Origin of the sequence: Methylobacterium sp. SD274 (genome assembly GCF_017355285.1) — a bacterium.
Taxonomy (GTDB): Bacteria; Pseudomonadota; Alphaproteobacteria; order Rhizobiales; family Beijerinckiaceae; genus Methylobacterium.
This window is the reverse complement of record NZ_JADIJP010000008.1, coordinates 57,672-115,342: the sequence shown is the minus strand read 5'-3', so window position 1 is coordinate 115,342 and position 57,671 is coordinate 57,672. Positions and strand designations below refer to the sequence as shown.

At 68.0% G+C, this 57,671-nt stretch carries 45 protein-coding genes (2 of these 45 cut by a window edge); 24 read left to right on the top strand and 21 right to left on the bottom strand.

Going from position 1 to position 57,671, the window contains the following annotated elements; all coding sequences use genetic code 11:
- The 7 genes from IPV08_RS09630 to IPV08_RS09600 all read right to left on the bottom strand — a co-directional run.
- Positions 1-996, bottom strand: the 5' portion of a protein-coding gene (locus IPV08_RS09630) for a YcjX family protein (protein WP_207411685.1). The gene continues 444 nt to the left of window position 1, outside the view; 996 of the gene's 1,440 nt are visible here — the first part of the coding sequence; it begins with the start codon at positions 994-996; its stop codon lies beyond the left edge, outside the window.
- A gap of 95 nt (positions 997-1,091) precedes the next feature.
- The gene (locus tag IPV08_RS09625) at positions 1,092-2,213 is read right to left on the bottom strand and encodes a hypothetical protein (protein WP_207411684.1); all 1,122 of its coding nucleotides are present in this window, start codon (positions 2,211-2,213) and stop codon (positions 1,092-1,094) included.
- 73 nt (positions 2,214-2,286) lie between these two features.
- Positions 2,287-2,811: a histidine phosphatase family protein gene (locus tag IPV08_RS09620; RefSeq protein ID WP_207411683.1), complete on the bottom strand. Its 525-nt coding sequence runs from the start codon at positions 2,809-2,811 to the stop codon at positions 2,287-2,289.
- Positions 2,812-2,823: 12 nt separating this feature from the next.
- Positions 2,824-3,804 carry an aldo/keto reductase gene (locus IPV08_RS09615; protein WP_207411682.1) on the bottom strand — a complete coding sequence of 327 codons (981 nt, stop codon included), beginning with the start codon at positions 3,802-3,804 and terminating at the stop codon, positions 2,824-2,826.
- Between the two features lie 232 nt (positions 3,805-4,036).
- Positions 4,037-4,888: a MoxR family ATPase gene (locus IPV08_RS09610; RefSeq protein WP_207411681.1), complete on the bottom strand. Its 852-nt coding sequence runs from the start codon at positions 4,886-4,888 to the stop codon at positions 4,037-4,039.
- Between the two features lie 434 nt (positions 4,889-5,322).
- Complete coding sequence (locus IPV08_RS09605; RefSeq protein ID WP_056149950.1) at positions 5,323-5,967, bottom strand: hypothetical protein; 645 nt, start codon at positions 5,965-5,967, stop codon at positions 5,323-5,325.
- Positions 5,964-7,166, bottom strand: a complete 1,203-nt coding sequence (locus tag IPV08_RS09600; protein WP_207411680.1) for an ATPase — start codon at positions 7,164-7,166, stop codon at positions 5,964-5,966. Before IPV08_RS09600 ends, IPV08_RS09605 begins: the two co-directional genes overlap by 4 nt.
- Before the next feature lie 363 nt (positions 7,167-7,529).
- Here IPV08_RS09600 and IPV08_RS09595 point away from each other — a divergent pair, with 363 nt between their 5' ends.
- Positions 7,530-9,383, top strand: a complete 1,854-nt coding sequence (locus IPV08_RS09595) for a cation:proton antiporter (protein WP_207411679.1) — start codon at positions 7,530-7,532, stop codon at positions 9,381-9,383.
- Between the two features lie 232 nt (positions 9,384-9,615).
- Here IPV08_RS09595 and IPV08_RS09590 read toward each other — a convergent pair whose 3' ends face one another.
- Complete coding sequence (locus tag IPV08_RS09590) at positions 9,616-10,074, bottom strand: hypothetical protein (protein WP_207411678.1); 459 nt, start codon at positions 10,072-10,074, stop codon at positions 9,616-9,618.
- A 311-nt stretch (positions 10,075-10,385) separates the two neighbouring features.
- Here IPV08_RS09590 and IPV08_RS09585 point away from each other — a divergent pair, with 311 nt between their 5' ends.
- Together IPV08_RS09585 and IPV08_RS09580 are read left to right on the top strand one after the other, a co-directional pair.
- Positions 10,386-11,561 (top strand): VWA domain-containing protein, encoded by a 1,176-nt coding sequence (locus tag IPV08_RS09585; protein WP_207411677.1) that lies wholly within the window; start codon positions 10,386-10,388, stop codon positions 11,559-11,561.
- Positions 11,558-12,010, top strand: coding sequence for a VOC family protein (locus tag IPV08_RS09580; protein WP_207411676.1), 453 nt, complete (start codon positions 11,558-11,560; stop codon positions 12,008-12,010). The genes IPV08_RS09585 and IPV08_RS09580 overlap by 4 nt, the downstream gene beginning before the upstream one ends.
- On the opposite strand, the gene IPV08_RS09575 is transcribed toward IPV08_RS09580, so the two are convergent.
- Both IPV08_RS09575 and IPV08_RS09570 read right to left on the bottom strand, forming a co-directional pair.
- Positions 11,988-12,308 carry a 2Fe-2S iron-sulfur cluster-binding protein gene (locus tag IPV08_RS09575; RefSeq protein ID WP_056426135.1) on the bottom strand — a complete coding sequence of 107 codons (321 nt, stop codon included), beginning with the start codon at positions 12,306-12,308 and terminating at the stop codon, positions 11,988-11,990. The two genes, IPV08_RS09580 and IPV08_RS09575, sit on opposite strands and share 23 nt — an antisense overlap.
- Before the next feature lie 158 nt (positions 12,309-12,466).
- Positions 12,467-12,793 carry an Hpt domain-containing protein gene (locus tag IPV08_RS09570; protein WP_348646103.1) on the bottom strand — a complete coding sequence of 109 codons (327 nt, stop codon included), beginning with the start codon at positions 12,791-12,793 and terminating at the stop codon, positions 12,467-12,469.
- Between the two features lie 292 nt (positions 12,794-13,085).
- On the opposite strand from IPV08_RS09570, the gene IPV08_RS09565 reads away from it, so the two are divergent.
- A complete protein-coding gene (locus IPV08_RS09565) occupies positions 13,086-21,275 on the top strand; it encodes a hypothetical protein (RefSeq protein WP_207411675.1) in 8,190 nt (2,729 codons plus the stop codon).
- A gap of 64 nt (positions 21,276-21,339) precedes the next feature.
- Here IPV08_RS09565 and IPV08_RS09560 read toward each other — a convergent pair whose 3' ends face one another.
- A complete protein-coding gene (locus tag IPV08_RS09560) occupies positions 21,340-21,780 on the bottom strand; it encodes a DUF1489 domain-containing protein (RefSeq protein WP_207411674.1) in 441 nt (146 codons plus the stop codon).
- A gap of 52 nt (positions 21,781-21,832) precedes the next feature.
- Entirely contained in the window at positions 21,833-22,909 is a 1,077-nt protein-coding gene (locus IPV08_RS09555) for a hypothetical protein (protein ID WP_207411673.1), read from the bottom strand.
- 168 nt (positions 22,910-23,077) lie between these two features.
- On the opposite strand from IPV08_RS09555, the gene IPV08_RS09550 reads away from it, so the two are divergent.
- The 5 genes from IPV08_RS09550 (at position 23,078) to IPV08_RS09530 (ending at position 28,543) form a co-directional block, all read left to right on the top strand.
- Positions 23,078-24,271, top strand: coding sequence for an MFS transporter (locus IPV08_RS09550; protein ID WP_207411672.1), 1,194 nt, complete (start codon positions 23,078-23,080; stop codon positions 24,269-24,271).
- Positions 24,272-24,338: 67 nt separating this feature from the next.
- On the top strand, positions 24,339-25,508 hold the full coding sequence (locus IPV08_RS09545; protein WP_207411671.1) for an MlaE family lipid ABC transporter permease subunit: 1,170 nt from the start codon (positions 24,339-24,341) through the stop codon (positions 25,506-25,508).
- A 14-nt stretch (positions 25,509-25,522) separates the two neighbouring features.
- Positions 25,523-26,341 carry an ABC transporter ATP-binding protein gene (locus IPV08_RS09540; RefSeq protein ID WP_207411670.1) on the top strand — a complete coding sequence of 273 codons (819 nt, stop codon included), beginning with the start codon at positions 25,523-25,525 and terminating at the stop codon, positions 26,339-26,341.
- Positions 26,342-26,772: 431 nt separating this feature from the next.
- Complete coding sequence (locus IPV08_RS09535; protein ID WP_056426158.1) at positions 26,773-27,855, top strand: MlaD family protein; 1,083 nt, start codon at positions 26,773-26,775, stop codon at positions 27,853-27,855.
- A gap of 109 nt (positions 27,856-27,964) precedes the next feature.
- Positions 27,965-28,543 carry an ABC-type transport auxiliary lipoprotein family protein gene (locus IPV08_RS09530; RefSeq protein WP_056426259.1) on the top strand — a complete coding sequence of 193 codons (579 nt, stop codon included), beginning with the start codon at positions 27,965-27,967 and terminating at the stop codon, positions 28,541-28,543.
- A 67-nt stretch (positions 28,544-28,610) separates the two neighbouring features.
- Here the strand turns inward: IPV08_RS09530 and IPV08_RS09525 are convergent, their stop codons facing one another.
- The 3 genes from IPV08_RS09525 to thiE form a co-directional block, all read right to left on the bottom strand.
- Positions 28,611-29,240 carry an XRE family transcriptional regulator gene (locus tag IPV08_RS09525; protein ID WP_056426161.1) on the bottom strand — a complete coding sequence of 210 codons (630 nt, stop codon included), beginning with the start codon at positions 29,238-29,240 and terminating at the stop codon, positions 28,611-28,613.
- Between the two features lie 106 nt (positions 29,241-29,346).
- Positions 29,347-30,153, bottom strand: a complete 807-nt coding sequence (thiD, locus tag IPV08_RS09520) for a bifunctional hydroxymethylpyrimidine kinase/phosphomethylpyrimidine kinase (protein WP_207411669.1) — start codon at positions 30,151-30,153, stop codon at positions 29,347-29,349.
- A gap of 231 nt (positions 30,154-30,384) precedes the next feature.
- Positions 30,385-31,095 (bottom strand): thiamine phosphate synthase, encoded by a 711-nt coding sequence (gene thiE, locus IPV08_RS09515; protein WP_207411668.1) that lies wholly within the window; start codon positions 31,093-31,095, stop codon positions 30,385-30,387.
- A 149-nt stretch (positions 31,096-31,244) separates the two neighbouring features.
- Between thiE and IPV08_RS09510 the strand changes: the two genes are divergently transcribed.
- Positions 31,245-31,817: a sugar O-acetyltransferase gene (locus IPV08_RS09510; RefSeq protein WP_207411667.1), complete on the top strand. Its 573-nt coding sequence runs from the start codon at positions 31,245-31,247 to the stop codon at positions 31,815-31,817.
- A gap of 48 nt (positions 31,818-31,865) precedes the next feature.
- Positions 31,866-32,900, top strand: a complete 1,035-nt coding sequence (locus tag IPV08_RS09505) for a hypothetical protein (RefSeq protein WP_210348326.1) — start codon at positions 31,866-31,868, stop codon at positions 32,898-32,900.
- A gap of 45 nt (positions 32,901-32,945) precedes the next feature.
- Here the strand turns inward: IPV08_RS09505 and IPV08_RS09500 are convergent, their stop codons facing one another.
- Positions 32,946-33,290, bottom strand: coding sequence for a MerR family transcriptional regulator (locus IPV08_RS09500; RefSeq protein ID WP_207411666.1), 345 nt, complete (start codon positions 33,288-33,290; stop codon positions 32,946-32,948).
- Between the two features lie 77 nt (positions 33,291-33,367).
- On the opposite strand from IPV08_RS09500, the gene IPV08_RS09495 reads away from it, so the two are divergent.
- From IPV08_RS09495 to IPV08_RS09475, 5 genes are all read left to right on the top strand, one after another.
- Positions 33,368-34,180, top strand: coding sequence for an aminotransferase class IV family protein (locus tag IPV08_RS09495; protein ID WP_207411665.1), 813 nt, complete (start codon positions 33,368-33,370; stop codon positions 34,178-34,180).
- Between the two features lie 199 nt (positions 34,181-34,379).
- Positions 34,380-35,390: a quinolinate synthase NadA gene (gene nadA, locus IPV08_RS09490; RefSeq protein WP_207411664.1), complete on the top strand. Its 1,011-nt coding sequence runs from the start codon at positions 34,380-34,382 to the stop codon at positions 35,388-35,390.
- On the top strand, positions 35,387-36,928 hold the full coding sequence (locus IPV08_RS09485) for an L-aspartate oxidase (RefSeq protein ID WP_207411663.1): 1,542 nt from the start codon (positions 35,387-35,389) through the stop codon (positions 36,926-36,928). The genes nadA and IPV08_RS09485 overlap by 4 nt, the downstream gene beginning before the upstream one ends.
- Positions 36,929-37,135: 207 nt before the next feature.
- Entirely contained in the window at positions 37,136-37,996 is an 861-nt protein-coding gene (gene nadC / locus IPV08_RS09480) for a carboxylating nicotinate-nucleotide diphosphorylase (RefSeq protein WP_207411662.1), read from the top strand.
- A gap of 274 nt (positions 37,997-38,270) precedes the next feature.
- Positions 38,271-38,942 carry a L,D-transpeptidase gene (locus IPV08_RS09475; protein WP_056426189.1) on the top strand — a complete coding sequence of 224 codons (672 nt, stop codon included), beginning with the start codon at positions 38,271-38,273 and terminating at the stop codon, positions 38,940-38,942.
- Between the two features lie 86 nt (positions 38,943-39,028).
- Here the strand turns inward: IPV08_RS09475 and IPV08_RS09470 are convergent, their stop codons facing one another.
- Positions 39,029-39,376: a DUF6460 domain-containing protein gene (locus tag IPV08_RS09470; RefSeq protein ID WP_056452303.1), complete on the bottom strand. Its 348-nt coding sequence runs from the start codon at positions 39,374-39,376 to the stop codon at positions 39,029-39,031.
- Positions 39,377-39,628: 252 nt separating this feature from the next.
- On the opposite strand from IPV08_RS09470, the gene IPV08_RS09465 reads away from it, so the two are divergent.
- Genes IPV08_RS09465 through pdeM form a run of 3 tightly spaced genes read left to right on the top strand, consistent with a single transcriptional unit; the run spans position 39,629 to position 43,979 of the window.
- Positions 39,629-40,591: an alpha/beta hydrolase gene (locus IPV08_RS09465; protein WP_207411661.1), complete on the top strand. Its 963-nt coding sequence runs from the start codon at positions 39,629-39,631 to the stop codon at positions 40,589-40,591.
- A 6-nt stretch (positions 40,592-40,597) separates the two neighbouring features.
- On the top strand, positions 40,598-43,222 hold the full coding sequence (locus tag IPV08_RS09460) for a ligase-associated DNA damage response DEXH box helicase (protein WP_207411660.1): 2,625 nt from the start codon (positions 40,598-40,600) through the stop codon (positions 43,220-43,222).
- 43 nt (positions 43,223-43,265) lie between these two features.
- Positions 43,266-43,979 carry a ligase-associated DNA damage response endonuclease PdeM gene (pdeM, locus tag IPV08_RS09455; protein ID WP_207411741.1) on the top strand — a complete coding sequence of 238 codons (714 nt, stop codon included), beginning with the start codon at positions 43,266-43,268 and terminating at the stop codon, positions 43,977-43,979.
- Positions 43,980-44,005: 26 nt separating this feature from the next.
- On the opposite strand, the gene IPV08_RS09450 is transcribed toward pdeM, so the two are convergent.
- Positions 44,006-44,305, bottom strand: a complete 300-nt coding sequence (locus IPV08_RS09450; protein WP_207411659.1) for a hypothetical protein — start codon at positions 44,303-44,305, stop codon at positions 44,006-44,008.
- Positions 44,306-44,849: 544 nt separating this feature from the next.
- Here IPV08_RS09450 and IPV08_RS09445 point away from each other — a divergent pair.
- Entirely contained in the window at positions 44,850-46,316 is a 1,467-nt protein-coding gene (locus IPV08_RS09445; protein WP_207411658.1) for an FAD-dependent monooxygenase, read from the top strand.
- A gap of 4 nt (positions 46,317-46,320) precedes the next feature.
- Here IPV08_RS09445 and IPV08_RS09440 read toward each other — a convergent pair whose 3' ends face one another.
- Positions 46,321-46,758: a DUF3429 domain-containing protein gene (locus tag IPV08_RS09440; RefSeq protein ID WP_056426211.1), complete on the bottom strand. Its 438-nt coding sequence runs from the start codon at positions 46,756-46,758 to the stop codon at positions 46,321-46,323.
- Between the two features lie 251 nt (positions 46,759-47,009).
- Complete coding sequence (locus IPV08_RS09435; protein ID WP_246747872.1) at positions 47,010-50,477, bottom strand: hypothetical protein; 3,468 nt, start codon at positions 50,475-50,477, stop codon at positions 47,010-47,012.
- Between the two features lie 284 nt (positions 50,478-50,761).
- On the opposite strand from IPV08_RS09435, the gene IPV08_RS09430 reads away from it, so the two are divergent.
- The 3 genes from IPV08_RS09430 (at position 50,762) to IPV08_RS09420 (ending at position 54,567) form a co-directional block, all read left to right on the top strand.
- Positions 50,762-52,549 carry an acyl-CoA dehydrogenase C-terminal domain-containing protein gene (locus IPV08_RS09430; RefSeq protein ID WP_207411656.1) on the top strand — a complete coding sequence of 596 codons (1,788 nt, stop codon included), beginning with the start codon at positions 50,762-50,764 and terminating at the stop codon, positions 52,547-52,549.
- A gap of 206 nt (positions 52,550-52,755) precedes the next feature.
- Positions 52,756-53,964 (top strand): acetyl-CoA C-acetyltransferase, encoded by a 1,209-nt coding sequence (locus IPV08_RS09425; protein WP_207411655.1) that lies wholly within the window; start codon positions 52,756-52,758, stop codon positions 53,962-53,964.
- A 120-nt stretch (positions 53,965-54,084) separates the two neighbouring features.
- Positions 54,085-54,567 (top strand): hypothetical protein, encoded by a 483-nt coding sequence (locus IPV08_RS09420; RefSeq protein ID WP_056426222.1) that lies wholly within the window; start codon positions 54,085-54,087, stop codon positions 54,565-54,567.
- A 49-nt stretch (positions 54,568-54,616) separates the two neighbouring features.
- Here IPV08_RS09420 and IPV08_RS09415 read toward each other — a convergent pair whose 3' ends face one another.
- On the bottom strand, positions 54,617-55,402 hold the full coding sequence (locus tag IPV08_RS09415) for an EAL domain-containing protein (protein ID WP_082470028.1): 786 nt from the start codon (positions 55,400-55,402) through the stop codon (positions 54,617-54,619).
- Positions 55,403-55,512: 110 nt separating this feature from the next.
- Here IPV08_RS09415 and IPV08_RS09410 point away from each other — a divergent pair, with 110 nt between their 5' ends.
- Positions 55,513-57,671, top strand: partial view of a 3-hydroxyacyl-CoA dehydrogenase NAD-binding domain-containing protein gene (locus IPV08_RS09410; protein ID WP_207411654.1) — the 5' portion only. The gene runs 46 nt beyond the window's last position; only the first 2,159 of its 2,205 coding nucleotides appear in the window; it begins with the start codon at positions 55,513-55,515; the stop codon falls past the right edge of the window.

Below are 57,671 nucleotides of genomic sequence, written 5' to 3'. Positions count from 1 at the left end.
CGCGAACATGATGCGGTCCGCCCTCGGCGCGAACAGGCGCGACAGGATGGTGTTGCGGCCGATCCGGAAGCTGAGGAGCACGGTGTCGAGCGCCTCTTCCAATTCGGCGAGGGCGGCCGGCCCGGCATCGACGGCGGCGAGCACGTCCACGAGGACGATTTGCCGGTCCACCCGCTGGAAGTGGTTACGGAAGAACGGCTCCACGACCTTGGCCTTGTAGGCCTCGAACCGCCGCTCCATGAGCCCCGCGAGGCTATTCGGGACGATGGTCTCCGGCAGCGCGTCGAGGGGCGCGAAGGTGAGAGCCGGCGATCCGGCCAAGTCACCGGGCATGAGGAAGCGGCCCGGCGGCGTGGTCGCCACCGATTCCGGCCCGGCGCGCAAAGCGGTGAGATAGGCGGTGAAGGCGATGCTCGCCCGCTCGGCCACGACCTCGTCGAGGGGGCCGGACGGGTCGAGATCCTTCAGCACCGACAGCCAGGGCGCCGCGATGGCGGCACGCCCGGTGCGGCGGGTGCCCGCGATGGTGGCGGCGGACCATTCCGCGTAGCTCTGGTCGATCAGGGCGAGGTCGAGGAGCCATTCGCCGGGATAATCCACCACGTCGAGCATCAACGTGCCCGGCCCGGAGCGCCAGCCGCCCTTCCGCTCGTATTCGATAGCGAGGCGGAACTGGCTGATCCGGTCGGTGGAGCGTGGCCACAGGCGCTGCTCCGTCAGGGCCGCGAAATGATCCTCGTAGGGAAAGCGCGGAATGTCGTCGTCGGGTTGCGGCACGAGGCGGGCCCGGCGCAGCCGTCCCTCATGCGCCGGGGCGAAGGCCGGCAGGGCATGGGTTTCCACCAGATGATGGATCAACGCGGTGGTGAACACCGTCTTGCCCGACCGCGCGAGACCGGTGACGCCGAGCCTCAGGGTCGGCTGGATCAGGAGATCGCTCGATGCCTCGGCGAAGGCCTGGATCGCGGAGCCCGCGCGCGAGGCGAAGCTGATCATGAAGCGAGGGTCTCGTTTGGCCGGAGGGGGAGGATGGGTGGCGAATGCAGGGGTGAGGTGGCGCGCGCGTCAAGCGAACGCAAGAACCGGACGCGTCATCGGTCCACCGCGCCGGGATCGACTTGGCCAGGATCGACCTGGGCGGCGGCGAGCCGTTCGATTGCGGCCTCGACCAGATCCGGCCCCGCCCGCAGCACGCCGAGTTCCACCGCCGACATGGCGAGCATCACCGGGGCGAGACGGGGCGAGGGCCGACCATCCGCATCGAACAACGCCAGATCGTCCTCGATCTTAAGGCCGACGCTGGCGGCGATCCGGGTGGCGTAATTGCGGATGCGGACCTCGTCGTTCCCGCAGAGCGGTGCCGGTGCCGCCAGATCCTGCAGCCGCAGACCCGGCAGTCCGGCGGCGAGGGCGGGCAAAGCCGCGGATTCCGCCGCGAACCGGTCCGCCAGCCGGGCGGACGGCGATGTCGCCCCGGTTTCGGACGGACTCGCGATGATCGGGGTGATCGCCGGACGGCCGATCGTCTCGGCGGCCCCCGCGACACGGACGGGCCTCGGCTTTTGCGCGCCCGCCATCCTCGCCAGCGGCGACCAGGGCTGAACCCGTAGCGGCCCGCCCCGCGCGACCATGCGGGGCTTGCGCATTCCTCCCCGTGCATGGCGGGCGAGGTAGCGGGCGCGCAGGGTCTTGCCGAGACCGAGCGGTGCGAGACCAGTGGAGACCTTTCCGCCCGAAACCCCGGCGCTCGAAACAGCGCATTCCGCCGGCGCCCATCGACGGACGATGGACAGGGCGTTGCGGCGGCCGAACTCGCGGTAATAGCGCCGGAGCAGGGAGGCCGCCGCATCGGCGCCGTCGCCGGCTTTGGCAAACCCGGTATGCCCCTCCGCATCGCTGCCGATCTCGCCCCGCCAGCGGGCGCTCTTGATGCACCAGTAATTGTTGAGCTTGACGCAGCGCGCCACGAAAGCGGGCGGGACTGGCGCGTAGCGGGCGACCAGGGCCAGCGAAGCGGGACGCAGGGCCGTCCCCGCTTCCGCCCGCCAATTCGACACCGCCCGCTCGCTGGCGAGAAAACCCGGGGCCTCGGAGGGAGGAGCAACCATCGCCACGGCCGATTCCGCGCGAGCGACGCCGGACTTCATGGCGTCGAGGCCGATACCCATGCGCGGCATCAGGGATGTCAGGACGAGAAGTGTGGTGACGAACACGGGATCAGCGGTGGCGGGCCATGGCACTGAGCAACGGCCCAGCCGGTGATCCGTTCAATCTCTCCCCATCGCCTCAGGCGGCGTCGTCGCGGTCGAGACCCTTGGGCGTGACGAACCGTTCGAGCCGGCCCGCGCCGGGGCGGAACTCGGTCCAGGCATCGCCCTCGATATCGATGATGGCGAGCGCCGCGGTCGGGAATTCCACCGAGAGCCGCGCCCTCGCCTCGCGGGGGCCGTCGCCCACGAGATCGAGGGAGAGATCCTGCAGCCCGGGATTGTGCCCGATCATGAGCAGGGTCCGGATTTCGGCCGGCGTCGCCCGGATGACCTTGAGCAGCGCGCTTTCCGGCGCTTCGTAAATCGCGTCGACGATCTCGACCTCGGGATTGCCGAGGGCGGCGAACATGCCCTCCCAAGTCTGTCGCGTCCGCAAGGACGGAGAGACGACGACCTTCTGGGGGATCAGATTCTGCGCCGCCAGATAGGCCCCCATCTGCGGCGCGGCCTTGAATCCGCGTGGGTTCAGCGGACGGTCGATATCGCGCACGCCCGGCGAACGGTCGGACTTGGCGTGGCGCAGGAGCATCAGGCGGCGCATGGAGGATGGACCTTACTGGAAGCCGACGACGGGGTGCGGCGTGTAGAGCGATTCGAGGGCGGAGATCTCGTCGGCATCGAGCGCGAGGTCGAGCGCCGCCACGGCATCGGTCAGGTGGGTGGGTTTCGACGCCCCGATGATCGGGGCGGTGACGATCGGTTTCTGGATCACCCAGGCCAGGGCCACCTGCGCCCGCGACACGCCTCGCGCTTGCGCGATCTCCGCCACCTTGCCGACGATGGCCCGGTCCGCCTCCTCGGCGGAGGCGTAGAGCCGCTTGCCGACCTCGTCGGAATCCTGGCGCGCGCTGCGCTCGTCCCAGTCGCGGGTCAGGCGCCCGCGCGCCAGCGGGCTCCAGGGCAGGACACCGATGCCCTGATCCGCGCAGAGCGGCAGCATCTCGCGCTCCTCCTCGCGGTGTAGGAGGTTGTAATGGTCCTGCATCGTCGAGAACCGGGTCCAGCCATGGAGATCGGCGGTGAACAGGGCCTTGGCGAATTGCCAGGCGTACATCGAGGACGCGCCGATATAGCGGGCCTTGCCGGCCTTCACCACGTCGTGGAGGGCCTCCATCGTCACCTCGATGGGGGTGCCGTAATCCCAGCGGTGGATCTGGAAGAGATCGACATGGTCGGTGCCGAGCCGCTTCAGGCTGGCATCGATGGAGGCGAAGATCGCCTTGCGGGAAAGGCCGCCGGCATTGGGCTGGTCCTTGAGCGGATAATAGCATTTCGTCGCGAGCACGACGCTGTCGCGGTCGGCGAAGTCCTTGAGGGCACGCCCGACGATCTCCTCGCTGGTCCCGTCGGAATAGTAATTCGCCGTGTCGAAGAAGTTGATGCCGAGTTCGATCGCCTGCCGGATGAGCGGGCGGCTCTCCTCCTCCCGCATGGTCCAGGGATGGGGGCCGCGCTCGGGAATGCCATAGGTCATGCAGCCGAGGCAGAGCGGCGACACGTCGAGGCCGGTCCGGCCGAGTTTCTTCATCTTCATGGACAATCCTCCGATGACATGTCGGCCCTATCCGGGCCTGCCTTCGCTCACCCCAAGGCCCGGCCTCGATGGCGACGCCCTGGTTCATGTCCCCGCGTCATCCTGGGGCCGCGTAGCGGAGCCCAGGATCCAGAAACGCAGGTCCAGCCCATTCCTGGCATCGTCACGGCTCTGGATCCCGGGCTCGCCTCCGGCGCCCCGGGATGACGGCGCGGCTCGATACCCGCCCGCTTCAGCCCCCTCTTCCCTCGCGACGCATCATGAAGGCCAGCTTCTCGAACAGGCTGACATCCTGCTCGTTCTTCAGGAGCGCGCCATGCAGCGGCGGGATCAGCTTGCGGCCATCGCGCTCGCGCAGGGTCTCGGGGGAGACATCCTCCGACACGAGGAGCTTGAGCCAATCCAGCAATTCCGAGGTGGAGGGCTTCTTCTTCAAGCCCGGCACCTCCCGCGTCTCGAGGAAGACCCGCAGGGCCTCCTCCACGAGGCGATGCTTGATGCCGGGGAAGTGCACCTCGACGATGGCCTTCAGCGTCTCGGCATCGGGGAACTTGATGTAGTGGAAGAAGCAGCGCCGCAGAAACGCGTCCGGCAGTTCCTTCTCGTTGTTCGAGGTGATGATGACGATGGGGCGGCGCTCGGCGCGGATCGTCTCGCCAGTCTCGTAGACGTGGAACTCCATCCGGTCGAGTTCGGTCAGCAGGTCGTTGGGGAACTCGATATCGGCCTTGTCGATCTCGTCGATGAGGAGCACCGGACGCTCGGGATGCGTGAACGCCTCCCACAGCTTGCCGCGCCGGATGTAGTTGCCGATCTCCGACACGCGCGGATCGCCGAGCTGGCTGTCGCGCAGGCGCGAGACCGCGTCGTATTCGTAGAGGCCCTGCTGCGCCTTGGTGGTGGATTTGACGTTCCAGGTCAGGAGCGGCGCACCGAGCCCCTTGGCGATCTCCTCCGCCAGCACGGTCTTGCCGGTGCCGGGCTCGCCCTTCACCAGAAGCGGCCGCTCCAGCACGATGGCCGCGTTGACGGCGGTGGTGAGATCCGAGGTGGCGACGTAATCGGCGGTACCGGTAAAGCGCATGAGGCGTCGGCTTTCTGGAAGAGGCTCTGTGACCGGTAAGCCTGGCGAGAGCGAAGGTACACATCGTCGTCGGATCGGCCGATGCGGCGCGGATGAATCGCTTGGTCCGACACCACCCTGTCAGGCCGTTTTTCGTGGACGGCCGCCCTTTGCGCCGTTGGACCGGGCGGCGGCGGCCTTGGCCAGGGAGGTCGAACGACCGGCATGATTCGAACTCGAGTTTCCGATCTGCGAGAAGGTCCAACCCGATTTCGATCCCCGCATCGTCATTCCGGGTCGCCATAGGCGAGCCCGGAATCCAGAACCACCGAACGTGGTCTATCGAGCCTGCGTGGAGGCTCTGGATTCCGGGCTCCGCGATGCGGCCCCGGAATGACGGCGCGGGTTACTCAAAGTCGTTCCGCCCTTCCTTACCCTGGATTCGGAACTCTGCCTCAGAGCGACTTCCCGTCGCTCCACACGCAGTTCGAGGCCAGGATCGCGAGGTTCACGTCGGATTTCTGCGGTTGCGGCAGAACCTTGCCGTCCATGGCGAGATCGATCTTCATCTCGACCTGGCCCTTGGCCTCGTTGGTCCGGCGGGAGAAGTAGCAATATTGCTGGAACGGCACCTCTTCATTGGCGCGGAAGTTCCAGCCGGTGACGATCTGGCCGTCCATGTAGGGGACCTGTTTGAACACCGTGAAGGTGGTGTTCACCGTGGCCTTCGAGGCGGGGGCGGCGTCCTTGCCGAGCTGGGCCTGGGTCGGCGACGGGGAGGAGCGGACGGGGCCGCCTTCCAGCTTCAGGACGTTGTCGGTGAGCGTCACCTCACCCTTGGTCTTCAGCGTCACGTCGGACAGCGCGGCCTGCATGGCGGCGGCGATCTTCTCCGCCGCCGAGTCGAACTGGTTCATGTAGGCGTAGCCATAGGACGCCGCGCCGATGCCGATGCCGGCGAGCGCCGCGAAAGCACCCGCCCCGATGGCCCGGAACAGGAAGGCGCGCGCGGCGGTGATCCTCGTCTCGGCCCGGAGCCGGCCGTTGACGCTCTGGGCCAGGACGACGTTTTCCGGCGTCCCCGATGCGTGGATGCTCATGCGCCGGCTCCCGCATTAGCCGCGGGCGGGATGTGGATATTGGGCGCGGTGCGGCGGTCCAGCGGGATCACCTCACCCGTTGGCGTCACGTCGCGCACGGGCTTGGGCGGCGCTAGGCCCATCTCCTGGCGAATGGAATCGGTGATCGAGTCGAGCATGTAGGGCGTCGCCTCGAGGTTCACGGCCGCGCCGAGATCGTCCTCGTCCATGAAGGTCTTGCGCACCGAGACCGCGCAGAGCGCCAGGATCGTCGAGGCGAAGGCGGCGCAGAGGGCCGGCACGAACACGAAGATGCGCAGGAACGCGTGGACCTGCGCGTCCGTCACGTCGATCGGATCGACGCCGTAGACCATGGCGGTGAAGGAGTGGAGCTGCGAGCGGTTCACCGAATTGCGATAAGCCTGCTCGGCATCGGCGACCTTGCGCTCGGCCACGCCACGGTCGAGTTCGGCCCGCGCCTTGCGGGCCTCTTCGAGGGATTTCGTCACCACCGCCCGGTCGGCGCCGGCCTTGCCGACACTGGCATTGAGGGTGGCGGTGCGCGGATCGGTGACGCATTTCAGGTTGGAATAGCGCTGGCCCTTGCTGTTGGTGCCCGAGACGCGCTCACAGCGCTGGGCGGGCAAGGCCGAAAGCTGGCTCGCATTCTCGGCGGCGCGCTTCTCGATCTGGTCGAGTTCCGTCGTGTACTGGGCCACACGGGCATCGGCGGCGGCGATGCGGTTGTCGATGGTCGAGCGGTCGGCCTGCGCGTCCTTGAGGGCGGTCTTGGCCTTGGCCGCATCCATGAGGCGCGGGTGGAACATCATCTCGCCGAGCTGCGACACCGACTTGGTGGTGACGCCTGCGGCGAAGATGATGCCGACGATTGCCAGCGCCCGGATGAAGTAGGAGCGCTGCGTGCGGGCCAGGATGCCCAGCGGCACGCGGCAGAGCTCCACCGCCGCGTAGACCAGCGGCGCGAGGAGCATGAAGTAGAAGGCCTTGTCGTCCCCGTCGCTGTAGACCCCGGCGAACAGCCAAGCGCCCCAGAGGGACGCGCCGATGACCATGAACTCGACGAGATACGCGATCCCGACATAGCCCCACTTGATCCGGTAGCCCTTCTCGAGATGGCGCTCGTGCGTCCAGCGCTCGGACTCACGGATCCAGTCACGTCGTTCGCGCTGAACATCCCGGTTGGGCGGCGACTTTCGCATGAGGCACTCGTGTCTTCAAAAAACGCGACGAACGACGCAACAAACCGTGAGGTAAGCTGGGGCTTAACCGATCGTTAAGTTCCGCCCTATGCGGCCATTGTGCCGTTTTTGCGCCATTCCGTATCGCAGCGCAAAACCCCTTCCGCGCCAGCGCGTCCCGCATGCATGGCTGAGTGCGGCGAGGGATGAAATCCGCATGGGCCGGCAAAAAGCAGGTTGCCCAGGCGGTACATGGGCTTGCATGCTCTCCTCGCTGCCGGCGACCCGATCGATTCCCGCGGCCGGAGTTCCCTGTGCAGAACTTCGGCCGCCCCGTCTCGGCCGGCCTTCGCGCGCACCACCCTCGGGAGATTGCCCAGCTCGATGACGGACGTTCACGCCGGATCCTACAAGGAAGCGATCATCTTTCTCGTCACCGCGGGCGTGGTGGTGCCGCTGTTCCACCGGCTGCGCATCAGTCCGGTGCTGGGCTTCATCGGAGCGGGCGCGATCCTCGGGCCGTTCGGCCTGGGGCGACTGGCCGACACGGTGCCATGGGTGTCGATCTTCACCATCGGCAATCGGTCCGAGATCGCGCATCTGGCCGAATTCGGCGTGATCTTCCTGATGTTCATGATCGGCGTCGAGCTGTCATGGGAGCGGCTCCGCACCCTGCGCCGCCTCGTCTTCGGGCTCGGATCGGCCCAGGTGCTGGCCTCCTCCCTCGTCATCGGCATCATCCTGTTCGCCCTCGAAGTGCCGTTGGCCGCCTCCGTCATCGTCGGCCTGGCGCTCGCCCTGTCCTCCACCGCCGTGGTCCTGCCGGTCCTGGCCGAACAGAAGCGTCTGAACACGCCCGCGGGCCGCGCCAGCTTCGCCGTGCTGCTGTTCCAGGATCTCGCCGTGGCGCCGATGCTGTTCGCCATCGCCGTGCTCGGCCGCAGTGACGGGGCGGATGTCGGCGGCGCGCTCGCCCTGGCGCTCGGACAGGCGGCCATCGCCCTCGTCCTCATCGTGGTGGCGGGCCGCCTCGCGCTGCGCCCCCTGTTCCAGCTCGTGGCCCGGACCCGCTCGCCGGAACTGTTCATGGCCGCCTGCCTCCTCGTCATCGTGGCGACCGCCCTGACGGCGGCGGCGAGCGGCCTCTCGATGACGCTCGGCGCCTTCGTCGCGGGCCTGCTCCTGGCGGAGACGGAGTATCGCCGGGCGATCGAGGCGACGATCGACCCGTTCAAGGGGCTGCTGCTCGGGGTTTTCTTCGTCTCCGTGGGCATGAACCTCGACCCGGCCCAGCTGATGGCGGCGCCGAAAACCATCCTCGGCCTGTCCATCGGGCTGATCCTCATCAAGGGCGCGGTGATCCTCGTGGCGGCCCGGTTCCTCCGCATCCAGCGCGGTGTCGCACTGGAAGCCGCGCTTCTCCTCGGCCCCGGCGGCGAATTCGCCTTCGTCCTCATCGGCGGCGCCATCGCGGGCGGGCTCGTACCGGATGGCCTCGGCCAGGCGGCGCTGATCGTCACGACGGTGACGATGATCGCGATTCCAGGGCTGGCGAGCCTCGCGCGCCGTCTCGGCAAGCGGATGTCCCGCTCCAATCTCGGTCGCGCCCGCGCCGAGCCGGTGCCGGATAAGCAGCAGAACCGCGTCATCATCGCCGGCTACGGCCGCGTCGGACGGCAGGTCGGCGAGATGCTGGCCCGCCATAAGATCCCGTATCTCGCCCTCGATGCGGACGCGGCACGTGTCTCCGAGCACCGCCGCCTCGGCAACCCGGTCTATTTCGGCGATTCCTCCAACCCGGAACTGCTGCGGCGCTGCGACATCGCCAATGCCCGCGCCCTGGTCGTCACCCTCGACAACCCGAGGGCGGTGGAGGCCGTGGTGGAGGCGGCGCGCGCGGAGCGCCGCGACATCACCATCGTCGCCCGCGCCCGCGACGCCCGTCACGCCACGGCGCTCTACGAACTGGGCGTCGACGACGCCGTGCCCGAGACCATCGAAGCGTCCCTGCAGCTTTCGGAAGCCGTACTGGTGGATGTGGGCGTCCCCATGGGCCTCGTCATCGCCTCGATCCACGAGCGGCGCGACGAGTACCGCGCCATGCTCAAGCGCAAGGAGACCGAGGTCAGGCCGGCTTTCCGCGCGCGGCGGACCGTGGGCAAGAACCTCGAGGCAGGAAAGATGATGGAAGCTCGGGAAGCACCGTCGAAAGAAGAGCAACCCGCAAAGAGCGCCTGATTGATCTGGCGAAGCGTATCGTTCCATACGAACCGCCGCGCCACTTACGTCGAAGTAGTGGATAATTCTAACGCGCGTCTGAAATTCGGCCGATCGACCAACGAATGCTCTTGCGATGGCCTGAAAGCGAAGTAGCCTCAGCTATCGACGTTGGTCGAAGACATGGTGCTGACTGGGCAATGCGGGCTGGTCGGTCAGGAATCGTGCTTGGGGCGAGCGGTACGGTAAGGGATCAGAACAGGCGGCCCTGTCCGCGCTCGGGCATGGTCGGCTTCGGCTGATCCGTCGGCGCCGCCGGCGCCGGATCGCTGGATTTGGCGCGGGGACGAGCGGGAGCGCGAGCCTTCGGCTCCGATCCCGGTGAGAAGCTACAGCGATAGATGATTTCATCGGGCGGGCCGACGCCGGTATTGAGCGGGACCGCCAGGGTGTCGCCGGAATAGCGCCAGTTGCGCGTGCCCTTGTCCCAATAGAGCCAGACCGTCGAGGGATGGCCCTTGATGGCGAAGACCGCCGCCTTCTTCGAGATCGCCTGGACAGTGCGCGGTTCGTACATGCCCTTCTGGCGATAGGCTTCTTGGAACGAGGCTGGCTGGCGCTCGATGAAGGTGTTCCTCACGATCTGAATCGTCGCGCCCGGTTTCGCCAGAAACCGCTTGAAATCACTCAAGGAGCGCAAGACGAGCGCCATAACGTCCACCCTTACTCTGCCAAATACCCCGGCCCTGACTTGACGTTCACTCTGCCTCTCAGCTGTTTGATTCCAATGACAGTGTTGAAGGTGCAACGAACACAGTTTGCGGCGATATCAACAGAATTCCCGACTTATACCCAGCTTCGTCGATGCCGAACGACGAAAGCGCGCCGCATATCCTACTGAATTCAACATTATTTCCGTTATCCGGCTCACGACATCGGCCCACGAACCGTGGCACCGGGACGCGCTCCCACCGATGCGGATGTGGCCTTGACCCGAGCGCCGGGATCGCGCGTTCTCCGCCCATGCTGCTGCATTTCTTCACGGCCCTGCGCGATGCCAAGGTTCCCGTCACGTTGCGGGAGCATCTCATGCTGCTCGACGCCCTGGACCGCGACCTCGCGGACAAGAGCGTGGAAGAATTCTATCTTCTCGCCCGCGCGGCCCTGGTGAAGGACGAGCGCCATCTCGACCGGTTCGACCGGGTCTTCGGCACCGTGTTCAAGGGCATCGAGACCCTGGGCGAGGCCACGGAATCGACGGCGATCCCCGAGGAATGGCTCCGCAAGCTGGCGGAGAAGTACCTCACCGATGCCGAGAAGGCGGAGCTCAAGGCGCTCGGATGGGACAAGCTGTTCGAGACGCTGAAACAGCGGCTCGCCGAGCAGAAGGAACGCCATCAGGGCGGCAACAAGTGGATCGGCACCGGGGGAACCTCACCGTTCGGCGCCTATGGCTACAACCCCGAAGGCATCCGCATCGGCCAGGACGGCAACCGGAATTTTCGCGCGGTGAAGGTGTGGGACAAGCGCGAATTCAGAGATCTCGACGACAGCGTCGAGCTCGGAACGCGTAACATGCGGGTCGCCCTGCGCCGCCTGCGGCGCTTCGCCCGCACCGGCGCGGCCGAGGAGTTCGATCTCGACGGCACCATCCGCGAGACCGCCAACAAGGGCTATCTCGATGTTCGCCACCGGCCGGAGCGGCGCAATGCCGTGAAGCTGCTGCTCTTCCTCGATGTCGGCGGCTCGATGGACTGGCACATCGCCCTGGCGGAGGAACTGTTCTCCGCCGCCCGCGCCGAATTCAAGCATGTGGAGCATTTCTACTTCCACAATTGCCCCTACGAGCGCGTGTGGAAGGAGAACCGCCGGCGCCACGACGAGGCGATCCCGCTTTTAGACGTCCTGCGTACCTATCCGGCCGATTACCGCGTCGTCTTCGTCGGCGACGCCTCCATGAGCCCCTACGAGATCGTCATGCAGGGTGGCTCCGTGGAGCATTGGAACGAGGAGACGGGCCAGGTCTGGCTGGAGCGGGTGCTGGAACGATTTCCGAAATCGGTCTGGCTCAACCCGGTTCCCACCGAACACTGGGCCTATACCCAGTCGATCGGCATGATCCGTGGCATCGTGGCGAACAGGATGTTCCCGCTGAACCTCGAAGGGATCGACGGCGCCATGCGGTCCCTGGTGAGATGACGGACGACCGGATGCCCCAGGGCGGGTTCAGCCCGCTCGTTCCGGAACTCGACATCCGCGACCTTCCCGCCTCGCTCGCCTTCTGGTGCGGGGCGCTCGGGTTCGCGGTGGCCTATGCCCGGCCGGAGAACGGCTTCGCCTATATCGAGCGGGGTGGAGCACAGGTGATGCTCAACCTCGTCAACGGGAACTGGCAGACGGGCCCCCTGGAACCTCCGCTCGGTCGCGGGATCAACTTCCAGATCGCGGTGGACGCTCTCGATCCGATCCTGACGGCCCTGGACGCCGTGCCCTGGCCTCTGTTCCGGCCAGCCCACGAGGCCTGGTACCGGGTCGGTGAGACGGAAGTCGGCGTCAGGCAATTCCTGGTTCAGGATCCCGACGAGTATCTGCTGCGCTTCAGCGAAAGCCTCGGTCGTCGTCCGCTCAGCCTTGGCGAGCCGGCGTGATGACCTTCAGCCCGTCGAGTTCGGGCTTGATCCGAATCTGGCAGCACAGGCGGGACGTCGCACGCACGTCGGAAGCGAAATCGAGCATGTCCTGCTCCATCGGTTCGGCCGGCCCGACCGCATCGACCCAATCGGCATCGACATAGACGTGACAGGTGGCGCAGGCGCAGGCGCCACCGCATTCGGCATCGATGCCCGGCACATTGTTGCGGATCGCCGCTTCCATGACGGTCGATCCTACGTCGGCTTCCACGGTCCTGGCCGTACCAGCATGGTCGACGTAGGTGATCTTGGGCATCAAAGACTCCAGGCTCGGACAACACGTCTGTGGCCGGTTGTGCAGCGCGACTGCCTTGAAGGCGCGGCCCATCGAATGCAAGCGTCACCGGACCTATCGCCCCACATTCCTGCGCTTACGTCGCAGATGCCGTCCCGTTCCCTCCAAGCGTGGCAAGATCAGCCAAGTGCGTCGATTTCCGCCAGGGTGGCCGTCACCGCCTCGTCGAGGCGGGCGACCGTCTCCGCCGGAACATCCCTCCCCCCGCGCAGGCGGTCCTCGATCGACGTCGCGAGGTCGGCGACCGGCGCGGCGCCGATGCCGAGGGCCGAGCCCTTGAGCGTATGGGCGAGGTCGGCCCGCCGGTCCGGATCGAGATCCGCGTCGGCGATTCCGGGCATCAGCCGGCGGCACTGGCCGGCGAAGAGCCCGAGCAATTCACGGGCGAGGTCGACGTCGCCGAATGTTTGTTCGGAGAGGTAGGCATGGTCAATCAGAGGGGTCACGGGTCTCCTCGCCTTAACCGAACCGGGCGATCGGGCCCGACTCGACCAGTCTATCCACAGGAGCGGCCGAGATCGTTCGCTTCCGTTTAAGCCTTGGGGCATCATGCAGAATGCCGACGGAATGAAACCGGCGCCAAGCTTGGTAACCATTCCGTTAAGGTTTTTTGGACGGTTCGATCCACTCGGGTATCCGGGTCTCGCGCCGAGGTCTAAACTTCCTTGGTAAATTGGTAAAAATGTCGTCGATCACCGGGTGCGGCCGGCTTCGACGATCTGCGTAACGAGGCGTTGAATGGCCACGGAAAAGAAGCTCAAGGACCCGGCCGAGGCGGCTCTTTCCGCCATCGAGCAGGCCCTCAACCTGGACTTCCCCTCGACGCAGGCGGCGGAGCCCCGGGTCGAGCCGCGGCTTCCCGATGTGGGCGACAACGATCTGCTGAGCGAGCAGGGTGGCCGCCTCGCGCCCCCTCGCCTCGATCTCGACCAGCCACTCGCTTCCGACCTGCCGCCGCCGGACCGCAACCGGCCGCGCCGCGAAGGAGGTCTGCTGCCGCCGGACCGCTCCATGGTGGCCAATGACGACCGCCAGAACATCGGCATCCTGCAGCAGACCCTGCGCGTGCGGCCGTCCGGCACGCCCTACATCGTCGCCGCGATCGTCTCCGCTGTCTGGTTCGCCGCCCTCCTCGCCCTCGCCTGGAACCAGTCGGGGGGTGAGCTGAAGGGCTTCTTCGCCGGGATGACGGCGCTTCAGGCCGCCGTCGGCGCCACCGCCATCGTCGGCCCCATCGTCCTGTTCGCGATCATGGCGATGCTCGCCGTCCGTGCGCAGGAGATGCGCCTCGTGGCCCGCGCCGTCGGCGAAGTCGCGATCCGCCTCGCCGAACCCGAGAACTTCTCCACCGATGCCGTCCTCACCATGTCGCAGACGGTCCGCCGCGAGGTCGCGGCCGTGGGCGACGGCGTCGAGCGGGCGCTCGCCCGTGCCGGCGAGCTGGAAACCCTGGTCCGCGGCGAGATCGCCACCCTGGAGCGGGCCTATTCCGACAACGAGATCCGCATCCGCTCCCTGGTCGACGAGCTCGTCGCTCAGCGCGAATCCATCGTCGCCAATGCGGAGCGCGTTCGCGGCGCGATCACCGGGTCGCACCAGAACCTGACCCAGGAGCTCGATGGCGCGGCAGAACGCATCGTCGCGGCGGTGACCGGCGCTGGCGAACGGGTGACCGGTGCCCTCGACGCGCGCGGCGACGCCATCACTTCGGCGCTCGGCAACCGTGGCGACGCCATCACGGCGGCCCTCGGAGAAGCCGGCGACCGCGTGGTCGGCCTCGTCACCGACCGTGGCGACGACCTGGTGCAGCGCCTCGCCAGCACCAGCGAAGGTGTGCGCAGCAGCCTGACCGAAGTCGGCAACACCCTGACGCAATCCCTGGAAAGCCGCGCGGCGGACGTCACCCTCGCTTTCGAGCGGACCGGCGGCATGCTGACCGCGACGCTGGCCGACAATGCCGGCCAGGTCGCCCGCACCCTCGCCCAGACCGGCATGGAGGTGATCGAGAGCCTGAACCGCCAGGGCAGCGAAGTTCGCCAGACCTTCGAGGAATCCGCGCGCGGCCTCGAGAACACGTTCCTCGCACGCGGCACCGAACTGACCACGACCTTCTCCAATACCGGCGGCCAGATCACCGCCCGGTTCGCCGAGACCGGCACGGCGCTCCGCGAGCATTTCGCCGCCACGGGCGCCACCATCACCGACGACATCGCCGCTCGGGGCGCGGCCCTTCGCGCTGAGATCGAAGCTGCCGGCAGCGGCGTATCCGAGACCATCGAAACCCGTACCCGCGAGGCGCAGGCGGGTCTGGCCCAGGCATCCGAGGGAATCGTCGAGACGTTCGCGGCCCGGACCACGGCCCTGCGCGACGATCTCATCCGGTCGATCGAGACCGCCGGCAGCGGGATCGACGATCGCGCCGGTCTTCTGGCCGAGCGCATCGATACGGTGGCCAACCGCCTGCACGAAACCCTCACCGTCCAGGGCGGCTCGCTCGAGAGCAACCTGACCTCCGCCGGGGAGCGCGTGGGAGACCTCGTCACCCAGCGCGCCGAGGAGGCCGCTCGGGCGATGGATGCGGCCCTGGCGGCCCTCGGCACCCATTTCGAAACCCGGGCCATGGGCACGGTGGAGAACCTCCGGGGCACCGTGGCGGGCCTCAACGGCGAGATCGACACCCGGTCGGCCGAGGCAGCGGCCGCGCTCCGCAGCAGCGGCGAGGATACGGCCTCCGTGGTCAATGCCAGCATCCGCCGCCTGACCAAGGCCGGCGAGCAGGTCGGCGGTCTCGTCACCCAGCGCGTCGAGGACGCGACCCTAACCCTGACCGGAGCCTTCGGGGTTCTCGGCAGCACCTTCGATTCCCAGTCCGGCACCGCGATCGAGAGCCTGCGCGCCGTCCTCGACACCCTGGCCAGCGAGATCGGCTCGCGGACCAGCGAGGCCGCCGACATCTTCCGCCGCAGCGCGGAAGAGACCACGGTGAGCCTCGGCGCCAGCACGGCGGAAGCCGCCCAGGCCCTGCGGCGTTCCTCGGCGAGCGCCACCGGCGAACTCGAAGCCCGCACGGTCGAAGCAGTGCAGATCTTCGAACAGCGGCTGTCCGCCACCTCTGCCGAGCTCGCCGCCCGCACACAGGAAGCCGCCCAGCTCCTCCAGCAGGCCGCCAGCGGCCTCAGCGGCGAAGTGGGAGGACGCGCCCAGGACGCGATGGAGGCCCTGCGCCGCACCCTGTCCGAGATCGACCAGACCCTGGTCAGCCGCGCCACCGAGGCGACGGGCGCGATCGCCCGGGCCGCCGAGAATGTCGGCGGCGAACTCGCCGCCCGGATCAAGGATGTCGAGGCTTCCTTCGGCACGCATAGCCGTGGCCTCACCGACCTCATCACCACCCATGCCGAAGAGGCGCATGGCCAGCTCGCCAATACCGGCCGCGAGATCGTTCTGGCGGTGACCGCCCAGAGCGCCCGCGTCAGCGACGCCCTCGCGCAGAGCGGCGCCACCTTCGCCGACACGACGGAAAGCCGCGCCAAGGCCATCGACACCGTGCTCAACGACCGCCTCGCGGCGCTCCAGGAGACGATTGCGCGCGGCGATATCCTCGCCGACCGCATCGCCCGCGACACCTCCACCCTCAGCGAGACCGTCACCGGCCAGCTGCAGGAGATGGACCGCGTCATCACGGTGCAGGGCAAGGCGGTCGCCGACACCATCGCCGAGCGCACCCGCGAAGCCCGCGAGACCGTGGAGAGCCAGCTCGGCGCCCTCGAGGAACGCTCCGTGAAGCGCTCCGCCGAGATCGGCGAGACCTTCACCCATCTGGTGAGCCAGATCGACGGGCAGCTCGGCTCTCGCGCCACCGCCCTCAACGAGGCCCTGATCCTGCGCACCGGCGAGATGGCGCGCATCATGGTCGAGGGTAGCCGCGATCTCGTCCAGACCCTCGATGCCCGCGCCGACGGCATGGCGCAGGACATCGCCAGCCGCAGCCTGGCCCTGGGCGATACCCTCGGCAGCCGCTCCACCGAGATCGCCGAGCGCTTCGAGCAGCAGGCGACCGACCTGTCCCGCCGCATCGAAGAGGGCGTCGGCCGCTTCGACACCAGCGTGGTCGGGCGTCTCGACACCATCGCCGCCGCGCTGGAAGAGCGCAGCCGCCTGATCGACGAGACCTTCGGCTCCCAGGCCTTCGAAGCGATCCGCCTCATCGAGAGCCGCACCCGCGCCGTGGACGAGGATCTCGCCAACCGGACCCGCGAGCTCGTCGAGATGATCGAGAGCCGGACGGGCCATGCCAACGAGGCTCTGGCCGGACAGGCGGAGGCGATCCGCTCGTCCTTCTCGCACCGCGCGGAAGCCTTGGCCGCCCTCATCGACGAGCGCACGGCCGCCATGGGCCAGGAGCTCGACGAGAAGGGACGCGTGGTCTTCGGCGCCCTCGGCACCCGTATCACCGAGCTGGCGCAGCTGTTCGATCGCGGCGGCTCCTCCCTTGCGGAGCTTCTGGAACAGCGCGGCGACACCATCATCGCCCGCCTGCGCGACGTCGTCGCCGATGCGGACCGTCTGCTCAGCGAAGGCGAAGGCCGCCTCGGCTCCACCCTCCAGACGCGGACCACCGATATCGGCAGTCTGCTCGACGAGGGCGTGCGCACCGTCCACCAGCTCCTGGACAACCGGACCAACGAGATCCGGACCATGCTGGACGATCATTCCCAGGTGCTCGCCAGCAGCTTCGAGGACCGGCTGGCTCCGTTGCACGATTCGCTCGGCCAGCATGGCCGGACCTTCGTCGACACGATCGAAGCCAGCCTCGGCGGCGCGGCCGGCGCGGTGGAAGCCCGGACCCGCGACCTCGTCGCGCTGTTCGACCAGCGCATCGGAGCCCTGGACGAACTCGTGGACGGTCGCGGCGCCAGGATCGCGGAATCGGTGGAAGCCCGCACCCACGGGCTGCGGACCTTGTTCGACGACATCCTCACCGCCCTCGACGGCCTGGTGGACAGCCGTGCCGAAGCCCTCACCGACCGGGTCGATGCGCGCACCCACGCTCTGAGCGCCCTGTTCGACGAGCGCCTGCGGGCGATCGACGATCTGGTGGAGAACCGCGCGGCCGAACTCGTCCGCACCATCGACACCAAGGGCACGGCCCTCACGCAGACCGTCGACGACCGGACCCACGCAATGGGTGCCCTGTTCGACGACCGCATGCAGGCGCTCGACGCCCTCGTGGCGGAGCGTTCGGCCGATTTCGCCCGGACCATCGACACCAAGGGTACGGCCCTCACGCAGACCGTCGACGACCGGACCCACGCGATGGGCGCCCTGTTCGACGACCGCATGCAGGCCCTCGACACCCTCGTGGCGAACCGTTCGGCCGATTTCGTGCACACGCTGGACACGAAGGGCTCCGTCCTGACCCGCTCGGTCGATGCCGGCACGGCCATGCTGAGCACGCTGTTCGACGAGCGCCTGCGCGCCCTCGACGAGCTGATCGAGAACCACGCCACGCAACTCATCCATACGGTGGACGAGCGCGGCGGCAGCCTCACCCGGTCCCTCGACGACCGCACCGGCTCCCTGCGCGCTCTCTTCGACGAGCGCCTGGGCGAGCTCAACGCCCTCGTGGAGAACAGGACGGCGGACTTCGCCCAGACGGTGGACGAGCGCGGCGGACACCTCACCCGGTCCCTCGACGACCGCACAGGCTCCCTGCGCGCCCTCTTCGACGAGCGCCTGGGCGAGCTCAACGCCCTCGTGGAGAACCGGACAGCGGAATTCGCCCGTACCATGGAGATGCAGGGCAGCACCCTGTACCAGGCGGTGGACGATCGCACCCAGTCCATGGGGACGCTGTTCGACGAGCGCCTGCGCGCCCTCGACACCCTGGTGGACGACCGCGCGGCGGCGTTCGCCCGTACCATCGAGCATCAGGGCACGTCTCTGACCCAGGCCGTCGAGGCCGGTGCCCAGGCCATCGGCACCGTCTTCGACGAGCGCCTGCGTGCCCTCGACCATCTCGTGGACAACCGCGCCGCCGATCTGACGCAGACCATCGACAATCGCGGCATCTCCCTGAGCCAGGCCGTCGAGGCCACCGCCCAGTCGATCGCGACCGTCTTCGACGAGCGCCTGCGCGCCCTCGACCACCTCGTGGACAACCGCGCCGCCGATCTGACGCAGGCCATCGACAATCGCGGCACGTCCCTCAGCCAGGCCGTCGAGGCCACCGCTCAGGCCATCGGGAATGTCTTCGACGCGCGGATGCGTGCCCTCACCGATCTCGTCGAAGACCGGACCGGCGCGTTCACCCGCACGGTGGACGATCAGGGCCAGTCACTGACCCAGTCGGTCGATGCTCGTACGCAGGCCATCGCAGCTTTGTTCGACGAGTGCCTGCGCGCCCTCGACCAGCTCGTGGACAGCCGTGCGACCGCTTTCGCTCATGCGATCGACAACCACGGCGCCGCCCTGACCCAGGCCGTGGATGCCCGCAGCGAGGCCTTCACGAACCGGATCGACAGCCGGATGAAGGTGTTCGCCTCCCTCGTCGCGTCCCGCGGCGATGCTCTCGCGAACGCTTTCGACGACCGCCAGGACGCCTATGCGGCCCTGGTCGACGAGCGCAGCGCGACGATGCTCTCCGCCTTCGACGAGCGGGTGAACCGCCACGCCGCCCTCGCCCAGGCCCATGCCGATGCGCTCGCCACGGCTCTGGACCAGCGCAACGAAGCCGTGGCCGCGCTGATCGACGGGCGCAACCAGGACATGGTCGCCGGCTTCGATCGCCGCTCGACCGCCCTGGCCTCTCTGATCGAGGCGCGCGGGCAGTCCCTGGCCCGCCGGCTCGCCGAGAGCGCGGAGACCATTACCCGCGCGATCGAGGAGCGTGGGGGATCGATCGTGGAGACGATCGACACGCGCGGCACCCATATGGTCGAGGCGATGGCGACGCATTCCGAGCGCCTCCGCGAGATCGTCGAGGGGCCGGCCTCCCAGCTCGTCGCCTCCCTGGGCGAGCGCAATCAGGAGATCGCGCGTATCCTCGACGAGAGCGCTAAGCCCCTCGCCGACACCTTGCGTGATCGTGTTCGGGACCTCGCCGAACAATCCGAGGCGTCCAGGAATGCCCTGCTGGCAGCCATCGACGGTGGCGCCTCCCGTGCGCTGGCGAGCCTCAACGAGGCGAGCGATCGTCTCCGCAGCGAACTCGCTGGCGTCTTGGACCGGGTCGAGGGGGCGAATTCGGCCCTGCGCGAACTCGTCACCGATGCCGGAGAAAATCTCGGCGCCATCGAGAACGGCCTGTCGGGTCGGGTCGAGCAGGTGCAGGCGACGCTCTCCGCCATCGGCACCGAGACGGAGCGCGCCAGCAGAAGCGTCGCCGAACAGGTCGACCAGCTGAAGGCCGTCGCCGAGGGCGCCCTGCGCGATGCGGCCGACCTCGCCGCCTCGCTCGATGCCCGCGGGACCTCGCTCACCGAGATCGCCCGCGCTCATTCCGGCACGCTCACCAACGCGGCCGGCTCTCTGGAAACCGTCGAGACGCGCCTCGTCGATCTTCTCGCCAGCCGCGACAAGGCGGTGGAAGAGGTGCTGACCCGCATCGAGGCGCGGTCGGGCGTCCTCGAGGAGCAGACCGCGCGGTTCGACACGCAGATGGCCGAGACCCTTCGCTCCGCCGAGGAGCGGGCGCGCGGCATCGCCAGCAGCCTGTCCGATGCGGCGCAAAGCGCGGGCGCCAGTGTGACCGGAGCCTTCGAAGGCCTGCGCAAGGATGCGGGCAGCGAAGGCGAGCGGACGGCGACCGCTGTTCGCACGGCGATCTCCGGCGCATCCGAGCAGATGATGACGGTGTTCGAGAGCGCGGCCGGCCGCTTCGGCGACTCGGTGGCGGGGATGCGCGAGATGGCGGCGGAGATCCGTCGCGAACTCGAAGCGACGCGGGCGGACCTGCAGCGCGGCGTTCTGGAAATCCCGCGGGAGACCCAGGAAGCCACCAGCGAGATGCGTCGGGTCGTCTCCGACCAGATCAAGGCGCTGAACGAGCTGTCCTCGCTCGTCTCCCGCTCGCGGCGCAGCGTGGACGTGACCGAGGCGGTGGCCCCTGCCCCGCGCAAGGCGGACGTCCAGCCCGCCAAGCAACAGGACGCGCAGGTCTCGGAACCCGCTCCGGCCAAGCCGAAGCAGAATGGGGCCAACCCGGTCGCGCCACCGGTCGCCGCAAAGCCCTCCGAGCCGAAGGCCCGCGAGGACAAGTCGTCCGACGCTCGCCCGACCCAGCAGATGACGATCGTCTCCGCCCCGGCGGCCCGTGCCGGCAACCAGCCCGCCCTACGTCCCGGCGAGACTGCGCGTGCGGGTGCCCCGTCGGGACGCGACAATCGCGGCTGGCTGTCGGACCTGCTGACGCGCGCCTCCCTCGACGACGACACGGATGGGGCCGATCCGGCGAACGCGGCCGCCGGTCCCAACGGTCAGGCCAAGCCGGACGCGACCAAGGCCGGCTCCAACAAGGCGGAGCCCGCCAAGGCCGGTTCCGCGAAACTGGAAGCGGGCAAGGGCGCTGCCGTCGACCGCAGCCGAACCGCCCTCGAGACGATCTCCAACGACATCGCCAAGATGATCGAACATCAGACGGCGGTGGAATTGTGGGAGCGCTACCGTCGCGGTGAGCCGAACCTGTTCGATCGCCGTCTCTACACCGCGCAGGGTCGGCAGACCTTCGAGGAGATCCGCCGGCGCTACGCGGCCGATGCCGAGTTCCGCCGCACGGTGGACCGCTATGTCGGCGAGTTCGAGCGGCTCCTCGGCGAAGTCTCTAAGAACGACCGCGACTCGCGTCGTGCCGATGCCTACCTCACCTCGGAGACGGGCAAGGTCTACACGATGCTCGCCCATGCGAGCGGCCGCTTCGAAGGGGCCTGACATCCTTCGGCGACGGGGCGGCCGACGCCGCTCCGTCGCCGGATCACGGTGAGGGTGAATAAGGTCAGATGAGGCCGAGGACGGAGAGCTCGCGTCGCAGCGATTCGGGCATGTCGGCGAGGCCGTCGGCGCGACGCATGTCGAGATCGGCCGGCGCGGACCGTACCGTCAGGTAGCGCCAGCCCTGGAAGGGCCGGCATGGGCGCGGATTGACCGGGACCACGACCGAATCGAGGACGAGGCGACAGCGGCCGACGCCGTCCGTATCGGTGAAGGGCTCGATGGCCGTGATGGCCTGGCGGCAGCACAGCGTGCCCTTGATGACCCAGTAGATCGAGCCCTGCCCGGCAATGGCCGAGGCACGTTTGGGCACCATTCGGGTCACGTGGAACGTGGACGGGTCGCGCCCCGCCTGCAACGCGTCGTCCCGGTTGCGGGCGATGCGTTGTTCGAGGTCCTCGATCGTCGCGGGTCCGACGCAGAGCTTCAGGAGGTGAAGGGCCATGACGGCCCTCTTATCAGTGCCGTCGACGATGCGCGCGTGGCATTCGTCCCGCTCAGGAAAACAGGGCGAGTTTCTCTTTCTCGCTCAGGCCGTCGATATCGGCGAAAGCCGTGGCGATGTCGGTTTTCTCGGAAGCCGGTGACGTCGTCCGGTCCTCGGTGCTCTCGTCGTCAGAAACTACATCGTCGGCCGGCTCGTCGTCGAAAGGCTCGCTCGTGTCCTCGGCGATAGCTTCCTCGGCGACGGTGTCCTCGGCGACAACATTCTCGCCCGCCTCGGATGCGTGCGGCTCGGTGAACGGAGCCTCTTCGTCCGCCGTCTCCGTGGCGGAGGAAAGCGGCATGTCCGGGCTCACCGGCTCTTCCGCCTGCTCTTCGACGACGGCCTCCATCTCCCCGGTCACGTCGTCCTTCGCTTCCCGAACACTCTCCGATCGCCCGGAATTCATGTCGATGAACCGGTCCACATCGCTCTGGTCGAGGTCCTGGGCGACAGTCGCCGCCGTCGAGCCCGGCGCCGGCGGGATCGCCTCGACCTCGCCGCCCCAGATCGCGATCATCGCCGCGAGGCGCTCTTCGAGATAGCGCAGGGTATGGATGATCCGGGCCGTGCGCTGCGCCGTCAGATCCTGGAACGAGCAGGCGGTGTAGATTTCCGTCGCCCGGCGGTCGAGCACGTCGCAAATCGTCGCATCCGCGCCGGTTTCGCGCATCGTCCAAGCGGTCTCCTGGACTTCCTCCGCAGCGCCGAGGATGTCCGACGTCGCGCGCTCGGTGGCCCGGACGATGGCGTCGAGGGCGACGGAGGCGATGCCCAGGCGGCTATGGTCCTGATCCACGGTGCTGATCGCCGCGATCTCGGCTTTGGTTCTGGCGATGGCGTGGGCCATGTCCATCAGGTCGCCGCGCATGCGTCCGACCCGCTCGGTTTCCCGGTCGGAGGGGCGATCCGCCGTCACCGCGCTTTCCAGGCGCGAGATGGCGCCGAGCAGCATGTCCGTATCGGCACTGCGGTTGCGCCTGGTATATTCGGCGAGGAACCAGCGGCCGCGTTCGCTCTCGCTCATCGCCGCTTCGATACGGTCGTATTCCGACTCATCGACCGGGGTGAGCGAACGCATGACAGACATAGAACTCGTGTCCTCGATGGTGCCTCGCGCCGTTGCGCGAAGTCGCGGGTACCAGCACCAGTAGATTGACACGATGGTTTTAACGCCCCCTTTACGGGTCGAATCATCGTCAGCGGCCGGCAACGCTTCGGCTTGAGGTCGCTTCGCCCCTCGATCGAGCGGTCCCCCTTGTCTCAATCCTCTCCGACGGAGCCGAACGCGACGCGTCTGTCGCTGCTCTATGCCGTCGTCTTCGTCGAAATCGGCATCGCCATGCCGTTCATGCCGGTCTGGCTGAAGGCGCTCGGCCTCGATGCGCGGATCATCGGCGCCCTCCTGGCGCTGCCCATCGCCATGAAGATCATCGCCACGGCTCCCCTCGTGGGGCTGATCGACCGGGGCGTGGCCGCGCGCCGTCTCCTGCTGGTCGGCAGCGTGGCGGTGGCGGCGACCTATGCGCTGATGCCCGCCGGTGCCGCCATCGGCTGGCCCATCCTCGCTGTGCTCGTCGCCGTGAACGCGGCGGCCGGAGCGCCACTGGTGCCGACCATCGACTACCTCACCCTGGCCGCCGTACGGCACAGCAAGCGGCTCGACTACGCCCGTATCCGCATGGCGGGGTCCATCGGTTTCCTCATCGCCAGCCTGCTCGGGGGGGCGGCCCTCAGCGCCATGGGGGAACGCCTCGCCGTGCCGGTCCTCCTCACCGGCCTCGCCCTCGTCGCCGCGGCCACCATCTTCGCCAGCCCGGTGGAAGCTCATGTGGCGCAGCCGCGCATCGCGCCCGGCACACGCCCGAAGCTGCCCCGCGTGCTCTGGCTCTGCATCGGCGCGCAGGCGACCATCCAGGCGAGCCACGCGGCGACCTACGCCTTCGGCAGCATCCATTGGCAGGCGAGCGGGATCTCGTCCTCGTGGATCGGCGTGCTCTGGGCGACGGGTGTCGCCGCCGAGATCGTCTTCTTCGCCACGGTGGGGCGCTGGCCCGCCCATTGGCGTACGCCGTTCCGGCTCATCGGCCTCGGCGCCGCCGCGTCCCTCATACGCGTCGTCGGCCTGTCCCTGATCGGCGGCGAGCTCGTCCCGGCCCTGTTCCTGCAGACCCTCCACGCATTCAGCTTCGGGGCGACTCAGCTCGGCGCCATGACGGCGATCTCGGCCTTCGCGCCCGATGGGGCGCGGGGGCGGGCCCAGGGCATGTCGAGCGCCGTCAATGCCTGCGCCTCGGCGAGCGCGACGATCCTCTGCGGTGTCGCCTACCAGGCCGGCGGGGGCTCGCTCGCTTTCGCCCTGATGGCGCCGCTCGCCCTATCCGGCCTGTGCCTCGTGTCACTTTCCGCGAGAGCAGCGACACTTGCCCCCTTCACACCGCCCCGTTTGTAGGTCAGCACTCCGCCGCTTGTCGCGGGTCTTGACCAATCCGTAACCTTGATCTGCGTTTTAGTTGCGCATGAACCGGGAGTTGCGCCGCGTGCGCCACGCTGCTGCCAAGCCGAACCCTGACGCCGCCGAAGCCGAGTTTCTCGGCGAGGGCGGACGCGTGGTCCTGAGCGGTCGCTGGACGGCGGATCAGGGTGCCTCCGTGGAGAGGGCCGCCGCGCGCATCGCCAGCGACGCAAAGGGCGCTCCCATCCTCGTCGACCTGTCGAAGGTGGCGCGGCTCGACACGCTCGGCGCCTGGGTCCTGGAGCGGACCCGTGGTGAGATCGAAGCCGCGGGCGGTCGCCTCGCCTATGCGGGGGCCACGGCCGAGCACCGTATCCTGCTCGGCGAAATGAATCTGCCGGACGAGGATTATGCCGGCCCGCCCAAGCGCGGCCGCCTCATGGGCTTCCTGCACGATCTCGGGGTCCGGGTCGTGGGCGCGAAATCCGACATGGTCAGCGGCCTCGCCTTCCTCGGAGAGGTGGTGACCGCCTGTATCCGCGTCGCCTCGCGGCCGAGCACCTTCCGCGGCACGGCCCTGGTCAACCAGCTCGAACAGGTCGCCTTTCGGGGCGTACCGATCATCATGCTGATCTCGTTCCTGGTGGGCGGCATCGTCGCGCAGCAGGGCATCTTCCAGCTGCAGCGCTTCGGGGCGCAGAGCTTCGTCGTCAACCTGATCGGCCTGCTCATCCTGCGCGAACTCGGCGTGCTCCTCACCTCGATCATGGTGGCGGGGCGTTCCGGCTCGGCCTTCACCGCCGAAATCGGCTCGATGCGGATGCGCGAGGAGGTGGATGCCCTGCGGGTAATGGGCCTCGATCCCATCGAGATCCTCATCGTCCCGCGCATCCTGGCCCTGGTGATCGGCCTGCCGATCCTCGCCTTCCTCGCCTCGCTGGCAGCCCTGGCCGGGGGCGGCCTCACCGCCTCGCTCTACGGCGGCATGACGATCGACGCGTTCCTGGCGCGGCTCCAGGCCGCCGTTTCCTTCCACCACGTGGCGGTCGGCCTCATCAAGGCGCCGTTCATGGCCCTCATCATCGGCATCATCGCGACAATCGAAGGTTTCGCCGTCGAAGGATCGGCAGAATCGCTCGGACGTCACGTCACGGCCTCAGTCGTGAAGTCTATCTTCATGGTCATCGTACTGGATGGACTTTTCGCCGTGTTCTTCGCGGCCATCGATTTCTGATCGCCGTGAACCAGATGTCCCCGCCCCCCGCGCCGTTCGACCGCGCCCCACCTCGCGACGTCATCATCGGCGTGCGCGACCTCGTGGTCGGCTTCGGCAGCAAGATCGTGATGAAGGGGCTCGACCTCGACATCTATCGCGGCGAGATCCTGGGCTTCGTCGGCCCGTCCGGCCAGGGCAAGTCGGTCCTCACCCGGACGATCCTCGGCCTGGTGCCGAAGCGCTCCGGCACGATCGAGGTGTTCGGCGAGGACGTCGACACCATGACCATGGCCCGCCGCCGGCAGATCGAGCAGCGCTGGGGCGTGCTGTTCCAGCAGGGCGCCTTGTTCTCGGCGCTCACGGTCAAGCAGAACATCCAGATGCCGATGCGCGAGCACCTGAACCTGTCCGAGCGCCTGCTCGACGAGTTCGCCCGCCTCAAGATCGAGATGGTGGGCCTGAAGCCCGATGCCGCCGACAAGCTCCCCTCCGAATTGTCGGGCGGCATGATCAAGCGCGCGGCGCTGGCCCGGTCTCTCGCCCTCGACCCCGAAATCCTGTTCCTCGACGAGCCGACTTCGGGCCTCGACCCGATCGGCGCCGGGGAGTTCGACGAACTCGTCGCCACCCTGAAACAGACGCTGGGGCTCACCGTCTTCATGGTGACGCACGATCTCGACAGTCTCTACACCGCCTGCGACCGCATCGCGGCGCTCGGCGACGGCCAGATCATCGCGCAGGGGCCGATCGACGCCATGCTGGCGAGCGACCACCCCTGGCTGCGCTCGTATTTCCACGGCAAGCGCGCCCGCGCGATCGTCCCGCAGGGAGGCCGGCATGCAACCGCCTAACGCCGTCCTGACTATGCGGGCGCCGTTCGGTCGGACCGGAGCCCGTGTCATACCGATCCGAGTCCGTACACGATTCGAGGGCATCGCGGGTCCCCTCTCCTGGAAGGAGAGGGACAGGGTGAGGTGTGCGATCTCTCCGGAGATGGACCACACCTCACCCCAACCCTCTCCTTCCAGGAGAGGGAGCCTCGCTGAGCTCCACGCCGACACATCCGAGTTTTATAAAAAGCCTTCGGGCGAATCGGCGCGTCCCGTTGCGCTCCCGAAAAGGGAGCCTGCGCCGAGCCGATCGGCCGGAATGCCTCTCAACCAATCTGCGCGGCACCCGAGCGGAGCCGTGCGCCACATAGCCCAGCGATCGATCGGGGCTCGCGCACCGTGTGCGTCCCCGCACCGCACTCGCCCCGCCACGCCGAGGTATCGCTGATCCGATGGAGACTCGTGCGAACTACGCCCTCGTCGGGGCTTTCACACTCGCGGTCGTCGTGGCGGCCTTCGGCTTCGTGTTCTGGCTCCAGGGCGGATCGCGCAGTCAGGTGCGCGAGAGCGTGCGCATCGTCTTCTCGGGCAGCGTCGGCGGCCTTGCCAAGGGTTCGACCGTGGCCTTCAACGGCATCAAGGTCGGTGAGGTGATGGATGTCCGCCTGCTGCCGCAGGACCCTCGCCGGGTCGTCGCGATGGTGGAAGTCGAACGGACCACGCCCCTGCGCGCCGACACCCGGGCCCGCCTCGATTCCGCGATGCTGACCGGCGTCTCCACCATCTCGCTCTCCGGCGGCAACGCCGATTCGCCGCCCCTGACGCCGGGTTCGGGCGACCAGACACCCACGATCTTTGCCGACAGTTCCGACATCCAGGACATGATGGCGGCGGCCAAGCAGATCGCCCAGCGCGCCGATGACGTGCTGCAGCGCCTCGACAAGCTGGTGGCCGGCAACGAGGGCGCCATCACCCGGACACTCGCCAACGTCGAATCGTTTTCCAAGACCCTGAACGATGCCGGGCCTGCGGTGAGTTCGCTGGTGAAGGCCATCGACGGGCAGAAGCTCAACCGCGTCATCGACAATGCCGAGCGCTTCTCCGCCGCGCTCAGCACCGCGAGCCCCGACATCGAGGGTGCGGTGAAGGACGCGCGCTCGCTTGCCGGCAAGCTCAACGCCTCGGCCGACCGGGTCGACAACGTGCTGAAGGGGGCCGAAAGCTTCCTCGGCTCCGCCTCGGGCCAAGCCGGGAGCAGCACCTTCGCCGAAGTCCGCGAGGCGGCGATCTCGGTGCGCGATGCCGGCAAGGCCTTCCGCACCCTGTCGGAGAATCTCGACAAGCGCACCTCCACCATCGCGTCGAGCTTCAGCCGCCTCAGCGGGACCGGGCGGCGCGAGGTCGAAGCCCTGTCCTCGGACGGCCAGCGCACCCTCAACACCCTGAACCGGACGGTGAAGAGCCTGGAGCGCGACCCGTCGCAGGTCATCTTCGGCGGCAAGCCATCGTTGCCAGAATACAACGGTGGCCGCTGAACCCGGCAAAGCCTAGCCGCATGTGTCCGGCGTCACGGCACGGAAACCGCTATGGCGTAGTTTACGGTTGCGCTTCTTGCAGCGCTGCACAGGTTTCCAGGCCCTTCGGATGACGTTTCGCTCGCATGCCCTGGCGCTCGCCTGCCTCTCCGCCCTGCTCGGCGGTTGTGGCGGCGGCGCGCCCATGACCTTCGACCTCGCCGCCCTGCCGAGTTCCGGCCGGCCGAGCGTGGCGGCGCGGTCGATTTCGGTGGCCGAGCCTGTCGGCCTCCAGCCCTTCGAGCAGGATCGCATCATCGTTCGTCAGGCCGGCGGCGCCCTGTCGTTCCTCGGCGGCGGACAATGGGCCGACCGCCTGCCGCGCCTCGTCCAGACACGGCTGATCCAGAGCCTCGAAAATTCCGGACGCCTGAAATCAGTGAGCCGCCCCGGCGACAAGATCGTGGCCGATTACGCGCTCATCAGCGAGATCCGCGCGTTCGACATCGCGTCCGGCTCGGGCGAAGCGGTGGTGGACATCTCGGCCAAGCTCATCACCGACGGCACCGGCAAGGTGGTCGCTGCCCGCATCTTCACCGCGCGCGTGCCGGTGGCCAAGGTCGAGGCGGGCAACGCCGCCATCGGTCTCGATGCCGCTCTCAGCGTCGTGCTCGCCGACATCGTTCGCTGGGTCAATTCCGGGCATTGACCGTCGTGTCGCGGTACTCCCCCGTGGAGGAGCCGCAGGTCGAGACGGGCAAGGACGCTCGGCGCCCCTACTCCATCACCGCCGCTTTCATGATCACGACCATGATCGCCTTGGCCGGCTCCGTACCGACGCAGCGCACTGTGTGCGGCCTGTCGCAGCGATAGCGCAGCGTCTCGCCCACCCGCGCCCGCTGGAAGGTGCCGGCCACCTCCACTTCGAGCGAACCCTCGGTGACGGTGAGGGATTCCACCGAGCCGCGCTGGTGCGGATCGGAATCGAGGACGCCGCCCGGATCGGCCGTGACCTCGTACCATTGCAGCCATTCCACCGTCTTGATCCAGCCGACGATGGCGAGGCGGATCTTGCCGTCGTCGGAAAGCAGGATCGGCGTGTCGGCGCGCGACGTCTTTTCGATGAACGGCTCTTCGTCGCTGGTGGCCAGCACGCGCTCGATGGAGACGTCGAGGGCCTGGCTCAGGCGCCAGATGGTCGCCAGGGTCGGGTTGGTCTCGTTGCGCTCGATCTGGCTGATGATCGATTTCGCCACGCCGGACTGCTCGGCGAGTTCGGAGAGTGAGAGGTTGTAGGCCTTGCGCAACCGCTGGATGGTCTTGCCGAGCTGGCCCGAGAGAACCTGTGCTCCGTTCAGGATATCCCGCTGCCGTCCCCGTTCGGGCGTCGTCGCCTGATCTTGCATTGTCCCAGAACCTATCGCGTCGTTCCGTACATCGAACGATCGTGCGGTACTTCAAACGCAATCAGGCATCCGATGCAAGGCGAAGGAGGCCAACTTCTCCCTCGTGTCAGTGCCAAAGGGCGTGGAAATGATGGACCGGTCCGTGCCCTCGTCCCACCGTCACGGAATTGGACGCGGCGATGGCGGCGGTGACGTAGCGTTTGGCCTGGGTGACGGCCTCCGTCAGGGAGAGGCCACGGGCCAAGCCCGCCGCCACGGCCGAGGACAGGGTGCAGCCGGTGCCGTGCGTGTTGCGGGTGTCGAGGCGCGCCGATGCGAAGCGCCGCAGCGTCCCGTCCGTGCTCATGAGGTGATCGACGCTCTCGGTGCCCTCCGCATGGCCTCCCTTGATGAGGACGGCGCGGGCCCCCATCGCCAGCAGCTTGCGTCCCTGCACGACCGCCTCGTTCTCGCTCTGCGCCACGGAGGCTCCGATTAGGGTCGCGGCCTCGGGCAGATTCGGCGTCACCAGATCGGCCAGGGGTAGGAGGTGCCGGCGCATGGCGTCCACCGCGTCGTCCGAGATGAGACGATCGCCGCTCGTCGCCACCATGACGGGATCGAGGATGATCGGGATGCCGGACGCATGACGGGTAAGTCCGGCGGCCACGGCTTCGATCACCGCGGGCTTCGACAGCATGCCGATCTTCACCGCCTTGACGGTGAGATCGGAGAAGACGCTATCGATCTGGGCGGCGATGAAATCGGCCGGCACGTCGTGAATCGCCTGCACGCCGAGGGTGTTCTGCGCCGTGAGGGCTGTGATGATGCTGGCGCCGTAGACCTTGAGCGCCGCGAAGGTCTTGAGATCGGCCTGGATACCGGCGCCGCCGCTGGAATCGGAGCCCGCTATGGTCACGGCGATGGGTGTCATGGCGTGTCTCGTCCCTTGCGTTGCGGCAACCCTAAACCATCGTCCGGAACGAGGGAATCCGGCCCGATTGAAAATGATTTTAGAACAGAGACTTAGAGAATTTTACCGCTCATTCGCCTGGCTCGCTGCCGAGAGCGCTCTCCGCCAAAGCGGATGCCGGTTCGGCGAAAAAGAGCACGGCGAAACAAAGGTCTCGAGATGTGCCCCGACCCAACGTGGTCGGGCGCAGCTCTAGACGGCCGCGCCCCTCGCCGCGAGGGCCGAATCCACCCGGAAGCGCAGGTCCCTGGCGCGCGCCTCCACCTCCTCGGCGGAAAACAGTGCGGAGATCAGGGCGATGCCGTCGGCGCCCGCCGCGATGATGGCGGCGGCGTTACTGCCGTCGATCCCGGCGATGGCCCCCACCGGAAAACCTGTGCCCCGGGCGAGGCGCGCCCGGAAGGCGATGCGCGAGAAACCGTCGAGCCCGACCGGCGGGTCGGGGTTGTCCTTGCTCGTCGTGGCGAAGACGCCGCCGATGCAGGCATAGTCTACGGGTAGGCGATAGAGCTCGTCGGCCTGAGCCGCCGATTTGAGAGTCAGGCCAATGATGGCGCGTGGGCCGAGAATGCGCCGCGCATCCGCCGGGTGCAGGTCCGACTGGCCGAGATGCACGCCCTCGGCCTCGGCAGCCAGAGCGAGATCGCAGCGATCGTTGACGAGGAGCGGCACCCCGGTGCCCGCGATGGCCGCGCGGATGGCGCGGATGCGCGCCAGCGAATCGCGCGCGTTCTCGATGGACTTCTCCCGGTATTGAAGAAGGGTACATCCGCCCGAGACGGCCTCGGCCGCCATATCGGCGAGGTCATCGCCGTCATCGCCACAGACGTCCACGTCGAGGATACCGTAGAGCCTCACGTCGACCGGCACGGTCGAGCCCAAGGCGGTGTCGCGTCCGATCACGTCGTTCCTCCGGTAAGCCCCAGCGCCCAGGTTCGAGCGGCGGCAATCTAAACGGGTGGCCGTGCCACGGGAAGCCGATCCGCACTGCTTCGCTTGCCGGCCCCGGCCCATCGGCCTACTCCCCGCCTCGACGAAGCACGGAGATTGGCATGACCACCGAAGCCGGGCGCACGCCGAAGCAGAAGATGATCGCGGGGGAACTCTACCACCCCGACGACGCGGAACTCGGTGCCGACCTGCGCGCCTGCCAGGTCTGGCTCGCGCGCTACAACGCCATGCTCGGCCGCCCCGCCGACGAGCGCCGGGTTCTGCTGCGCGAGACGTTGGCCAATGTCGGCGACGGGGCGGTGATCCGGCCGCCGTTCCATTGCGATTACGGCTTCAACATCAGCATCGGCGCCCACGTCTTCCTGAACTTCAACTGCGTCATCCTCGATTGCACGACGGTGACGATCGGCGACCGCACGCAGATCGGGCCGGGCGTCCAACTCCTCACGGCGGACCATCCCCGCGAGGCGGAGGCGCGCGAGGCCGGGCTGGAATTCGCACGCCCCATCGCCATCGGCCGCAATGTCTGGATCGGCGGCGGCGCGCTGATCCTGCCCGGCGTCACGGTGGGCGACCATGCGATCATCGGGGCCGGCGCCGTCGTCACCCGCGACGTGGCGCCCGGCGCGACAGTCGTCGGCAACCCGGCGCGGCCGGTACCCGCCAAGGTGTGAGGCGACGCGCGCATCGTTTCGCGCGTTGATTCCGGCAGGCAATCTGCCATGAGACCCATTCACGGACCGGGGGGCGGACAGGTGACGAGGGGGCAGGACGGATTTGCAGCGGAGGCGGCCGATGCGCTTCCCAATCCGTCGGCGGTCGGGCTCGTCGCCGTCATCGTCGCGGCGACGGATGGCGAGCCGCGCGCCCTCACCGTGAAGGTGCCGGGTCAGGCCTCGAGCCGCGAGACCGGATTGCCGTCCGGTCCCCTCGTGCCGGAGCACCCTACGCTGGAACGCGGTCTGCGAGCCTGGGTGGAGCGCCAGACCCAGCAGCGCCTCGGCTATGTGGAGCAGCTCTACACGTTCGGAGACCGAGACCGGCAAGGCGACGATTCGGGCGGCCTTCACTCTTTGTCCGTGGCCTATCTCGCTCTGGTCCGTGAGATGCGGTCGGCGGCGCTCGCGGAAGCGTCGTGGCACAATTGGTACGCGTTCCTTCCCTGGGAGGATTGGCGCGCGGGCCGGCCCGGGACCCTGGACGAGATCGAGGCCAAGCTCCTGGCCTGGGCGGCCGGGACATCCGATGCCAAGGTCCGGCGGCGGCGTGAGGACAGGCTCGGCCTCACCTTCGGCATCGGCGGCGGGGCCTGGAACGAGGAGCGCGTGCTCGAACGCTACGAACTCCTGTTCGAGGCCGGTCTGATCCCAGAAGCGCGGGGCCAGGCCGGGGAAGCGAATGCCACCGAATTCGCCACGACGGGCCGGCCCATGACGTTCGATCACCGCAGGGTGCTCGCCACGGCGATCGGACGCTTGCGTGGCAAGATCAAGTATCGCCCCGTGGTGTTCGAGCTGATGCCGCCGACCTTCACCCTGTTCCAGCTGCAGCGCACCGTGGAGGCGCTGTCGGGCGCCAATCTCCACAAGCAGAATTTCCGTCGACTCGTGGCCCAGCAGGGGCTGGTGGAGGAGACCGACGAAGTCACCAGCGGCGCCGCAGGGCGGCCTGCCCGCCTCGTCCGTTTCCGCCGCGAGGTGCTGCTGGAGCGCCCCGCGCCGGGCTTCCGGCTGACTCCGTCGCGACGGTCGCCCTGAGGCATCGCGTGTCGGCCCTGGCGACGCGGCAATCGCGGGTAGGGCCTACATTGCCGCCAGTATCGATTCCAGCATGGCGCGGCTCGTCTCGAGCGCCGTGATGCGCTCGTCCACCTCGCCGATGTGCCGGCGCAACGTTTGCCGAAGCTCGTCGCAGGGTTCGAATGCGCCGCGCCCGGCGAGCGCGCAGGGCAGGAACACGCGGATGACCGGCAAGGTCATTCCGGCCGCGCCGAGCGTCCTGATCCGCCGAACCGTGTCCTCGTCCAGCGGCGTGTAATCGCGATACCCGGAGGCGGTGCGCTCCGGCGCGAGCAGCCCCTCCCCTTCATAATAGCGCAGCATGCGCACGCTGACGCCCGTGCGCTTCGATAGCGTCCCGATCCGCATTGGCCGTTGACCCTGACAGTGCTGTCACGGATTAAGGCTGCGGCTCTTCGATGGAAACCAGTCGAGAGCGCTTTCCCATGACAGACGTCTTCGCCACCCGTGCTTGGATCGACGGGCGGATCGCCACGATCTCCGACCTCGCCCCCCTTGCCTTCGCCGGGTTCGCGCATTTTACCGCCATGCAGGTCCGTGACCGGCGCGTGAGAGGGTTGGACCTTCATCTGGAGCGCCTTCGAGACGGGTCGCAAGCGCTGTTCGGCTGCACCCTTCCTGAGGAGCGAATACGACACGCGCTTCGGATCGCCATCGCGGACGCCCCCGGCGACCTGTCGCTCACCGCGACAGTGTTCTCGCGCAATGGCGAGTTCCGCCTCGGCGGCGCAGCCGAAGTTGTCTCGATCCTGGTGCGGACTTTTCCGCCGAGCGACGGCCCCGCCGGCCCACTGAAACTGGCCCTCACGCCGCATGAGCGCTGGCGCCCGGAGGTCAAGCATGTGGGCGAATCGGCAAAGACCCATCTCCTGCGCGAGGCTGCCCGGATGGGTTTCGACGATGCCGCGTTCGTCGATCGTCTGGGGAGGATCGGCGAAGCGACGATCTGGAACCTGGCCTTCTGGGACGGAGTGTCGGTGACATGGCCGAAGGCCGACATCCTCGCCGGGGTCACGATGGGAATTCTCCGCCGGCGATTGACCGTCCTCGGTATCCCCCAGCGCGAGGCGGTCGTAGCGGCGGACGGGCTCCACGAGTTTGCCGGAGCCGTCGCGATGAATTCCTGGACGCCCGCCGTCGCCATCTCGTCCATCGGCACCGTCACCCTGCCGCGATCCGGCGAACTCAACGCCCTGCTGCATCGCACCTATCGGACCGAACCGGCACTCGACGTCTGAACGTCCTTGTTCCTGTATGCGATCTGGAACTATCGCGCTCGCCCACGAGGGAAGGGACGGCGGTGGCCGAGGATGACGTTTGCACAATATCGCAATGCAAAATGAATATGCTCAGGCTCAGCATATCTAGACAAGCGTATCTCACACGCCTACGTTAGTCGGCACAATGCTCAGATTGAGCATAATTGAGGACGCGACCATGGCGGCCACGAGTTTCCCGATCGACCGGGTTTCGACCCTGCCTCTGCCCGATATCTACGCCCGCGTGAGCCGGCATGTTCCGGCCATCGAATGGCCGGCCCTGGCCGACGACGTCGCGGCGATCCTGGAGCTGAAGAAGACCCGCAACGCGGTGATCCTCGCCCATAATTATCAGGCGCCCGAGATCTTCCACACCGTGTCGGACATCGTCGGCGACAGCCTGGCGCTGGCCCGCGAGGCGATCAATGTGGATGCCGACGTGATCGTGCTGGCCGGCGTCCATTTCATGGCGGAGACGGCCAAGCTGCTCAATCCGGGCAAGACCGTCCTGATTCCCGACATGCGGGCCGGGTGCTCGCTCGCCGATTCGATCACCGCCGCCGACGTGCGGGGCTTGCGCGAGAAGTATCCCGGCGTGCCGATCGTGACCTACGTCAACACCTCGGCCGCCGTGAAGGCGGAATCGGACGTGTGCTGCACCTCCGGCAACGCGGTGGACGTGGTGCGCTCGCTCAATGCGCCGCGCATCCTGATGATTCCCGACGAGTTCCTGGCGCAGAACGTCCAGGTTCTGGTGCCCGAGGTCGAGATCCTCACCTGGGCCGGCCATTGCGAGGTCCACGAGCAGTTCACCCCCGCCGATATCGACGAGGTGCGCGAGAGCTATCCCGGCGTCACCGTCATCGCCCATCCGGAATGCCCGCCCGACGTGGTGGCGGCATCGGACTTCTCGGGTTCGACCGCGATGATGATGAACTTCGTCACCGAGAAGCGGCCGCGTCAGGTGGTGCTCGTGACCGAGTGCTCCATGGGCGACAACATCGCCGCCGCGAACCCGGACATCGAGTTCATCAAGCCCTGCAACCTGTGCCCGCACATGAAGCGGATGTCGCTCCGGAACATCCGCCACGCCCTGGAGACCCTCACGCATGAGGTGACGGTGGAGCCGGAACTCGCCGAGCGCGCTCGCGCGGCGGTGGAGCGCATGCTCGCGGTGCGTCCGCGATGAACGCGCACTCCCCGTTCTCCTTCACCCTCCCCGGTTCGGACCGTGTGATCGTCGTGGGAGCCGGCGTCGCCGGTCTCGCCACGGCCTTGCGGCTCAGCCCCCGCCCGGTCACCCTCGTCACCGCTTCTCCCTTGGGAAGCGGCACGGCGACGGGCTGGGCGCAGGGCGGCATTGCCGCCGCCATGGCCGAGGACGATGCCGCCGCACTGCATGCGGCGGACACGGAAGCCGCCGGCGCCGGCCTCACCGATCCGGCCGTCGCCCTGCGGGTGGCGCAAGCTGGCCCCAGCCTGATCGACTGGCTCGTCGGCCTCGGCGCGCCCTTCGACCGGGATGCCGCCGGCGCCCTGGCGCTCGGCCTCGAAGCGGCGCATTCGCGCCGCCGCATCGTCCGGGCGGGCGGTGATTCCACCGGGCGGATGGTGCTCGACACGCTGCTGAAGGCCGTCGCGCTGACGCCCTCCATCGAGATCCTGGTCGCCAATGTCCGCGGCCTGCTGCAGGACGAGAGCGGCGCCGTCGCCGGCCTGATCTGCGAGCGCGACGGTGCCTCGGTGCGGCTCGAAGCGCGGTCGGTCGTGCTCTCCACCGGCGGGCTCGGCTCCCTCTACGCCTCCACCACCAACCCGCGCGGGGCGACCGGCCGAGGGCTGGCGCTGGCGGCGCGCGCCGGGGCGACCTTGCGCGACATGGAGTTCGTGCAGTTCCACCCCACCGCCATCTCGGTGGGACTGGACCCTATGCCGCTCGCCACCGAAGCCCTGCGCGGCGAAGGCGCGCGGTTGATCGACAGCGAGGGCGAACCGGTGATGGCCGGTATCGCCGGGGGCGATCTCGCTCCCCGCGACGTAGTCGCCCGGGCGATCTTCCAGGCCAGGCGGCGCGGCACCGAGGTGTTTCTCGATTGCCGTGGTGCCCTCGGCGCCCGCATGGCGACGCGGTTCCCCACCGTGGCCGGCCTCTGCGCCGCCTCCGGCATCGATCCGCAACGCCAGCCGATCCCCGTGCGCCCGGCCGCGCATTACCATATGGGCGGCATCAAGGTGGACGGCACCGGCGCCAGCACCGTGCCCGGCCTGTTCGCCTGCGGCGAGGTCGCCTCCACCGGACTGCACGGCGCGAACCGCCTCGCCAGCAATTCGCTCCTCGAGGCGATGGCCTTCGCCCCCTGGATCGCCGAGGCCGTCGCCTCCGTTGCCGCCCCGGGTCCGGCTTCGATCGCCGAGCCGTGCCGGCGTGACGACGCCGATCACGACGCGATCCGCCGGATCATGGAAGCCGATGTCGGGGTGGTGCGCGACGCGGATGGCCTGACCGAGGCTGTGCGCCATCTGGCGTCGGCGGCGAGGCAGGGCTCCGACTCGGCCCTCACCGGCTTGATGGTCGCGACCTCGGCCCTGTCCCGCCTGGAGAGCCGAGGCGCCCATTGGCGCAGCGACCACCCGGATCAGGCCCCCGCCCGGCACAGCGAAGTGACCCTGGCCGAGGTCTGGCGGATGGCGGAGACCGTCTCGGCCGATGCGGTCGCTCCGGTTTAGATCGGACGACCGGAATCGTCTTGGGATGATCCCACCCATCGACCTCATCCTGAAGTGCCCGCGCGAGCGGGCCTCGAAGGAGAGTTCCAGCTACCCCATGCGAGATGGAGGCCTCCTTCGAGGGCTCCGCTTCGCTCCGCCACCTCAGGACGAGGTCAGTGGGCGGACCGTCGGCCCCCTTCCAGCGACCCTCTTACGAGCGAACCCATGAGCGATGCCCGTCTCGTCCCCCTCCCCCGTCTCCTCGTGGAGCCGATCGTCCGCGCGGCTTTGCTCGAAGATCTCGGCCGCGCCGGCGACATCACCACCGATGCGATCGTGCCCGTCGATGCCCGCCTCTCCGGCGTCATCGCCGCCCGGCAGGATGGGGTGATCTCCGGCGTCGATGCGGCCATCATCGCCTTCGCGCTGATCGATCCGGCCGTGTCGGTCATCGTCGAACGCGGCGACGGCGCGCGGGTCTCCCCCGGCGACGTGGTGATCCGGCTCGACGGTCCGGCGCGCGCCATCCTCACCGCCGAGCGCGTGGCGCTGAACCTCCTGTGCCGCATGTCCGGCGTGGCCACCGCCACCGCAGGGCTCGTGGAGGCCGCGCGGCCGCACGGCAAAGCGCGGATCGTCTGCACCCGCAAGACCACGCCGGGCCTGCGCTCCCTGGAGAAGCATGCCGTCCGGGCCGGGGGCGGCTCCAACCACCGCTACGGCCTCGACGATGCCGTGCTCATCAAGGACAACCACGTCGCCGTGGCCGGCGGGATCGTTCCCGCCATCGAACGGGCACGGGCCTATTCCGGGCATCTCGTGAAGATCGAGATCGAGGTCGACACTCTGGATCAACTGGCGGAAGCCCTGTCGGTCCGCGCCGATGCGGTGCTCCTCGACAACATGTCACCGGACCAGCTGCGGGAGGCCGTGCGGATGATCGACGGGCGCGCCATTGCGGAGGCCTCGGGCCGCATCAACCGTGAGACGGTGGGCGCCATCGCCGCCTCCGGCGTCGACTTGATCTCCAGCGGCTGGATCACGCATAGCGCACCGATCATCGATCTCGGCCTCGACGCGGTCTGATCTGGCGTATTCGGACGTCCGACGCGGGTCCGGTTCCGCCGCGTCGGATATTGTTCCCGGCTGACAGGGTCCCCTAATAATAATCCCTGCGAATACGGCTAAGCCGCCACACTGTGGCCACGGAGTCACGACCCCGCCACAACCATCGCTTCATCGCGAATTCAGCTTGGCTTTGGGGCGGCAGCGTTTACGTCTTGGCGATCGGAAAACGGTATCCTGCGTTGCGTTACCGACCGTGTTTCCCCAACGTTTCGCCTGCCTTCGAGAGGCTTTGATGCGCCGTATCGCCCCCGCCCTGTCCGGGCTCGTCTGCATGGTTGGTGTTTGGGCCTCGCCCGCCGCCGCCTATGAGATCGACCCGCTTACCCGTCAGCCCCTGGACAACGCGCTGGTGCTGCGCGTGCGTCCGCAGGCGGAGCCTGCCCCGGCCGTCGTGGCGGTGCCCACCGCCAACGCCTCGCTCAACCCGGCCGACCCGATGGCCTCGGCCGTGCCGCAGATGTCGGCGATCCAGCGCGAGCAGGTCGCCTTCGGCGGCAATTACGCTCCCGGCACCATCGTGGTCTCCACGGCCGAGCGCCGTCTCTATTACGTGCTCGGCGGCGGTCAGGCCCTGCGCTACGGCGTCGGCGTCGGTCGTCCCGGCTTCACCTGGGGCGGCACCCAGACCATCACGATGAAGCGGGAATGGCCCGATTGGCGTCCCCCGGCCGAAATGCTGCGCCGTCGTCCCGACCTGCCGCGCTTCATGAAGGGCGGCATCGAGAACCCGCTCGGCGCCCGCGCCATGTATCTCGGCGGCTCGATCTACCGCATCCACGGCTCCAACGAGCCGGAGACGATCGGCACCGCCGTCTCGTCTGGCTGCATCCGCATGACCAACGACGACGTGGCCGATCTCTACACCCGCGCCAAGGTCGGCGCGAAGGTCATCGTCCAGCGCTGATCGTCTTCGACACGCTTCGAACTAAAAAAGGCCGGCGGAAACACCGGCCTTTTTCATGTTCCTCGGTAGAATGCGTTCCGGCCTGGCTATTTCGACACCGACAGGAACCGCGACAGCAGCCAGAGCGGCACCACCACCACGGCACCGGCGAGGATCCAGCGGCCGAAATCATGGAAGGTCTCGAATCCGAGATCGATGAGCGCGCGGCCCGCATCGTAGATGTGCCAGAACAGCAGGCCGGGCGTGACACCCAGCATCGCCATGATGGCGCCGACGAGAATGGACAGGAACAGCAGCTTCACCAGCACGGCCATGGGCGAGCCGCCGAGGAAGCGGCGCAGGGCCGAACGCGGTTCTCCATCGGAATAGCCACTGCCGACCGGGGGACGGCCCTGGTACGGTCCCTGTCGGCGGGGGTCGTTGTCGACGATCATGCTGTCATCCTCTGGCCGTGGTCCGACGGCCGAACTCTCTCGGACATATGGGGCCTCATCGGCTTCTCTGAAGCCGGCGAACCCGGCGGAAGCGTGACCGATGCGACACACCCGAACGAAACCGTCTATCCATTGGGGCGTTAGGCCGTCTCGTGCCGGCAAGGCGACTGGCATCGGTGCGGGCTTCGCCCACATTCGACCCTCCCGCCCGAACGCTGCTTCGGCCCCACACTGGATGAGACGAACCGTTCCATGATCGACCACGCCCTCTTCGACCCGGCGACGATCGATCCGGAGACCCACCGCCTGAACGCCGAGATCATCGCGGCCCATGCGGCCCAGGCCGATCCCTGGTCGATTCCCCTTTCCGAAGTGCGCGCGCGCCGCCGGCAGGGAACCCAGGCCTCTCCGGCGATGCCGCGCAGCGCGCGCGCCGAGACGGTGGTCATCGACGGCCCGGGCGGCCCGCTCTCTCTGAGGGTCATCCGGCCCGACGCGAAGAAGTGGCAGAAGCTCCGCGGAGCCTACCTCCACATCCACCGGGGTGGCTGGGTCTGGGGCGCCGCCGACGAGCAGGATCCGTGGCTGGAGCGGATAGCCGATACCTGTGGCTTCGTCTGCCTGTCGGTGGAATACCGCCTTGCCCCGGAACATCCCTATCCGGCGGCTTTGGAAGATTGCGAGGCGGCGGCCCTGTGGCTCGCAGGTCCCGGCAAGGCCGAGTTCGGCATCTCTGCACTCACCATCGGCGGTGAATCGGCCGGCGCGCATCTGGCGGTCATGACCCTGCTGCGCTTGCGCGACCGGCACAACCTGCCCCGCGCCTTCCGCGGCGCCAACCTCAATGCCGGGTTCTTCGACCTCGGTTTGACCCCCAGCGTCCGCAACTGGGGCGAGACCCGCCTCGTGGTGAACACCAAGGACCTCACCACCTTCGCCAACGATTACGTCCGCGACGGCATCGACCGGCGCCGGCCCGACGTGTCGCCGCTCTATGCCGATCTGAAGGGCCTGCCGCCCGCCCTGTTCTCGGTGGGCACGCACGATCCGCTGCTCGACGACACGCTCTACATGTCGTCCCGCTGGGCGGCGGCCGGCAATGGCGGCCATACCGCGATCTATCCCGGCGGCTGCCACATCTTCGTGCGCTATCCCGGTGCGATGACCGGACGCGCCCTCGAACTGATCGACCGGTTCCTGATGGCTCTGGCTTGACGATCCTTGCCTGAGGGCCGGCTTCCCGCGCCGTTCGAGGCTTGGTTCGCCTCGCGCGGCTGGGCGCCCCGTCCGCATCAGCTTGACCTCCTCGGCATCGTCGGCGAAGGGCGCTCGGCCCTGCTGGTGGCGCCGACAGGGGCCGGCAAGACGCTGGCTGGCTTCCTTCCGAGCCTCGTCGCCCTGTCCGAATGCGCGCCATCGCGAAAAGCGCGGGGGCTTCACACCCTCTACATCTCGCCGTTGAAAGCCCTTGCGGTGGACATCGCCCGGAATCTCGAAGCGCCCATCGCCGAGATGGGCCTGCCGATCCGGGTCGAGACCCGTACCGGCGACACGCCCTCGCACAAGCGCACGCGCCAGATCGAGCGCCCGCCCGACATCCTGCTGACGACGCCGGAACAGCTCGCTTTGCTCATCGCCCATCGCGAGGCGGCCGAGCTTTTCGCCACCCTCTCCTGCGTGGTGCTCGACGAGTTGCACGCCCTCGTCACCTCGAAGCGGGGCGACCTGCTGTCGCTCGGATTGGCGCGGCTCCACCGCCTCAGCCCGAAACTCACCGCCATCGGGCTGTCCGCCACCGTGCGCGAGCCGGACGATCTGAGGCGGTATCTGGTGCCGCAGGGCTCGATGACCCTCCCCCCTCTGCGGGGGAGGGTGCCTGCGGAGCAGGCGGGAGAGGGGGCGACCTCTCCGGAACCGGCGCTCCCCTCTCCCGACCCGCTTCGCGGGCCACCCTCCCCCGCAGAGGGGGGAGGGTTAGGTGATGCCATGGCCGACCTCGTCGTCGTGAAAGGCGGCGCAGCACCCGACCTCCACCTGCTCGATACCGGCCTGACCCTGCCGCTGGCCGGCCACACCGCCAGTCAGGCGATGCCGGCGATCTACGAACTGATCGAGGCGCACCGGACGGTGCTGGTCTTCGTCAATACCCGGCTCCAGGCCGAGTACACCTTCCAGGAACTCTGGCGCATCAACGAGGCGTCGCTGCCGATCGCGCTCCATCACGGCTCCCTCGATGCCAGCCAGCGGCGGCGGGTGGAGGCGGCCATGGCGGCGGGGCAATTGCGGGCCATCGTCTGCACCGCGACCCTCGATCTCGGCATCGATTGGGGTGATGTCGACCTCGTGGTGAATATCGGCGCACCGAAAGGCGCGAGCCGGATCATGCAGCGGATCGGGCGCGCCAACCACCGCATGGACGAGCCGTCGAAGGCTTATCTCGTCCCCGGCAACCGCTTCGAGATCCTCGAATGCCAGGCCGCCCTCGACGCGGTGGAGGAAGCCGCACAGGACACGCCGGATGCCCGGCTCGGCGCGCCGGACGTTCTGGCCCAGCATGTCCTCGGCATGGCCTGCGCTGATGCGTTCGATCCGCTGCAGCTCTACGAGGAGATCGTCTCGGCCGCGCCCTTCGCGACGTTGTCCTGGGAGGATTTCGAGGCCGTTGTCGATTACGTGGCGACGGGGGGCTACGCGCTGCGGGCCTATGAGCGGTTCGCGAAGATCCTGCGCGGGCCGGACGGGCTGTGGCGGGTGCGCGATGCGCGGATCGCCCAGCAATACCGCATGAATGTCGGCACCATCGTCGAATCCGCCAAGGTGAAGGTGCGCCTCGCGCGCGGCGTCCGCGGCAAGCCGGGCGCCATCCTGCCCAAGGGCGGGCGCGTTCTCGGCGAGATCGAAGAGGATTTCGCCGATACCCTGACGCCGGGCGACACCTTCCTCTTCGCCGGGGAAGTGCTGCGCTTCGAGGGCCTGTCCGAGGACGAGGCCCTGGCGAGCAAGGCCGGGCCGGGCACCGACCCGGCGATCCCGTCCTATGCGGGAGCGAAGTTTCCGCTCTCGACCTTCCTCGCCGCCCGCGTGCGCGCCCTCATCGCCGATCCGTTCGAATGGGACAGGCTGCCGAAACAGGTGGCGGACTACCTCGTCCAGCAGCGCAGCCGCTCGATCCTGCCGGGGCCCGACGGCCTCCTCGTGGAGACGTTCCCACGGGCGAAGCGGCATTACCTCACCGCTTTCCCTTTCGAGGGGCGGCTGGCTCACCAGACCCTCGGCATGCTGCTTACCCGCCGCCTGGAGCGGGCGGGTTTGCGTCCCCTTGGTTTTGCCGCCAACGATTACGGCATCGCCATCTGGATGACCCGCGACGTGAGCGAGGCCATCGCCCGCGAGCCCGGCTTCCTCGGCGCCTTGTTCGCCGAGGACATGCTCGGTGACGATCTCGAAGCCTGGCTCGACGAATCCTCGATGATGAAGCGCACGTTTCGCCAATGCGCCGTCATTGCCGGGCTGATCGAGCGACGCTATCCGGGCCAGAAGAAGACCGGGCGGCAGGTCACCATGTCCACCGACCTGGTCTACGACGTGCTGCGCAAGCACCAGCCCGACCACCTGCTCCTGCGCGCCGCGCGGCAGGATGCGGCAACCGGACTCCTCGACGTCGCCCGCCTCGGCATGATGTTGAGGCGCATCCAGGGGCGAATCACCCACAAGGCGCTGGACCGCGTCTCGCCGCTCTCCGTGTCCGTCATGCTCGAAATCGGGCGCGAGAAGGTCTACGGCGAGGGCGCGGACGAGATCCTGGCGGAGGCCGAGGCGCAGCTTCTCGAAGAAGCGCTCGGGTGACGATTCGGTGACGCGCCCCTTCCCCGGATTAGAGGATGCGATCTTGGCGCTCGGCCAGAAACTCGAACGGACCATCAAGACCCCCGGCCTGACGCTGGCCGGCGAAGCGCTCACCCTCGACCTCTGCGGCGGGTTGTGGCTCGCCGCGCACCGGACCCTGATCGTCTCCGACCTGCATCTGGAGAAGGGCTCGGCCTATGCCGCGCGCTCGGGCCAGTTCCTGCCGCCCTACGATACCCGCGAGACCCTGGCCTGCCTGCACGAAGCGGTGGTCCGCTTCGACCCGGCCTGCGTCGTGGCTTTGGGCGATTCCTTCCACGATTCGCGCGGCCCGGAACGGATGGAGCCCGGCGACCGGGCCATGATCGCCGCCCTCCAGGAAGGCCGGGACTGGGTCTGGATCGCCGGCAACCACGACCATGCCGTCTCCGAGGGCGTCGGCGGGCGCTATGCCGAGACGCTGGCGCTCGGTGGACTCACCCTGCGGCACGAGCCGCTGCCGGATGCGCCGGAGGGCGAGATCGCCGGGCATCTGCATCCCTGCGGCAAGGTCGCCATGCGCGGCCGCGCGGTTCGGCGCCGCTGCTTCGTCACCGACGGTAAGCGCCTGGTGATGCCGGCTTTCGGTGCCTATGCGGGCGGCCTCAACGTGCGCAACCCGGCCTTCGATCCGCTGTTTCCTGCCGGCTTCACCGCGCATCTCCTGGGAGACGGCCGGGTCTTCGCCATCGGCAAGGCGATGCTGGCGCGGGACTGAGCGCCACCCGGCCGCGTGCCGTCTCTTCAGGCCTTGATGTCGGCGAAGGCTCCGACGACTTTCTCCCGGCCTTGCTTCACCAGTTCCTCGATCTTTTCCTTGATCGCCTGGTTGATCTTTTCGAGCTCCTTCTGCGGCATCCCGGCCAACGCTTCCTCCGTGAGGCCCATCTTCTTGAGGATCTCTTCGCGGATCTTCTCGGCTGGCGTCATCTTGGCATATTTCAGGAAGTCGTCCTTCGCCGACGCCTCCGTCGATCCTGACGGTGTCGTGCGGATGGGGTAGCTCGCTCCCGGGGCGGATATTCCGTTGAGACCGATGGACATGGCGGCACGACTTTCCCAGTGACACACGCCTGCATTGCAAAAACGCCGCCGTCGGTAGTGGCGTGAAATCCTGTTTCATGTCAGATACTTAGAGAAACCCCATCGCCGCTGGGGCGTCCCGCGCGGCAAATCCTGCCCGGCCATCGCTGCCGAGCGACGATGGCGGCATGGGGGCACTCTCCGATCTAAGGGCATCGTCGATCGGGTTCATGGGTCGACGACCCGGGGAGTATGGACCATCCCAACCAATCGCCTCATCCTGCGGCGCCGCAGCGCAGCGGAGGCCTCGAAGGATGAGGTCGCGTTTCGGTCAGGTGAGCAGGCGGCCGAGGGCGAACGAGACGATCAGGCCCGCATGCAGGGAGGCCAATCCGCAACCGATCGGAGGCCACCACGCGGTCGTCTTGGATTCCATCGCTACCCCCGGCCCGGAATGGTGGTCGCCCCATACCCTCCAGGCAGGGAGGTCTGTCTCTACCGAGGGTGATCGAATCTCCGATACAGTGGTGTCGAATGCGAATCGCAGCGGAGCCAGGGCACGGTCATGCTTCAAGCGCTCATCGTCGGGGCCGGCCCGGTCGGCCTCACCCTCGCCGCCGAACTCGCCCGATACGGCATCGGCATCCGCCTGATCGACAAGAGCCCGCAGCCGACGCAGACCTCGAAGGCGCTCGTGGTCTGGCCGCGCACCCTCGAACTCATGGACCGGATGGGCTGCAGGCAGGCCTTCCTCGATGCCGGTCTGCGCGTCCATGGAGCGGCCCTGCGCAGCGCCGGTAGCATCCTCGGCCATATCTGGTTCGACGCCGTCGCCAGCAGCTACAACTTCGCCCTCATGATCCCGCAGCGGGAGACCGAGCGCCTGCTGATCGAGCATCTCGCCACGTTCGGCGTCGCGGTGGAGCGCGAGGTGGAACTCGTGAGCTTCGTGACGGGTGACGAGCATGTCGAAGCGACGCTGCGCCACGCGGACGGTGCCGAGGAGACCATCTCGGCATCCTGGCTCATCGGCTGCGACGGCGCGCACAGCACCGTGCGGCACGGGCTCGACCTGGCTTTCCAGGGCACGGCCCAGGGGGACGACTGGCTCCTCGCCGATATCCGCGTTGAGGGCGACGACGCACCGCCCGGCGACGAGATCGCGACCTATCTCCACCGGGACGGGCCGCTCGTGGTCTTCCCGATCCCCGGCAGCCGCGCGCGAGTGATCGCGCAGGTCGGCAAGACCGATCCGGCGCATCCGCGCCCGGACCCGACCCTCGGCGACGTACAGGCCCTGGTGGACCAGCGCGCGGGCGGCTTTCGTGTCGTCGATCCGGTCTGGCTCACGCATTTCCGCATCAACGAGCGCAAGGTCTCGCGATATTCGCAGGGGCGCGCGATCCTGGCCGGCGACGCGGCGCATATCCATAGCCCCGCCGGTGGCCAGGGCATGAATACCGGCATGCAGGACGCCACCAACCTCGCCTGGAAACTGGCGATGGTGGAGCGGGGGCAAGCTGCGCCCTCACTGCTCGACAGCTACAGCCCCGAGCGGAGCGCCGTCGGCGACATGGTGCTGCGCAATGCCGCCCGGCTCACCGACATGGCGACCCTGTCGAACCCCGTGGCGCAGGGATTCCGCAACCTCGCGCTCCGGTTCATGCTCGGCTTCCACGCAGTGCAGGACAAGATGGCGGCGACGATGAGCGAGGTGGAGATCGCCTATACCGACAGCCCGCTCTCTCACGGCCCCGAGGCGGGAATGCGCTGGGCGCCGGAGCACGATGACGGAAAGCCCCACGGCTCCGGCCCGGTGCCGCTCTTCGTCCTCTACGCGGCAGATACGGCACGGGGAGCGAGCTTCGCGGCGCGGTATCCCGCCCTGCTCGAACCGACGCCGCGACGCCCGCCCGATGGCGACCGGCTGATCCTTGTCCGGCCCGACGGCTATGTGGGCTTTTCCGGCATCGGCAAGGCTTGGGACGAGGCGGAGCGCTACCTCTCGCGGCTCGGCCCCGACCGGCCCTGAAAGCTCAGGCCGCGATCAGCAGCGCGCAGCCGGCCACGACCGACAGGATGAGCCGCAGACGTCCGAGCCAGGTCGGCACGAGGCCGCGCCGGACGAGGTCGAGATCGACGAAGCCCCAGCCGAGGACGAGCAGGCCGAGCACGCGCAGGTCCCACGGCATGGGAAAGGCCAGGGCTGCCCAGGCGATGAGGGAGGGCAGGATGGCGATGACGTAGTCGCGCCCGCCCGCTCCGCCCGACGCGGCCGCGCCCCAGCGAATGCCGCCGAGGAACGACGCGATCACCGCGCCATAGGTCGAGAGGATGGTGCGTGGGGCCAGCCCGACATTGCCGAGGCCACCATCGCTGCCGCTGAGGGAAAGAGCTGCGAACCCCAGAAAGGGAATGAGGCCGGCGACGCCGAGAACGAGGGCTGATGTCGGTATGGGCGTCACACGCGCCATCGAATCTCCGGCTCCATTGGTCCGTGATCCCGCGATCGTCCGCGATCCGCGGCCAGGATCTCATCTGCCGTGACTATACACGGTTCTCGCCGCGCGAAACGTCCCGCCGATCCAGAGCCGCCGACGGATCGAGTCGCGTCCGGGTTCAGGTAAAGCTCTGAACAAGAACGTTGATTCGACTTCGCTCCGCCCGCGTCGACGCTACGCGCGTCGCTATCACGCGCAGTCCATGTCCGCGTGCGACCGGCGTGTCAGGCACCCGTGGTACGGCGCTGCGTGGTCGGAGCCGGTGTGGCGGGGGGCGGTGCACCGATCAGGCTCATCGACCCATCCACGCCGGCGCCGGTGGGCGCGGGAGGCTCGTTGACGGCCGCCACCGATGCCTTCGGTTTGAAGGCGGTGCTGAGCTTCTGCGCCACCACCAGATCCTTCGGCGCCAGCTTGGCGGCGACATCGTCGCGCTTCCGGCCCGCATCGTCGTCGCCCTGGGCCGCAGCGGCGGAGAACCAGAGGTAGGATTGGACAAGATCCTGCTGCAACCCAAGGCCCCGCGCGTAGAGAACGGCGAGGTTGTACTGGCTGTCGCGCATGCCGTACTCGGCGCCGCGCCGGAACCATTGCGACGCCGCGGTGTAATCCGGCTTGCCGTTCGCCGACGGATTCTCGGCGTAGACCACGGCAAGGTTATGCATCGAGCGGGCATGGCCCTGTTCCGCCGCGCGGGCGTACCAGAGCTTGGCCTGGGCGAGGTCGCGCACCACGCCCGAGCCCTTCTCGTAGAGGCCGCCGAGCTTGTACTGCGCCGGGGCGTAGCCGACTTCGGCCAGGGCCTCGAACAGCTTTGCCGCCACCGCGAAATCGCGGGGCATGCCCCGGCCTTCGAGGGCGCGGGCGGCGAGATCGTAGACGGAGGCTCCATCGCCTTCGAGGGCGGCCTTGCGAAGCTGCGCGAGCCCCGTCGGCACCGCCCCGAGATCGCCCGCCAGATTACCGAGGGCAGCGACCTTCGGCACCGGACGCTGGGCCGGCTGACTCGAGGATTCGGTCAGGGTCGGGACGGCCTTCGACGAGGGCGGCTCGGAGATCGACTGGGTGGTTTCCGGGTCCGGCCGCGCAGGCGTATCCGCGGCGACCCTGGCCGTCTCAGTGGAAGATGCGTCAGCCTTCGATGCGTCAGCCTTGGCCGTGTCGGCATTGGCCGAATCGGTTTTGGCCGCGCTGTCCGAGGGCTGGCCTGGGGCGGCCTGCGCTTCGGCGATTTGGGCTGCCGACACATCCGTCGCGGTACGCCGTGAGTTGATGGCCTGCAATGCACCGAGCGCGAGGACGATGGCGGCGAGGCCGAGGAGGAGCGGCTTGCGACGCTTGTCGAATTCGGCGCGCAGACGCGCAACGCGCCCGGGGGTGGAGGTTTCCAGGGCGTCGTCGGAGGCACCGCGACGCTGCATCTCGGGCGAGCGGGCGGCGATCGCGGCCTCGTTCTGCGCGGCCTGCGCCGCACGCCGCGCGGCGGCGATGAAGCTCGTCTTGATGTCGCTCTCGGTCGGCTTGATCGCGTCCGAACCGCTCTCCGCGGACCGGTCGGGGCTGGGACGGCGGGCGCCGGGCTCCAGCGGCTCGTCCGTGACGCGACCGAGCTCGAAGGATTGCGCCGTCGGGCTCACCCGCAAGGGCTCGGCCCGCCGGATCATGGCGCCCGCCTGCATCGGGGCCCGCTCATCCACGCGGCCGGTGGCGATTCCGAGCCGCTCGGCGAGGTCGTGAGACGAGGTGGAGCGGCTGGCGGCGAGCGGGCCGGCCTCGGCCAGGACGCCCAGCTGGCCGACGAGCCTGTCCAGGGTGGAATGGACGCCGTCGAGCGTCGCCTGCATCCGCTGCTCGGAGGCCGTCTGCTGGGCGCGCAGATCCGCCAAACTGGCCCGGAGCATTCCGAGTTCGCCCGTCTCACCGGTGGTTCCGATGCTCTCGGCGACGGCGTTGCGTGCGGCGCGCTCTACGGCGGCCTCGATCGGAACCTCTTCGCGCAAAGCCGAGACCTGGCCGAGCAGGTCGGACATCGTCCGTTCCAGGCCGGCGATCGCGGGGTCCGCGTCGCGCGTGTCGATGCGGCTGGCCAGTGCCAGAACCTGCTTCTCCAGCACGTCGAGACCTTCGGCGCGGGGTCCGGCGGGGCCTCCCACCCGGTCGAGCTTGTCGGCGAGGTCGTGCAGCATGCCGTGGATCGAGGCGAGATCGCCGCCGGGAATCACCGGCCGGCGCAGGGTCTCGCCGAGATCCTCGAGGCGGCCGATCAGGTCGCCGACCGGATTGACGCTGACCCGCTCGACCTTGTCGGCGAGGGCGTCGATCCGCACGATGATCTCGTCCGAATGGCTGCCACCACCGACGGAGCCGCCTTCGCGCAGCGCGTCGAGCTTGGCGCCCATCGCCTGGATCTGTTCCTCGATCCCACCCGAAGGCGGGGTCCGCAGGCCGAGGCGGATCTCTTCGAGCAACGGCCGCAGCTCGGCCATGTTGGCTCCGTCACCGCCGACGCCGCCCTGCAATTCTGTGATCTGGGCGCTGATTGCCTGCAGCCCCTGGGCGAGGCTCTGGATCCGCTCCGGCCCGGCGAGCGAACCGATCAGGCGGCGGATTTCGTCCAGTTCGCGGAACAGGTTACCGAGTTCGTCACGGTCGGCGAAGCCCGGCGCGCTGCTGCTGAGCGCCCCGTCCACCTTCGCCGCGAGGCGCTCGACGTCGCTGGCGACGCGGGCATGGACGTTCTCGGCCACATCGTCGGCGAGACGGGCGACCTGAACGCGGATCAGTTCGATGGGGGCCGCGATGGCGGCGAGGTCGGAGGGCTCCTGCGCGCGCTGGACCCCGGTGACGAGGGAGTGCATCGCCTGTTCGAGGGCACCGACGTCGCGGCCCGTGGCGAGGCCGGTGATCGATTCGCGAAGACGGCTCGTCTCGGCCTGCAATTCGGAGAGCGCCGGCGACGGCGCCCGTGTCGCCGAGGCGGCGGGCTTCTGCTCGGCGGTGGCCGCGTCGGAATCGAGTTCGCGCTGGCGCTGGCGGATTTCCGCCACGGCGTCGCGCAGCTCCACCTCGACGGGGCGGCCGCGGCGGCCGATGGGGCGCGGCGAGGCCAGTTGCTCGCCGAGTTCGACCATGCGGCGCTCGATCTGCGCCAGACGCTCTGCCATCTGTGCCGCCGGGGACAGGCCGGCATCCAGCACCGTGCTGATCCGGGCCTCGATCTCCTCGATCGTCCGTGTCGCCGTCTCCTGCGAGATCTGGTGATCCTGGGCGATCTTATGATCGATCTGGTCGAGACGCCGCATCATCTCGGCGATGGAGGTGGTGAAGGGCGCGATCGGGTCCGATGCAGGAGCCGAGACGACGGGGGCCGAGACGACGGGGGCCGAGACGACGTCAGCGGCGTCGGTAACGACGGCCTCCGCGGCGTCGACGGGTGCGGGATCGGCCTCGGCGGATGCGAGATTGGCCTCGACGGGTGACGGCGCGCTGCTCGAAACGTCGACGAGCGGGCGGGTCTGATGCTGCATCGACGAGGTCAAGCGGCGGCGGCGTGCCTTGGGCTTCTGGTCCGGCGTGACGATCGACGCGATCCAGGTCTCGACCGGCACCCCTGCGCGACGCGCCACATCGCGGGCGGCATCGAGGATTTCCGGGTCGAACTCTTCCAGGTTGAGCGTCGCGTTGCGTTTCATCGTCAAACCCGGGGCAGCGAGGTCCGTGACCCAATCCGGTTTGTCAGTGTGCAACGCAGAGGTGTCGCAGCGGCAGCGAAACGGATCGATTGCCGCTGACATTTCGCACTCTTGGTAAACAGGCGGTTAAGGCCTGTGCCAAACTGGCCTTATGTTATCGTCGACGTCTCGCGGACGGTGCCCCTTTCCCTCCGCACGGGGATAGTTTATATATGAACTATCAAGCGTGCCGGGGCTGAGAGGCCGAATCGGGCATGCGATCAAGCGGGTGGAGGACAGACGAGATGCCGAGTTATCGTGCACCGGTCGAGAACGTTCAGTTTCTCCTCAACGACGTCTTCGCCTTCCATGGACGCAACAACCTGCGCGGTTTCGCGGATGCGTCGCCCGACCTGATCCAGGCGGTTCTGGTCGAGGGCGCCAAGCTGGCCGAGGGCGTGCTCACCCCCCTCAATGCCGTGGGCGACCGGCAGGGCTGTACCCGCCAGGCGGATGGCAGCGTCTCCACGCCGGATGGGTTCAAGGCCGGCTACGACGCCTATGCCGAGGGCGGCTGGATGGGCATCTCCGTGCCGGAGGAATATGGCGGCCAGGGCCTGCCGCACACGATCAACACCGCGATCTCGGAATTCACCTCTTCGGCCAATCTGGCATTGGCCATGTATCCGGGCCTGACGCAGGGCGCGATGGCGGCCCTCCTCGTCCACGGCTCGGAGGAGCAGAAGGCGACTTATCTGCCCAAGATGGTGGAAGGCGCCTGGACCGGTACGATGAACCTCACCGAGCCCCATTGCGGCACGGATCTCGGGCTCCTCAAGACCAAGGCGGTGCCGAACGGCGACGGGTCCTACAGCCTCACGGGCACCAAGATCTTCATCTCGGCCGGCGAGCACGACCTGTCCGAGAACATCGTCCACCTCGTCATCGCCCGGATCGAGGGCGCACCGCCCGGAACCAAGGGCATCTCCCTGTTCGTGGTGCCCAAATTCCTCGTCAACGAGGATGGCTCGGTGGGGAAGCGCAACGGCGTCTCCTGCGGCTCCCTCGAACACAAGATGGGCATCCACGGCAATTCCACCTGCGTCATGAACTATGACGGCGCGAAGGGCTGGCTCGTCGGCCAGGAGAACCGCGGTCTCAATGCGATGTTCGTGATGATGAACGAAGCGCGCCTCGCGGTGGGCGTCCAGGGTCTCGCCCAGTCGGAGGTCGCCTACCAGAACGCGGTGGCTTACGCGAAGGACCGGCTCCAGGGCCGCGCCCTCACCGGCGCCAAGGCCCCGGACAAGGTGGCCGACCCGATCATCGTCCATCCCGACGTGCGCCGGACCCTGATGGGAATCCGCGCCTTCAACGAGGCTGCCCGCGCGCTGGTGCTGTGGACCGCGCTTCAGGCCGATATCGGCCATCGCTCCGACGATGCGGCCGAGCGCCAGAAGGCCGAGGACCATATGGGCCTGATGACCCCGGTGGTGAAAGGCGTGCTCACGGACAAGGGCTTCGACAACGCGGTGGCGGCCCAGCAGCTCTTCGGCGGGCATGGCTACATCGAGGAATGGGGCATGTCGCAATTCGTGCGCGATGCCCGCATCGCCATGATCTACGAGGGCGCCAACGGCATTCAGGCCATGGACCTCATCGGCCGCAAGCTGCCCAAGGATGGCGGCCGGGCGATGATGAGCTTCCTCGCCGAGGTCCAGACCTTCATCAAGGACCATGACGAGGAGGCCGAGATGAAGCCGTTCACCGGCCCGCTCCAGGCCGGCCTGAACGACCTCCAGGGCGCCACCATGTGGTTCATGCAGAACGCCTTCTCCAAGCCCGACAATGCCGGGGCCGGCGCCACCGACTACATGCACCTCCTCGGCCTCGTCGCCATGGGCTACATGTGGGGCCGGATCGCCAAGGCGGCGCTGGCGCGCATCGCGCAAGGCCCGTCACCGGAAATGGCCGACAAGCTCGTCATCGGCCGGTTCTACATGGAGCGGACGCTTCCCGAGACCGCCCTGCGGCTGGTGCGGATCAAGGCCGGAGCCGACACGACCATGGCGTTGAGCGCCGAGGCGTTTTAGAGCGGACGACAGACTTTCAGTTCACCACGTCATTCCGGGGCGCTCGCAGAGCGAGCCCGGAATCCAGAACCGCCGACGCGACAAACCTTGGATGTGTTCGCGGATCTGGATTCCGGGCTCCGCTTCGCGGCCCCGGAATGACGGCGAGACCGAGAGCAGACTTTGAAAGCCGTCGCTCCGCAGGAGCGGACAACAGGGAAACGCATATGCCCGAGGCCTTCATCTACGATCACGTCCGCACGCCGCGCGGCCGCGGCAAGCCGGATGGCGCGTTGCACGAGGTGACGGCCCTGCGCCTCGCCGAAACGGCCCTGCGCGCCCTCAAGGAGCGCAACGAGCTCGACACGCGGCAGGTGGACGACGTCATCCTCGGCTGCGTCGATCCCGTCGGCGAGGCCGGTGGCGACATCGCCCGCGCGGCGGCCCTGGTGGCGGATTACGGCACTCATGTCCCCGGCGTGCAGATCAACCGCTTCTGCGCCTCCGGGCTCGACGCGGTGAACTTCGCCGCGGCCCAGATCATGGCCGGCCAGCACGACATGACGGTCGGCGGCGGCGTCGAATCGATGAGCCGCGTCGGCCTCGGCGCCTCCGGCGGGGCCTGGCCGGTGGACCCGGCCATCGCCATCAAATCCTGGTTCATGCCGCAGGGCGTCTCGGCCGATCTCATCGCCACGAAATACGGGTTCAGCCGCGACGAGTGCGACGCTTACGCCGTCGAATCGCAGAAGCGCTCGGCGAAATCCTGGGCCGACGGACTGTTCAAGAATTCCGTCGTCCCGGTGCGCGACGTCAACGGCATCACCCTGCTCGACACCGACGAGCACATGCGTCCCTCCACCGACATGCAGTCCTTGGCCGGGCTGAAGGCCTCCTTCGTCCAGATGGGCCAGATGGGCGGTTTCGACGCCGTGGCGGTCGACGCGCATCCCGACGTGGAGATGGTCAACCACGTCCATCACGCCGGCAATTCCTCGGGCATCGTCGATGGTGCCGCCGCCGTGCTGGTGGGCTCGAAGGAAGCCGGCGAGCGGGCCGGCCTCAAGCCGCGCGCCCGTATCCGCGCCTTCGCCAATATCGGCTCGGACCCGGCCCTCATGCTCACCGGCCCGGTGGACGTGACGAAGAAGGTGCTGGCCCGCGCCGGCATGACCATCGCCGATATCGACCTGTTCGAGATCAACGAGGCGTTCGCCGCCGTGGTCCTGCGCTTCTGTCAGGCCTTCGGGCTCAATCCGTCCGAGGTGAACGTCAATGGAGGCGCCATCGCCATGGGCCATCCGCTGGGCGCCACCGGCGCCATGATCCTCGGCACGGTCCTCGACGAGTTGGAGCGCACGGGCAAGGAGCGCGCGCTCGTGACCCTCTGCATCGGCGCCGGAATGGGAACCGCCACGATCATCGAGCGGGTGTAGAACCGGGCCGGGGCGGGCTTTCGCCGGTCCCGCCTCCCAAACCCTTCGAAACGCTGTTAGACGGCGCGCTCCCGCCGCCGGAACCGGCGGCGCAAAGACAACATCGGGAGACACGCCAAGATGACACGCATTCTCGCCACCATGATGCTGACCACGGCATTGATGGCGCCGCTCGCCGCCCGCGCGGACGACATGTCCGACCGGGTCACGATCGCCAAGGATCTGGTTCAGAAGACGCTGATCAAGAACCTCGAAACCGGCTTCACCGGAGCTCTCGAGAAGACCGTGCAGCCGATGGCGGAAGACAAGGCCGAGGCCGTGCGCAAGGAAGTCCGCGCCGAGTTCGAGAAGCAGCGCGAAGTCATGATCGACGGTCTCTCGAAGGCCTATGCCGAGAAGTTCAACATCGACGAGCTCAAGCACCTCAGCGGCATCTACGACGACAAGATCTACCAGAAGTTCCAGGCGATCAATTCGGACCCGGCCTCGACCGTCACCGTCATCTCGCAGGGTGCGGTCACCAAGATCCTGAACATGTTGGCGATCGCCTCGGCCGGCGACAAGCCGGCCGCTCCGATGCCGCCGATGCCGGGCGCCAAGTAGAGACCGGCGCGAAGTAGAGCGCGAAGACTGGGAGGGGCTTCGCCCCGCCCTAGGACGCGAGGTCGAGGCGCGGCTCCCGCGCCTCGAAGCCGGAAACGCTCGGGAGGGCTTCGAGTTGGGGACGGGCGAAATAATAGCCTTGGAACAGATTCGCGCCGAGTTCGCGCATGGTCGCGAATTCCGCCTGCGTCTCGATTCCCTCGGCGATGACCTCGATGCCGAGTTGCCGGGCGATCGAGAGGATGCCCGCCGTGATGACCTGCCGCGCCCGGTCCCGGTCGATGCCGCGCAGCAGGTCCATGTCGATCTTGATCAGGTCCGGCTGAAAGTTGGCGAGCAGGCTGAGCCCGGCGAAGCCGGCGCCGAAATCGTCGAGGGCCGTCAGGAAGCCCTGCCGGCGATACTCGTCGACGATGCGCTGGAGATGCGCGATGTCGCGGAATTTCTCGTTCTCGGTGAACTCGAACATGATCCGCTCGTGAGCGAAGCCGAATTGGCGCGCCGCCTCCAGGGACGAGCGGATGCAGGCCGCGGGCTCGTAGACGGCGTTGGGCATGAAGTTGATCGACAACCTGGTGTCGTCGTCGGCCTGGAACAGGCGCCCGGCGAGTTCGATGGCACGCACCCGCGCGGCCTGATCGAACCGGTACATGGTCGCTTCGGTCACCTGCCCGAGGATCGATCCGGCGGACTGGCCCTCCGGGCCCCGGATGAGCGCTTCGTAGCCCCAGATCCGGTCGACCCTGGTATCGACGATCGGTTGAAAAGCCATGGTAAAATCAAGATCGAGATCGACGCCATCACGACATCCTTGGCAGGCCTTCCTCGACGCCATCAACTCTATCCCATGTTAAGACTTTGAACTTTCTCGGAAAACTATCCATCGGAAGGTTTTAGATCGCCTTAATGGATACGATTCCTTCGCCGAACCTTCGAGGGTCAGAAATGAATCTCACGAATTTCCGCTACGACGTCGATGCCGACGGGATCGCCCTCGCTACCTGGGACATGCCGGGCCGCTCGATGAACGTCTTCACCGAAGAGGTGATGAGCGACCTGCATCAGGTCATCGACGCCGTGGTGGCCGACCCGGCCGTGAAGGGCTGCGTCATCACCTCGGGCAAGGACAACTTCTCCGGCGGCGCCGACCTGACCATGCTCCAGGGCCTCGGCCAGGCTTACGAGAAGCTGAAAGCCGAGAAGGGCGAGGAGGAGGCCATGCGCCACTTCTTCGAGGAATCGCGCAAGCTCACCCTGGTCTTCCGCAAGCTCGAGACCTGCGGCAAGCCCTTCGCGGCGGCGGTGAACGGCATCTGCCTCGGCGGCGCCTTCGAACTCTCGCTCTCCTGTCACCACCGGGTGCTGTCCGACGACCCGAAGACCCGCGTCGGCCTGCCCGAGATCAAGGTCGGGCTGTTCCCCGGCGCGGGCGGGACCCAGCGCGTCCCCCGCCTGATGCAGACCGGCGACGCCCTGCAGATGCTGTTCAAGGGCGAGCAGATCCGTCCGCTCATGGCCAAGAACATGGGCCTGGTGCACGAGGTGGCGGGCAAGGACGAGATCGTCGAGAAGGCCAAGGCCTGGATCAAGGCCGGCGGCTCGCCCGTGGCTCCCTGGGACCAGCCGAAGTTCAAGGCCCCCTCGGGCAAGGTCTATTCGCCCGCCGGCATGATGATCTGGCCCCCGGCCAACGCGATCTACCGTCGTGAGACCCACGACAATTATCCGGCCGCCAAGGCCATCCTGGCCTCGGTCTACGAGGGCCTGCAGCTGCCGATGGATCTCGCCCTGCGTGTCGAGAGCCGGTACTTCGCCAAGATCCTGCGCTCCAAGGAGGCGGCGGCGATGATCCGCACGCTGTTCATCTCCATGGGCGAGCTGAACAAGGGCGCGCGCCGGCCGAAGGAGATCGCCAAGACCAGCGTGAAGCGGGTGGGCGTCGTCGGCGCCGGCTTCATGGGGGCCGGGGTCGCCTACGTCACCGCCAATGCGGGGATGGAGGTGATCCTCCTCGACCAGTCCACCGAGGCGGCCGAGAAGGGCAAGGCCTACGCCCATAAGCTCGTCACCGACCAGATCAACAAGGGACGCGCCAAGACCGCCGACCGTGAGGCCCTGCTGGCGCGCATCACCACCAGCGCCGATTACGCCGACCTGTCATCCTGTGATCTCGTGATCGAGGCGGTGTTCGAAGACCCGAAGGTGAAGGCCGAGGTCATCGCCAAGGTGGAGGCGGTGATCGGCGAGGACGTGATCTTCGCCTCCAACACCTCGACCCTGCCGATCTCGGGCCTCGCCAAGGCGTCGCGGCGCGCGGGCAATTTCGTCGGCATTCACTTCTTCTCGCCGGTGGAGAAGATGATGCTCGTCGAGATCATCAAGGGCGAGCAGACCGGCGACGCCGCGCTCGCCACCGCCCTCGACTACGTCCGCGCGATCAAGAAGACGCCCATCGTCGTCAACGACAGCCGCGGCTTCTTCGCCAATCGCTGCGTCGGTGCCTATCTGTACGAGGGCCACAAGATGCTCATCGAGGGCATCCCCGCCGCCATGATCGAGAATGCCGGCCGCCAGGCCGGGATGCCGGTTGGCCCCCTCTCCCTCACCGACGAGGTCGCCGTCGACCTCGCCCTGAAGATCGTCAAGGCCACCGAAGCGCAGCTCGGCGCCGAGGCGATCGACCCGGCCCAGAAGGCGCTCCTCACCACTCTGGTGGAGGGCGAGGGCCGGCTCGGGCGCAAGAACCGGAAAGGCTTCTACGACTATCCGGAAGGCGCCTCGAAGAAGCTCTGGCCCGGCCTGTCGGAGCTCCAGACCACGCGAATCGACCCCGACGACGTCGATTTCACCGAACTGAAGCAGCGGCTCCTGGTGGTCCAGGCCCTGGAGGCCGCCCGCACCGTGGGCGAAGGCGTCATCACGGATCCGCGCGAGGCCGATGTGGGCTCCATCCTCGGCTTCGGCTTCGCCCCTTTCACCGGCGGCGCCCTGTCCTACATCGACTTCATGGGTGCGAAAGCGTTCGTGGCCCTGGCCCAGGGCCTGGAGGCAAAGCACGGGTCGCGTTTCGCGGTGCCGGACAACCTCCTGCGCATGGTGGAGGC

What these genes read in the sequence shown, in the direction of transcription:
- IPV08_RS09500 (WP_207411666.1), bottom strand. Translation starts at nt 33,290, where the DNA reads ATGCGGATCGGGACGCTATCGAAGCGCACGGGCGTCAGCGTGCGCATG.
- IPV08_RS09590 (WP_207411678.1), bottom strand. Translation starts at nt 10,074, where the DNA reads ATGGCGCTCGTCTTGCGCTCCTTGAGTGATTTCAAGCGGTTTCTGGCG.
- IPV08_RS09415 (WP_082470028.1), bottom strand. Translation starts at nt 55,402, where the DNA reads ATGGCGTCGAGGAAGGCCTGCCAAGGATGTCGTGATGGCGTCGATCTC.
- IPV08_RS09605 (WP_056149950.1), bottom strand. Translation starts at nt 5,967, where the DNA reads ATGAGCATCCACGCATCGGGGACGCCGGAAAACGTCGTCCTGGCCCAG.
- IPV08_RS09620 (WP_207411683.1), bottom strand. Translation starts at nt 2,811, where the DNA reads ATGCGCCGCCTGATGCTCCTGCGCCACGCCAAGTCCGACCGTTCGCCG.
- IPV08_RS09505 (WP_210348326.1), top strand. Translation starts at nt 31,866, where the DNA reads ATGAGACCCATTCACGGACCGGGGGGCGGACAGGTGACGAGGGGGCAG.
- thiD (WP_207411669.1), bottom strand. Translation starts at nt 30,153, where the DNA reads ATGACACCCATCGCCGTGACCATAGCGGGCTCCGATTCCAGCGGCGGC.
- IPV08_RS09555 (WP_207411673.1), bottom strand. Translation starts at nt 22,909, where the DNA reads ATGTCTGTCATGCGTTCGCTCACCCCGGTCGATGAGTCGGAATACGAC.
- IPV08_RS09600 (WP_207411680.1), bottom strand. Translation starts at nt 7,166, where the DNA reads ATGCGAAAGTCGCCGCCCAACCGGGATGTTCAGCGCGAACGACGTGAC.
- IPV08_RS09445 (WP_207411658.1), top strand. Translation starts at nt 44,850, where the DNA reads ATGCTTCAAGCGCTCATCGTCGGGGCCGGCCCGGTCGGCCTCACCCTC.
- IPV08_RS09540 (WP_207411670.1), top strand. Translation starts at nt 25,523, where the DNA reads ATGTCCCCGCCCCCCGCGCCGTTCGACCGCGCCCCACCTCGCGACGTC.
- IPV08_RS09495 (WP_207411665.1), top strand. Translation starts at nt 33,368, where the DNA reads ATGACAGACGTCTTCGCCACCCGTGCTTGGATCGACGGGCGGATCGCC.
- IPV08_RS09450 (WP_207411659.1), bottom strand. Translation starts at nt 44,305, where the DNA reads ATGTCCATCGGTCTCAACGGAATATCCGCCCCGGGAGCGAGCTACCCC.
- IPV08_RS09585 (WP_207411677.1), top strand. Translation starts at nt 10,386, where the DNA reads ATGCTGCTGCATTTCTTCACGGCCCTGCGCGATGCCAAGGTTCCCGTC.
- IPV08_RS09440 (WP_056426211.1), bottom strand. Translation starts at nt 46,758, where the DNA reads ATGGCGCGTGTGACGCCCATACCGACATCAGCCCTCGTTCTCGGCGTC.
- IPV08_RS09525 (WP_056426161.1), bottom strand. Translation starts at nt 29,240, where the DNA reads ATGCAAGATCAGGCGACGACGCCCGAACGGGGACGGCAGCGGGATATC.
- IPV08_RS09470 (WP_056452303.1), bottom strand. Translation starts at nt 39,376, where the DNA reads ATGATCGTCGACAACGACCCCCGCCGACAGGGACCGTACCAGGGCCGT.
- IPV08_RS09430 (WP_207411656.1), top strand. Translation starts at nt 50,762, where the DNA reads ATGCCGAGTTATCGTGCACCGGTCGAGAACGTTCAGTTTCTCCTCAAC.
- IPV08_RS09565 (WP_207411675.1), top strand. Translation starts at nt 13,086, where the DNA reads ATGGCCACGGAAAAGAAGCTCAAGGACCCGGCCGAGGCGGCTCTTTCC.
- IPV08_RS09575 (WP_056426135.1), bottom strand. Translation starts at nt 12,308, where the DNA reads ATGCCCAAGATCACCTACGTCGACCATGCTGGTACGGCCAGGACCGTG.
- IPV08_RS09535 (WP_056426158.1), top strand. Translation starts at nt 26,773, where the DNA reads ATGGAGACTCGTGCGAACTACGCCCTCGTCGGGGCTTTCACACTCGCG.
- IPV08_RS09435 (WP_246747872.1), bottom strand. Translation starts at nt 50,477, where the DNA reads ATGAAACGCAACGCGACGCTCAACCTGGAAGAGTTCGACCCGGAAATC.
- IPV08_RS09615 (WP_207411682.1), bottom strand. Translation starts at nt 3,804, where the DNA reads ATGAAGATGAAGAAACTCGGCCGGACCGGCCTCGACGTGTCGCCGCTC.
- nadA (WP_207411664.1), top strand. Translation starts at nt 34,380, where the DNA reads ATGGCGGCCACGAGTTTCCCGATCGACCGGGTTTCGACCCTGCCTCTG.
- IPV08_RS09530 (WP_056426259.1), top strand. Translation starts at nt 27,965, where the DNA reads ATGACGTTTCGCTCGCATGCCCTGGCGCTCGCCTGCCTCTCCGCCCTG.
- IPV08_RS09420 (WP_056426222.1), top strand. Translation starts at nt 54,085, where the DNA reads ATGACACGCATTCTCGCCACCATGATGCTGACCACGGCATTGATGGCG.
- IPV08_RS09580 (WP_207411676.1), top strand. Translation starts at nt 11,558, where the DNA reads ATGACGGACGACCGGATGCCCCAGGGCGGGTTCAGCCCGCTCGTTCCG.
- IPV08_RS09545 (WP_207411671.1), top strand. Translation starts at nt 24,339, where the DNA reads ATGAACCGGGAGTTGCGCCGCGTGCGCCACGCTGCTGCCAAGCCGAAC.
- IPV08_RS09475 (WP_056426189.1), top strand. Translation starts at nt 38,271, where the DNA reads ATGCGCCGTATCGCCCCCGCCCTGTCCGGGCTCGTCTGCATGGTTGGT.
- IPV08_RS09610 (WP_207411681.1), bottom strand. Translation starts at nt 4,888, where the DNA reads ATGCGCTTTACCGGTACCGCCGATTACGTCGCCACCTCGGATCTCACC.
- IPV08_RS09595 (WP_207411679.1), top strand. Translation starts at nt 7,530, where the DNA reads ATGACGGACGTTCACGCCGGATCCTACAAGGAAGCGATCATCTTTCTC.
- IPV08_RS09485 (WP_207411663.1), top strand. Translation starts at nt 35,387, where the DNA reads ATGAACGCGCACTCCCCGTTCTCCTTCACCCTCCCCGGTTCGGACCGT.
- IPV08_RS09465 (WP_207411661.1), top strand. Translation starts at nt 39,629, where the DNA reads ATGATCGACCACGCCCTCTTCGACCCGGCGACGATCGATCCGGAGACC.
- IPV08_RS09425 (WP_207411655.1), top strand. Translation starts at nt 52,756, where the DNA reads ATGCCCGAGGCCTTCATCTACGATCACGTCCGCACGCCGCGCGGCCGC.
- nadC (WP_207411662.1), top strand. Translation starts at nt 37,136, where the DNA reads ATGAGCGATGCCCGTCTCGTCCCCCTCCCCCGTCTCCTCGTGGAGCCG.
- IPV08_RS09510 (WP_207411667.1), top strand. Translation starts at nt 31,245, where the DNA reads ATGACCACCGAAGCCGGGCGCACGCCGAAGCAGAAGATGATCGCGGGG.
- IPV08_RS09560 (WP_207411674.1), bottom strand. Translation starts at nt 21,780, where the DNA reads ATGGCCCTTCACCTCCTGAAGCTCTGCGTCGGACCCGCGACGATCGAG.